Below are 55096 nucleotides of genomic sequence, written 5' to 3' on the forward strand. Positions count from 1 at the left end.
CACCCCCGTACACCGTGCACACTGGACTGGTAAGGAGCACCGGACATGCAGGACATCGCCGAGCAGCTGCACGCCTGGCACGCCGCCGGGCGCTCCTTCGCGGTGGCCACCGTGGTCGGCGTCTCGGGGAGCGCGCCGCGCGACCCGGGTGCGGCGCTGGCCGTGGACGCCGCCGGCGAGGCGATCGGCTCGGTCTCCGGCGGCTGCGTCGAGGGCGCGGTGTACGAGCTGTGCCAGGAGGCCCTGGAGAGCGGCGAGCCGGTGCTGCAGCGGTTCGGCTTCAGTGACGAGGACGCCTTCGCGGTCGGTCTGACCTGCGGCGGGATCCTGGACGTCTTCGTCCAGCCGGTCGTGCCGGGCGCCGATGCCGCGCTGGACGCCGGGATCGCGTACATCGCCTCCGGCACCCCGGTGGCGCTCGCCCGGGTGATCGACGGACCGGCCGGGCTGCTCGGCGCCACCGTCGCCGTCACCGCCGGGACCCACCACGGCTCGCTCTCCCCCGCGCCCTCCACCACGGCCGCCCTGGAGCGGTCCGCGGTCGCCGAGGCCCGGGCGATGCTGGACGCCGGCCGCACCGGCCGCCTCGAGCTGGGTCTGGACGGGCGCCCCTGCGACGAGGGCCGGGGCACCGTCACGCTGTTCGTCGAGTCCTACGTGCCGGCCCCGCGGATGCTGGTCTTCGGTGCCATCGACTTCGCCGCCGCCGTGGTCCGGATCGGCAAGTTCCTCGGCTACCGGGTGACCGTCTGCGACGCCCGCCCGGTCTTCGCCACCGAGCGCCGCTTCCCGGACGCCGACGAGGTGGTGGTCGACTGGCCGCACCGCTACCTGGACTCCCAGCTGGACCGGATCGACGGCCGTACCGTGCTCTGCGTGCTCACCCACGACGCCAAGTTCGACATCCCGCTGCTGGAGCGTGCGCTGCGGCTGCCGGTCGGGTACGTCGGCGCGATGGGGTCGCGCCGCACCCACCGGGACCGCAACGCCCGGCTGCGCGAGGTGGGCCTGACCGACGCCGAGATCGGGCGGCTGCGCTCGCCGATCGGCCTGGACCTCGGGGCCCGCACGCCGGAGGAGACCGCCGTGTCGGTGGCCGCGGAGATCGTCGCGCACCGGCGCGGCGGCAGCTGCCTGCCGCTGTCGGCCGGCCAGGGCCCGATCCACCACGACCTGGCCCGGGCCGAGGCCGAGCAGCCCCGGGCCCGCCGGCGCTCGCACGCGGCCTGACCGACCTGCGCCGCGACCGGCCCGGCGGGACACTGGTGGGCGAGGACCCGTCCGGCCGCCATGGCCGGCCGGTCGCCATCCCCGGCGGTACCGGCCGGGCCCCGCCCGTCGTACCCGCGCGCCCGCCGGCCGCCGCCCGCAGCGGAAGGACGCCCGACGATGCGCACGATGATCCAGGTCGAACTCGACACCGAGGTCTGCAACCGGCTGATCGCGGACGGCGGGATGACCGCCGCGGTGGAGAAGATCCTGAGCACCCTGAAGCCGGAAGCCGCCTACTTCCACCCGTACGCCGGCCGCCGTGCGCTCACGCTGGTGGTCGACCTGGCGGACCCGGCGGCCGTGGTGCCGCTCTGCGAGCCGTTCTGGCTGGAGTTCAACGCCGAGGTCACCGTCTTCCCGTGCATGAACGCCGAGGATCTGGCGACCGGGATCGACCGGCTCGGCACCGGCTGACCCACCCCCCGGCCCCTCCGCCTGACACATCGTCACCAGCCCGACGCGGCAAGCGCGTCGGGCTTTTCCCATGCCCTCCCACCTCCGCCTCTCCCCCTCCCCCCATGATCGGAGATGAAACATGGCGACATCTCCATTCACATCCGTTGACACGCTTGAGCGGCCACCGCCATGCTGAGCCAGCCGAAATGACTGTCCGTCAAACGGACGTTCATTTCAGCCGTCCTTCGTCACTCGTCTCCGCCCGAGGAGGTGAACAGCATGAAGAAGATCGTCATCCGCAAGTCCGGCCCGGTCCGCATGACCAGCGCCGCCAAGGCCCTGTACGCGCCGTGGGACTGCATCGTCGTCGCCGTCTGACCGGCTTCCCGCCGTCACCCGTACCCGAGAAAGGGGTGCTTTCGCATGAAGAAGATCGCCATCCGCAAGTCCGGCCCGGTCCGCATGACCAGCGCCGCCAAGGCGCTCTACGCGCCGTGGTCCTGCATCATCGTCGCCCAGGTCTGACCTCGGCCCCGACCGGGCCGTCCGCCGGATCCGCGGATGGCCCGGCTCGGCCGTCCCCGCGCGCAGGAGGAACCCTTGCCAGCCCGTCCGGACAGCGAAACCGCGCCGAGCCCGCTCGACCGGCCCCAGCCGATGCACCCCCTGGTCTTCCACCCCGAGGGCGAGGACGTGGTCGTCGGCCGCGCCGACACCGACACCTACGTGGTGCTCCCGGTGGACGGCGCCTACCTGGTCCACCTGCTGGCCGAAGGCACACCGCCGAACCGGGCCGCCGCCGCGTACCGCGAACGCTGGGGCGAGGACGTCGACATCCAGGACCTGCTCGACTCCCTGGACGAGCTGGGATTCCTGCTCGCCGACGGCGAGCGCGCCGCCGAGCTGCGCCCGGTCCGCCACCAGCGGCTGGGCAAGGCGCTGTTCGGCCCGGCCGCCTGGGTCTGCTACGCCGCGCTGACCGTCCTGTGGCTGGTCGAGAGCGTCCGCACACCGGACCTGCTCCCCGACTTCCACCACATCTTCTTCACCCCGTACTACAGCGTGATCGCCCTGTTCCTGCTGGCCGGCCAGACCCCGCTGATCGCGCTGCACGAGGCCTTCCACGCGCTGGCCGGACGCCGGATCGGCCTGCACTCGCACTTCCGGCTCGGCCGCCGGCTCTACTACGTGGTCGCCGAGACCTCGATGGACGGGCTGGTCGCCGTCCCCCGCCGGCAGCGGTACCTGCCGATCCTGGCCGGCATGCTGGCGGACGTCCTGGCACTCGCCGCGCTGACCCTGGCCGCCGACCTGCTCCGCCGGCCCGACGGCAGCTTCCCGCTCGCCGCCGGCCTGTGCCTGGCCCTCGCCTACGCCACCGTGCTGCGGCTCGCCTGGCAGCTGCTGTTCTACCTGCGCACCGACCTCTACCTGCTGATGACCACCGTGCTCGGCTGCGTCGACCTGCACACCGCCGCCAAGCACGTGCTGCGCGACCGGATCCGCCGGCTCACCGGCCGCCCCCGCGCCGACGACACCCACCTGCACCCCACCGACCTGCGGGTCGCCCGCTGGTACAGCTGGCTGATGGTGCTCGGCTACACGTTCACCCTGCTGCTCGGCGCCACCGCCGCCGTCCCGATGGCCTACCACGTGGTCGTCGGGGTGCTGGGCCGGTTCACCGGCAGCACCTCCGTCGTCGAACTGGTCGACTCCGTCACCGTGCTGGCCCTCAGCGGCGCCCAGCTGGCCGTCGCCGCCGCCATCGCGGTGCGCGACCGCCGCGCCGCCCGGGCCGCCGCGGCCGGCTGACCGCCGCCCGCCCCCGCAACCACCGTTCCCGTCCGAAAGGCAGCACCGTCATGGCCGAGCACCGGCACCACTGGATCCGGGCCACCCACCGCAGCGCGGCCGACGCCGCCCGCCCCGGCCTGGACCTGCCGCCCGTGCTGGCCACCGTGAGCGCCCACCGACGGCTGCGCGGGCCGTACACCGCCGTCGGCTCCCTGCTGCGGGCGGTGGTCCCCGACGCCCTGGAACGCTGCCCCGACGCGGTCGCCCGCCACGACGTGGAGATCCTCTCCGCCGCACCGGAACTGCGCCGCACCGTGCAGGCCACCCGCGAGACCCTGACCTCGCTGGCCATCCCCAAGGAGCGCACCCGCTTCTACTCCCGGCTGCGCACCCTGCGGCTCAGCCACGGCCTGGTCGAGTTCCTCACCGCGTACGCCCGCAGCCTGGACGACGGCCCGCGCACCCTGGTGGTCGAGGACCTCCAGCACGCCGACCCGACCGACCAGGAGTTCGTCGCGGTCCTGCTGCGCCGCGCCGACCCCGCGCTGATCACGGTGGTCGCGGTCACCGACGCCGCGGGGCCCGCCGCGGTCGACGGGCCCACCGAGGCGCCGCTGCCCGCGGCCCTGGCCGCGCACTGCGCCGTGCTCGACGTGGACGGGCCGCCGCCCGCGCTGCCCGCCGACCCGGCCCGCGCCTGGGTCGACAGCGACGGCACCGCCGACGACCCCCGGCTCGCCGAGGCCTACCGGGCGCTGCCCGCCGAGCGCCGCGCCGCCCTGCACGACCGGCGGCAGCTCGAACTGGCCGCCCTGGACCAGGAGTCGCTCGCACTCGGCGCCCTCACCTGGCACGCCCAGTACGGCAGCGACCGGCCGGCCGCCGTCACCACCCTGCGCCGGGCCCTGGACACCTGCATCGACCTGGGCTTCTACCACGCCACGGTGGAACTCGGGGAGCGCGGGCTGACCCTGGTGCGGCCCGACGAGGACCTGGACGCCTGGTGGGCCTTCACCACCAAGATGACGACCTCCTTCGCCGCCCTCGGCCTGCCCGAGCGCTCGCTGCCGTTCTACACCGAGGCCCGGGCGGTCACCACCCACCCGGTGGTCCACATGCAGGCCGCCTACGCCACCTCGATGCTCTACACCCGACACTTCGACGCCACCCAGCGCGACCACCTGCTCGCCCGCGGCTGGATCAACCAGGCCATCGCGCTCGCCGAACAGATGCCCGACCCCAAGGAGCGGGTCGCCCGCGCCGTCTTCAACCGCAACGGGCTGGCCCTGATCGAGATGCACCAGGGCAACCTGGCCGGCGCCCTCACCCTGCTCGACGAGTGCCTGGCCAAGCTGGACGAGACCCTCGCCCCGGACGAGCACGCCCTGCACCGCTCGGTGCTGCGGCACAACCGCGCCCAGGTGACCGGCCAGCTCGGAATGCACGCCGAGTCGATCGCCGACTTCACCGAGGTGATCACACTCGACCCCAACTACGCGGAGTACCACTTCGACCGGGGGCTGGCGCACCGCAGCCTCGGGCGCCCGGCCGAGGCACTGGCCGACTTCGAGCAGGCCGTCAGGCTCTCCCCGCCGTTCCCCGAGGCGTACTACAACCGCGCCGACGTGCGCTCCGAACTCGGCGACCTGGAAGGCGCGGTGGCCGACTTCGGGTACGTCCTGGAGCTGGACCCGGCGTTCCCCGACGCCCACCTCAACCGGGCCGGACTGCTGCTCGCCCTCGGCGAGGCCGAGGCCGCCTGGCAGGACGTCCGCGACGGCCTGGAACTGACCCCGGACAGCGCCGAACTCCTCTGCCTCAAAGCACAGTTGCACCTCGACGCGGACAACACCGAACAGGCCCTCGAGGCGCTCGGACGCGCCCTGGAGGCCGACCCCGACTACGCCCCCGGCTGGGCGCTGCGCGGGGCGCTCGGCTACGAGCGCGGCGACCTGCCCGCGGCCGTCGCCGACCTGGGCCGCGCCGCCGAACTCTCCCCCGACCCGGAGATCCGCTTCAACCTGGCCGTGGCGCTGCGCGAGTCCGGCCGGAGCGACGCCGCACTCGAGCTGCTGGACGCGCTGCTGGCCGAGGACGACGACCCGGACGTCCGGGCCGAGCGGGAGCTGTGCCTGAACAGCCGGTGACGGTGCGCCGAGCGGCCGGCGACCACCGCGCCACCGCCGCCCGACCGGCACCTGACGGCCCGCCGGCGACCCGGCGGCCACCTGGGACGCGACACTCGAAAGCCGCTTGATCCGCACCAACTCCGCACCTGGCCCGCACCACCCACGGTATCCGCGCCCGGCCGGCGCCAACTACGATGTCCCGGGAACAACCCTGACACCAGCTGTGCTCAACCGGCCGGCGTGGGACCCGTGAGGGAGGCGCTTTGACTGGTCCGGACCTTGACCCGCCCACACTCAGCGACCGGATCGACCGGCTTTTCCAGGTCGTCCGCCGTCCGAGTGGCGAGCCGTACAGCCACGAGGAGGTCGCCAGGGCCTGTCGGGAGGCCAGCGGGGAGACATTTTCGGCCACCTACCTCTGGCAGCTGCGCACCGGCCGGCGGGACAACCCGACCAAGCGTCACCTGGAGTCGCTGGCGCAGTTCTTCCAGGTCCCGCCCTCGTACTTCTTCGACGACGAGCAGAGCGACAAGATCACCGAGGAGCTGGCGCTGCTCGGTGCGATGCGCAACGCCGGCGTCCGGGAGGTCGCGCTGCGCGCCGTCACCCTGTCGCCCGAAGGGCTCGGCACCATCAGCGACATGATCGAGGCGATCGCCCGCAGAGAGGCCAGATCCCAGCGGTCCGAGTGATATCTCCGGTCCGGCGCCCGCGCCTAGGATCATCGGGGGTGGTCGACCGGACGGCAGGGTGGGAGTGGCGCGATGGCATGGGCGGACCGCGACGGCAGAAGGCTCTGGCGCCGGTGTCAGCAGCTGGTCGCCGACGCCCCGCTGCCCGTGCCCTTCGAGATCGCCGGGTTCCTCGGCGCGCTGTCCGAGCAGCTCGGCCGGCCGATCGAGCTGATCCCGCTGCCGGCCGGGGTCCGGGCCCCCTGCGGGGTCCTGGTCAGCACCGACCGGGCCGACTACATCGGCTTCCCCACCGACACCACCCCGCTGCACCAGCAGCACATCGTGCTGCACGAGGTCGGGCACCTGCTGTGCGGCCACCGCGGCGGCCCCGGCGGCCCGGACGGCACCACCGCCGGACCGCTCTTCCCGCACCTGTCCGGTGAGTTGATCCGCCGGGTGCTCGGGCGGACGGTCTACACCGAGGTGCAGGAGCAGGAGGCCGAGCTGTTCGCCTCGCTCGCCCTGCACCGGGCCAGCCGGGCCAGACCGGCCGTGCCGCCGGGACCGCCCGGCGAACAGGGCCCCGCCGGGCGGCTGGGCTCGATCTTCGACCGGCCGGCCCGCTGGGGTTCCTGCCCGTGATCGACCTCGCGGCCGCCGCCGCGTGTGTGATCGCCCTGCTCGGCATCGGCTTCCGGCTCCACCAGGTCCGCGGCACCCGGCCCGCCGCCGGGACGCTGTACCTGGTCGCGTTCGCGCTCTGCATGGCCGTGGCGATGGCGGCGCTCTCCCCCTCGGCCTCGGCCGCCGCCCACGGCCGGCCCCCCTGGGCGCTCGCCCTCGCCCTGATCGGCGGCGAACTCAAGATCGCCGCCCAGGGCTTCCTCGCCCTGCTCGCCCTGTCCGTCGAACCGCCGCGGCGCGGCCGGCGGCTGATGATCCGCCAGGCGATCGGCACGCTGGCGGTGATGGCGGCCGGCGCCGCCGCGTTCCTGCTCGCCCATCCGACGCCCGCGACCGGCGGCCTGTACGTGGACCCGCCCGGGCGGCCCACCCTGACCTGCTACAACGCGCTGTTCACCGCCCACGCCACCTGGTGCCTGGCGGTCTTCCTGCTGCTGATCGGCCGGGCCGCGCGGCAGGTGCGGGACCGGCTGCTGCGGACCGGGCTGCGGCTGGTCCTGGCCGGGGCCGCGGTCGGACTGGTCTGGGCGGTGCTGAGCATCGGCCCGCTGCTGGACGCCCTCACCACCGGCCACCAGCTCACCCGGGAGGACCACGTCTCCGCCACCGCCAGCGTGCTGGCGCTCACCCTGGGCATCGGCGGCGCCACCCTGACCGCCTGGGCCGGGCTGCCGGCCCGGCCGCTGCGCCGGCTGCGGGCCTGGTACCGGTACCGCAGGCTGGCCCCGCTGTGGGCGGCGCTGCGGACCGCCGTCCCGGAGATCGCGTTCGACGCCGCCGGGGCGGCCGGCGGCCACCGGCGGTCCACGGACGCCGAGTTCGCGCTCTACCGGAGGGTGATCGAGATCCGCGACGGCCAGCTCGCCCTGCGCGCCCACCTGCGGCCGGAGGTCGCCGAGCGGGCGGCCGCCGAGGCGACCCGCCACGAACGCGCCGATCCGGGCCGGCTGGCGGCGACGGTGGAGGCCGCGGTGCTCGCCGCCGCGATCGAGGCCGCGGCGGCCGGCCGGCCCGGATCGGCCGCCCCGGGCGGCTACCTCCCGCCCCAGATGCCGGCCGACCCGGACGTCGAGGCCGCCTGGCTCTGCCGGGTCGCCAAGGCGTACGGGTGCTCGGTGACGGTGCGCCGGATGCGCGGCCGGGCCCGGGCCGAGCTCGCCGCCGAGGCCGGGGCGGGCCCCGGCGCCGAGTGAGGTCAGCCCACGTTCAGGCGGGCGGCCAGGCGCAGCAGGCCCGGGGAGAGCCGGCCGAGCAGCCGGGCGGCCTTGGCCTCGACGGTGACCGGGACGACGGCTTTGCCGGTGTCGACGGCGCGGACGATCTCGGCGGCCACCTTCTCGGGCGGGAATCCCCGGCGGGCGTACAGCTTGGCGGCCCGCTGCTGCTTGGCGGCCTGTTCGGCGGCGCCGACGGCGGAGAAGGTGGAGGTGCGGGTGATGTTGGTGTTGACGATGCCCGGGCAGATCGCCGAGACACCGATGCCGTGCGGGGCGAGTTCGGCGCGCAGGCAGTCCGAGAGCATCAGCACGCCGGCCTTGCTGGTGGCGTACGCGGCGAGCACCTTGGAGGGCAGGTAGGCGGCGGCCGAGGCGAGGTTGACGATGTGTCCGCCCTCGCCGCGTTCGACCATCAGCTTGCCGAACGCCCGGCAGCCGTGGATGACCCCCCAGAGGTTGACGTCCAGGACCCGCTGCCACTCCTTCTCGGTGGTCTGCAGGAAGGTGCCGGAGTGGCCGATGCCGGCGTTGTTGACCACCACGTCCGGCACCCCGTGCTCGGCTGCGACCTGCAGCGCGAAGGCGTCCACGGCGGCGCCGTCGCTGACGTCCAGCGGGTAGGCGTGCGAGGGGGCGCCGACCAGGGTGCAGAGTTCGGCGGTGCGGCGGGCGGAGTCCAGGTCGAGGTCGGCGACCACGACCCGGGTGCCGCGCTCGGCGAAGGCGAGTGCGGTGGCCCGGCCGATGCCGCTGCCGCCGCCGGTGACCACGGCCAGCCGGCCGGTGTCCGGCGGGCCCTGGGGGTGGCCCGCGGCGGTGCGGGCGGCGAAGTCGCGGACGAGTGCGGCCACGGCGGGGCCTTTCTCCAGGAGGGCCGACCAGTGGGTCGCGTTCAGGGTCCGCCTGGTCAGCCGGGGCACCCAGCGCTCCAGGCCCTCGGACAGGAAGTCCGAGACGTAGTGGTCGCGTTGCAGGGTGACGAGCTGGACCGGGACCTCGGTGGGACGCTCGCGCGGGTTGCGGACGGCGGGCCGCATGTTGGCCCGGTACAGCTCGAGGCCGCGGACCGCGTCCTGCCGCAGGGTCGCCTGCGGGTGGCCGGGCCGCGGGGTGACGGCCTCCAGGTCGCGCAGGATCCGCGGCCAGGCGCGGGCCAGCCACAGCCGCCAGGTTGCGGGCGCGAGCACCGGCAGGTGGAAGGCGGTGATGTACCAGGAGTGGGCACCCTGGACCAGCAGTTGCCGCAGGTGGCGCGGGGTGGGGCGGCGCAGCCGGTGCCGGATCCAGAAGCCCGTGTGGTCCAGCGAGGGCCCGGACATGGTGGTGTAGGAGGCGATCCGGCTGTCGGCGCCCGGTTCGGTGACGGCCTCCCAGGACTGCACCGAGCCCCAGTCGTGGGCGACCACGTGCACCGGCGCCTGCGGACTGACCGCGTCGGCGACCGCGAACAGGTCGGCCGCGAGCAGTTCCAGCCGGTAGCCGCTGCGGGCGGCCGGGACGCCGGACTGTCCGGCGCCGCGGACGTCGTAGCGCACCACGTGGTGGTCGGCGGCGAGGTCGGCGGCGACGTCGTCCCAGACGGCGTGGGTGTCGGGGTAGCCGTGCACCAGGATGACGGTCGGGTGGGCCGGGTCGCCCTGCTCGAACACGGCGAGCGGCAGGCCACCGGAGTGGACGGTGCGGCGGCGGACGGTCATCGGGCCTCCTGCGGGCGGAACCGGTCGGTGGTGGCGGGCTCGGCGGCGTTCAGGGCCGTCCAGCGCCGTACGTGCGGAAGGTCGTCGTCGAGCCAGTAGGCGTCGTCCTCGGTGACCACCAGCAGCTCCTCGAACTTGATGCCCACCTCGCGGAAGCCGATGTGCGGCTCCACCGCCCACAGTCCGGGGGTGGGCGCGTGCCGGGAGGCCCGGCCGTCGGCCCACAGCGGCGAGCGGCCGTGCAGGCGTTCGCCGATCAGCTCCCGGCCGAGGGTCTGGAGCGTACGCACCCCGAAGCCGAACAGGCTGACCCCGGCCGGTCCGCGCGAGGTGGTCCGGGTGACCTGGTGGCCGATCACCCGGCCGGGGTAGACCCGGTGCCGGTTGTCGTAGCCGTGCGCGGCGATCTGGGCGTCGACGGCGGCGTACACCTGGTCGAGCGGCTTGCGGGCCTTCACCTCGCGCAGGATCAGCTCCCGGTAGACCTGGAGGTCGCGGGCGAGCCGGTCCCAGACCGGGTTGTCGCCGACCTTGCCGCCGTAGCCGATGTCCGCGGTGTAGCCGTCGACCACGGGCGCGCAGTCCAGGACGTACGGCATGCCCTCCTCCAGCCGGCGGCTGCCGGCGAAGAACTGCAGCGGGGTGTGGAAGTGCCGGAACGCGGTGCGGTCGCCGAACCAGGCGAACGGGACGTGGAAGAAGTCCTGCACCCCGGCGCCGACCAGGCGGCGGCGCAGCTCGGCGGTGGCCTGGCGTTCGGTGACGCCGGGTTCGATCCAGGCGGCGACCTGTTCGGCGCAGTGGTAGGCGAGCTGCTGGGTCTCCCGGAAGCGGGCGAGGTCGTGCTCGCGGTACGGGAAGGCGGGCATGGGCATCCGGCTACTCCTTGGCGGCGGGGCTTGGTGGGTGGCGGCTCCGGGCGGGGGCACGCGTCGGGCGCGTCGGGCGCGTCGAGCGCTCAGGGCGGTCGGTGGGCCCGCCCGGCGCGCGGGTCTCACACGTCGAGGACGAGCGTCTCGCCCTCCGCGGCCCGGGAGACGCAGGGCAGCAGTGCTCCGGCGGCCCGGGCCTCGGGGGTGAGGCGGCGGTCGCGGTGCTCGGGTGTCCCGGCGAGCAGGCGGACCTCGCAGGTGCCGCAGAAGCCCTGGTGGCAGGAGTACGGCAGGTCGGGCCGCAGCTCGCGGGCGACGTCGAGGGCGGAGCGGTCGGCCGGGACGGCCACCTCCGGGCCGTCGGCGCCCAGCCGCAGGGTGAAGGGGCGGCCGTCGGCCACGGGTGCGGCGCCGAAGCGTTCGAAGTGCAGCGCGCGGGCGGGTGAGGCGTCCATCGCGTGCTGCACGGCGGCGAGCATCGGGGCGGGCCCGCAGCAGTAGACGGCCGCCCCGCGGGGCGCGCGGGCGAGCAGGCCGGCGGCGTCCGGGAGGCCGTGCCGGTCGTCGGTGCGGATCTCGACCCGGTCCGGGTCGAGGGCGCTCAGCTCGTCCGTGAAGGGCAGGGCGGCGGCGGTGCGGCCGGTGTGCACCAGGTGCCAGTCGAGTCCGCGCCGCTGCGCCTCGCGGACCATCGGCAGCAGCGGGGTGATCCCGATCCCGCCGGCCAGGAACAGCACGGCGTCCTCGCCGCAGAACGCGAATCCGTTGCGGGGCCGGCGGGCCGTCAGCTCGGCTCCGGGGCGCAGCTCGTCGTGGATCTCCACCGAACCACCGCCGCCGTCGGCGATCCGGCGCACGGCGATCCGGTAGGCGGTGCGGTCCGCCGGGTCGCCGCAGAGCGAGTAGTGCCGCTGCCGGCCGGAGGGCAGGGTGAGCAGCAGCCGGGCACCGGGCTGCCAGGGCGGCAGCTGGGCGGGGCCGGCCGCGGGGCCGGTCAGCCGGAGTTCCACCACGTCCTCGGCGACCGGGCGGCGGGCGGCGAGGGTGAGCCGCAGCGGCGGGAGGGTGCGGGCGGGCGGGCGGCGGGGGCCGCGGCGCAGGCCCGGGGAGCCGAGCCTGGGGGTGTACCAGTCGCTGAAGGCGGTCAGCCGCTGGAGGAAGCGGTCCGGGCGGGGGCGCCCGTACAGGTCGGGGGGCGGGGTGGTGGGGTCCATCGGGGCGGCTCCGGACGGGAGTTCGGTTCGGGCGGGCGGTTCGTCGGGCGGGAGCGTCGGCGGGCGGGTTCCTGGGACCGTGGGGCACTTTGGGGTCGACGTCCTGCCGAGGGCCGGGGGCGGAGCGCCGCGGGACGGGAGCTGCGGCACCGTCGCTCCTGCGGGTCACCCCTGGCGCGGGGGCTCCCTGCGCTCCGGTGCGGCCTGGGGCAGCGCGGCGGCGCGGGCGGCCGGGGAGGCGGCGAGGTAGCCGAGGGCCTGGCTGGAGGAGCCCTCCTGGGTGGGGTGGTAACCGGGGCGCAGGTAGCGCAGGGCGGAGCGGACCATCCGGGCGGGCTCGGGGAGCATGCCGCGGCGGGCGATCTGCTGGGCCTGCCGCCAGGTGGGCCGGAGCCGGCCCTCCAGGGTGGGGTCGGCGGCCAGCAGGAAGCGGACCCCGCGCACCCACAGGTGGGTGAGGAGCGGGCCGGACAGCGCCATGCCGCGGATCCGGCGCCAGTAGCCGGGGTCGAGGTGGACCATCAGGTCGTAGGCGACGCTGCGGTGTTCGACCTCCTCGGCGCCGTGCCAGCGCAGCAGGTCGAGCATGGTGGGGTGGGCCTCGGCGCGGTCCAGGCCGGGCGAGTTGAGCGCCCAGTCGCCGAGGAAGGCGGTGAAGTGCTCGATCGCGGCGACGTAGGCGACGCGTTCGGTGATGCTCTCGCGGCGCCGGGCGGCGCTCAGTCCGGGGCGCTCGCCGAGGATCCGGTGGAACAGCCAGCTGACCTGGCGCACGTACGGGCGCGGGTCGAGCCCCTGGCCGAGCAGGTGGTCGAGGACCTCCTGGTGCGCCTCGGCGTGGATGGCCTCCTGGCCGATGAAGCCGAGCACCTCCTCGCGCAGCTGCTCGTCGGTGATGTACGGCAGGGCGTCCTTGAAGACCTGGACGAACCAGCGTTCGCCCTCGGGGAGCAGCAGGTGCAGGACGTTGATGGTGTGGGTGGCCATCGGCTCGTCGGGGATCCAGTGCAGGGGCAGCTCGGACCAGTCGAAATGGACGTCCCGGGGCTCCAGGACCAGGCTGTCGTGCACGGCGGTGGGGCGGGGCATGGGGTGCCTCCTGACCTGCTGGGGAGCGGCGACCAGCAGCAACCTACTCGCGGGTAGGGCGGCGGACAAGGGTTTCTGCGAGTCTTATCGACATTCAGTCTAATAACGTTCCGGCACCCCGGGAAGAGCGTCCGGACCGGCCGATAGGCTGGGATCCGGGACGGACCCCCGACAGCGGGGCACCGAGGCGAAGGAGCGGCGCAGTGGTGGAGCAACCGGAAGGACTCGGCTCGGGCACGGTGGCCGGCCTGCTGCGGGAGCGGCCGCCGATGGACCGCGCCCTGCCCGGCTTCGACCCGGCCCAGGCCCCCGCCACGCCCGGCCCGCTGTTCGTCGAGTGGCTGCTCGGCGCGTTCGCCGCCGACGTACCGGACCCCCAGGTCGCCACCCTGTCGACGGTCGACGCGGAAGGGTGGCCGGACGCCCGGATGCTGGTCCTGCGCGACGTCGACACCGAGGGCGCCGGCTGGCTGTTCGCCGGCGACACCGACAGCCCCAAGGGCCGCCAGCTGACGGCCAACCCGAAGGCCGCGCTCACCTTCTACTGGCCCGCGCTCGGCCGCCAGGTCCGGATCCGCGGCGAGGTCGAGAGCGCCGCCCCCGAGGTGTCCGCCGCCGAGTTCCTGACCCGCTCCCCCGGCGCCCGCGCGGCCGCGTTCAGCGGTCCGCAGAGCGCCCCGATGGCCTCGGCCGCCGAGTACGACGCCGACTTCACCGCCGCCCTCGCCCGGCTGGCCGCCGACCCGGCCCTGGTCGCCCCCGGCCACACCGTCTACACCCTGCGCGCCACCACCGCGGAGTTCTGGCAGGGCGACCGCGGCCGCCGCCACGTACGGCTGTGCTACCGGCGCTCGGCCGACTGGCAGCGCACCCTGCTGCGCCCCTGACCGGACGGACCCGGCGGGCCGCCGGTCAGACCGCCATCGCCAGCATCAGCGGCGCAGCCTGCGCGGCCAGCACCTCGGCGGCGTGCTTGAGCCGGTGGATCCGGGCGACCGGCATCGAGGTGGCCAGGCAGCCGACGGTGGACCCGGCGGTCACCGGGACGGCGGCGCAGACCGTGCCCAGCGCGTACTCCTGGATGTCGAGCACCGGGACGGTGGCCGGCTGGCGCTCCAGGCGGTGCAGCAACTGCTCCTGGTCGGTGATGGTGCGGGCGGTCAGCCGGGCGATCGGGTGCCGGGCCAGGTGGTCGCGGCGGCCGTCGTGGTCGAGCTGGCCGAGCAGGCACTTGCCGATCGCGCTGGCGTGCGCGGTGGCCCGGAAGTCGACCCACTCCTCGACGGCGGGGGCGTGGTCGGCGGTCGCCACCGCCTCCACGCACAACTCGCCGTCCTGGTACCGGCCGAAGTACACCGCCGCGCCCAACTGGTCGCGCAGCTCGCCGAGTTTGAGGTGCAGCTTGGCGTGGATCAGCTGCTCGCGGTTCTGCCGGCCGAGCAGCGCCAGGGTGCCGCCGAGCGTCCAGCAGCCGTCCAGGTGGCGCAGATAGCCCTCGGTCTCCAGCTCCTCGGCCAGCCGCTGGACGGCGGGCGCCGGGAGCGAGAGGTCGCGGGCGAGGTCGGCCAGGGTGGCGCCCTGCGGGTGCCGGTCGACCGCCTCCAGCAGGCGCAGCGCCCTCCGCAGCACCCCGTACGGACCGGGCCCGCCCTGGCCCAGCGTGGCCTGGTGGCCTCGGGTCGGTGCCGACATGGCGTCCCCTCTCCGTCGCGGTGGCGCGCGGACCGGCCGCGGGCCCTCCCAGCGTAACCATCCGAGTCACCGTCAGGGGCGGGCTCTGCGGGATATCCGCGCTGGTGGGCGGGGTTTCTCCGGGGCACGGTCGGCTGGCATATGCCGGAGCGCGGCCACCGGGACCGGTGGGGTGCGCGGGAACGCGCCGGACCCCTCCCCACTGCCCTGGGGGAGGGGTCCGGCGGCCGGCCGGCCGGGCTCGGGGCCCGGGCGGCCGGAGTGAGGGTGGTACCGGGAATCAGGCCTCGTCGCCGGCCCGGAGCCGGGCCACGGCCGCCTCAAGGCGGGCGCCGTACTCCTCGTCGGCCGCGTGGAAGTGGGCCAGGTTCCGCTCGATGATGTCGTCGCGGCTGACCTGGGCCAGGAAGCCCGCGATGTTGTTGACCAGGCGGGTCTTCTCGCCGGCCGACATCAGCCGGTAGAGCTCGCCGGCCTGGAAGAAGTCGTCGTCCTTGGTGTGCGCCGGCGTGGTGTAGGTGCCGGTGTAGCCGTCCAGGCGGACCGGCGCGGCGAGCGCGCTGTCGGTCTGGGCCGGGCCGTCGAAGGAGTTCGGCTCGTAGTTCTTGCCGCGGCCGGACCTGTTGAGCGCCGAGTAGCCGTCCCGGCCGTAGTTGTGGGCCTCGGTCGCCTTCGGGGCGTTGACCGGCAGCAGGGTGTGGTTGACCCCGAGGCGGTAGCGCTGGGCGTCCGCGTAGGCGAACAGCCGGCCCTGCAGCATCTTGTCCGGGGACGGGCCGATGCCGGGCACGAAGTTGTTCGGCGAGAACGCCGACTGCTCGACCTCGGCGAAGACGTTCTCCGGGTTCCGGTTCAGCACCAGGCGGCCGACCTTGACCAGCGGGTAGTCGGCGTGCGGCCACACCTTGGTGAGGTCGAACGGGTTGAAGCGGTAGTCCGCGGCCTCGGCGACCGGCATCAGCTGGACGTACAGCGTCCAGGACGGGAACACGCCCCGCTCGATGGCCTGGTGCAGGTCGCGCTGGTGGCTGTCGGCGTCGGCGCCGAGCAGCTCGGCGGACTGGTCGCCGTCCAGCGAGCGGATGCCCTGGTTGGTCTTGAAGTGGTACTTCACCCAGAACGCCTCGCCCTGGGCGTTGACCCACTGGTAGGTGTGCGAGCCGTAGCCGTTCATGTGGCGGTACGAGGCCGGGATGCCGCGGTCGCCGAACAGCCAGGTGATCTGGTGGGTGGAGGCCGGCGAGTGCGCCCAGAAGTCCCAGACGTTGTCCGCCTCCTGCACGCCGGTGAACGGGTCGCGCTTCTGGGAGTGGATGAAGTCGGGGAACTTGACCGGGTCCTTGATGAAGAACACCGGGGTGTTGTTGCCGACCAGGTCGTAGTTGCCCTCGGCGGTGTAGAACTTCAGCGCGAAGCCGCGCGGGTCGCGCACCGCGTCGCTGGAGCCCAGCGCGCCCGCCACGGTCGAGAACCGCAGGAACACCTCGGTGCGCCGCCCGACCGCGGACAGGAAGTCGGCCCGGGTGTACTGCGAGACCTCGTCGGTCACCTCGAAGTAGCCGTAGGCGCCGGAGCCGCGGGCGTGCACCACGCGCTCCGGGATGCGCTCGCGGTTGAAGCGGGCCAGCTTCTCCAGCAGCTGCTGGTCCTGGATCAGCAGCGGGCCGTACTCGCCGGCCGAGGCGGAGTTCTGGTTGTCGGCGACCGGGGCGCCGGACTCGGTGGTCAGGATCTTCGACATGGGGGTCCTTCAGTTACGGCGGTGCGGGTCGGGAGGGGGACGTCAGACGCCGAGCAGGCGCCAGACGGCCGAGCGGCGGCGCGAGGACTGCTCGCCGTCGGGGCCGTCGGCCGGCTGCAGGGCAGCGACCGCGGCGGTGGTCGCGGCGGCGTCCGCGAGCGGGCGGGAGGCGGTCAGGGCGGCGGCCTCGGCCGCGTCCAGTCCGGCCTCGGTGAGGGCGGCGGCGGCCTCCGCGGCGGGCAGCGCGTCGAACCAGCGCAGCGCCAGCGCGGCGCGGCCGTCCTCGGTGAGCCGGCCGGTGAGCCGCAGGCGGGCCAGGCCGCCGTCCGGGTACACGTTGATCCGTACGTGGGTGACGGGCCGGCCCGGGGTGAGCCGGAAGCGGTGCCGGGTGTCGGGCTGCAGGCGGGTGCGGGGCAGGATCTCGAACCAGCCGTCCGGGTCGGTGGCCGGGTCGCCGCCCCGGGAGGCGTCGTAGCCCACCAGGTCGGCCCAGCCGGGGGCGTTGGCGACGAAGTGGGTGGTGTCCACCTCGGCCGCCAGGGCCTCGCCGCCCCCGGCCAGGGCGATCTGCACCCAGTCGTTGGCCTTGTCGCGCCGACGCCGGGTCTCCCAGCCCTCGCCCATGACGGAGGCGCGGCCGGGAGCGTTCAGGTTGTGCGGGGAGGAGAAGTAGCGGTCCGAGGCGGCCTCGGCCACGCCGCCGAACTCCTGGGCGGCCAGGTCGAAGGTGAGGCCGTCCAGCTCGCGCGGGTCGGGCAGCACCTCGCCGTGCACCCGCAGGCGGGCGACGCCGCCGTCGGGCCAGATGTTCAGCCGCACGTGGGTGTAGCGGGTGCCGTCGTGGACCTCGAACTCGTGGGCGGTGTCACCGCGGAGCGCGGTCCGGGGCACCAGGTCGACCCACTCGGCGGCCTGCACCTCCGCCGGGGAGGGCTGCCCGGGGATCGAGGCGCCCTGCACCGAGCCGCTCTCCGGGTAGTTGCCGGTGAAGTGGGCGGTGTCCACGATCACGCCGCGGATCACGCCCGCCGCGCCGAGCCGCACGATCGCCCAGTCGTGGTCCTCGTCGGTGGGGTGCGGCTGCTCGGCGCTGACACCGCGGCGGCGCTTGGACTCCCAGCCGTCCATGATCTGGCCCTTGTGGCCGAAGGTGTGCGGGCGGAACTCGGCCGCCTTGGCGACCAGCAGGTTCTCCGCGTCCGCGAAGGTGTCCTCGTTGGTGGCCACGACGCCGGCGCCCAGCAGCCTGGACGCCAGGTTGACCAGCTCGGTGAACGGAGCGCCCGGGGTCTGACTGGTGCTCAACGAAACTCTCCTTCTGTCGGCGGGTGATCGGCTGCCGGCGGATGATCCGGCTACCGGCGGGTGATCTGGCGGCCGAACGGCTCGCCGGCGGTGTCCACCACCCGGCCGCGCAGCCAGGTGGTGCGCACCACGCCGGTGAGGGTGCGCCCGGCGTACGGGGTGACGGGGTTCTTGTGGTGCAGGTCCTCGGCGTGCACGGCGAACCCGGCGTCCGGGTCGAAGGCCACCAGGTCGGCGTCGTGGCCGACCGCGATGGCGCCCTTGGTGCCGGTCAGCCCGACCAGTTCGGCCGGCCCGCCCGCCATCCAGCGGACCACGTCGGCGAGGCCGTGGCCGCGGCGGCGGGCCTCGGTCCAGACCGCCGGCAGGCCCAGCTGGAGGGAGGCGATGCCGCCCCAGGCGGCGGCGAAGTCCCCGCTGCCGCCGTACCGCTGCAGCAGCTTGAGGTCCGGGGTGGACGGCGAGTGGTCGGACACCACGGCGATGAACTCGCCGGCCGCCAGCGCCGCCCACAGCCGGTCCCGGTTGGACTCGTCCCGGATCGGCGGGCAGCACTTGAAGGCGGTGTCGCCGTCCGGCACCTGCTCGGCCGCCAGCGTCAGGTAGTGCGGGCAGGTCTCGGCGGTGACCCGGACGCCGTCCGCGCGGGCCTGGGCCAGCAGCGGCAGCACGGCGGCGGAGGAGACGTGCAGGATGTGCACCCGGGCGCCGGTGCGGCGCGCGGTGTCCAGCAGCCGGGCGACCGCGGCGGCCTCGGCGTCGTCCGGGCGGGAGGCCAGGAAGTCGCGGTAGTGCACGCCCGGCTGCTGCGGGGCGGCCTCCAGCACGGCCGGGTCCTCGGCGTGGATGATCGCCAGCGCGCCGATCCTGGCCTGCTCGGCCAGCGCCGTCTCCAGGTCGGCCTGCTCGACGTGCGGGAACTCGTCGACCCCGGAGGGGGCCAGGAAGCTCTTGAAGCCGAACACCCCGGCCTCGTGCAGCGGCGCCAGGTCACCGGCGTTGCCGGGGATCGCGCCGCCCCAGAACCCGAGGTCGACCCAGGCCTGGCCCTCGGCGGTCTTCCGCTTGGCCTCCAGGCCGGCCACCGTGGTGGTGGGCGGGACGGAGTTGAGCGGCATGTCGATGATGGTGGTGACCCCGCCGGCCGCGGCCGCCCGGGTGGCGGTGGCGAAGCCCTCCCACTCGGTCCGGCCGGGCTCGTTGACGTGCACGTGGGTGTCGACCAGGCCCGGCAGCAGCGCGGTGTCGCCGAGGTCGGTCAGGTGCCGGTCCCCGGCGAGCAGGGCGCCGTGCTCGGCGATCTGCTCGATCCGGCCGCCCCGGACCAGGACGTCCGCGGGACGCTCACCGTCCGGCAGGACCACGCGGCGGGAGCGGATCACCGCCGTGCTGGGCGTCTCGCTGAGGGGCATCTGGACCTCCGGGCCGGGTGTGTCTGGTGGAGCCGCTGATGGCGAGCAGGCCGTGCCTCAGGGGAAGTTGAGGTCTGACGATCAGACTTTCACCCCGGGTGCTCGGAGCCTAGGCCCGCCTTCAACAAAACGTCAATGTAGGAAACTACGAGTGTCCGTCCGGGGCCGGCCGACGGTGCGGCAGCCCGGCCGGCGACTCAGCCGGCCAGCAGCTCGGCCGCCAGCCGCTCCCCCGCGACCTCCGCGAGCTCGCCGGCCAGGGTCATGCTGTCGCCGGGCCGCTCGGCCAGATCCGTCAGCGCCACGGCGGCGGCGAAACCGGCCGCCCGCCACTGGTCCTCCGACAGTTCCAGCCGCCCTGCCACGGCAGCCACCCGAACCCCCGCCCGAGTGGCCGCCGCGGCAACGCCGGCGGGAGCCTTGCCGTGGAGCGTCTGCGCGTCCAGGCAGCCCTCGCCGGTCACGACGAGGCGCGCCCCACGCACAGCCTCGTCGAAACCCAGCAGCTCGAGCAGCAACTCGATGCCGGGTCGCATGGTGGCGCCGAGCAGGGCCAGGGCGGCGAAGCCGACCCCGCCCGCGGCTCCGGCGCCGGGAGCGTCCCGCAGGTCCCGGCCGGTCACCGTACGGACCTGGTCCGCCCAGCGGGTCAGGCCCTCCTCCAGGACGACCAGGTCGTCGCCGTCGGCCCCCTTCTGCGGGCCGTACACGGCGGTCGCGCCGCGCGCCCCCAGCAGCGGGTTGTCGACGTCGCAGGCGACCACGATCTCCACCCCGGTCAGGCCGTCGGCCAGCGATCCGAGGTCGATCCGCTCCAGCCTGCGCAGCGCGGCCCCGCCGGGCGGCAGCTCGGCACCGTCCGCGTCCAGCAGGCCGACGCCGAGCGCCTGGACCATGCCGGCGCCGCCGTCGGTGCAGGCGCTGCCGCCGAGGCCGAGCACCACCCGCTTGACGCCCAGGCCCACGGCCCGGCCGATCAGCTGGCCGACCCCGTACGAGCCGGCCGCCAGCGGGGCGGTGCGGCCGCCGGGCAGCCGGGCCAGGCCCGAGGCCTGGGCCAGCTCGACCACGGCGGTGTCGCCCCGGACCGCGATGGCGGCGTCCACCGGCAGGCCGGTCGGACCGGCCACCTTGACCGGCACCCGGGTGAAGCCGGCCGCCAGCGCGGCGGCCAGGGTGCCCTCGCCGCCGTCGGCGACCGGGAGCTCCCGGACCTCGGCGCCGGGCGCGGCCCGGCGGATGCCGGCGGCGATCCGGGCCGCGACCTCGGCGCCCTCCAGGGTGCCCTTGAACTTGTCGGGGGCGACGACGACATGGCCCTGGGTGGGGGTGGCGGGCATGGCGTGGGCCTCATTTCCGGGTCGGGCTGATGCGTGGGGAGCGAGTGGGTGTTCCTGTGGAGCTCTACCCGTTCGGGGAGCCCGGTGTGCCGTACGAAGGGGTGCGACCCCCTCCCCGCCGTTCCCCGCTCGTCCCGCTTCCGACGTACGAGTGAGGCTCCCCTCGGCGAAGGAGGGGGCCGGGCGGCGACGCGCTGGCACGACCGATGTGCCCCCGGGAGGGAGTGCGCGCGCCGCCGGCTTGGCCTCCTGGTGGCGCGGGCACGACCGGACAGGTACACGCCACCAGGAGGAGCTCGGGGTCCCGCCGGGGGACGGTTCAGGGCACGTCCCCCGGCGAGAGGTAGTTACGCGGCCGGGCGGCCGGAGAGCCGCTCGACGCCGCGCAGCAGGGCGGAGTGGTCGAGCGAGCCGTCGCCGTTGGCCCGGGCCGAGGCGACCAGCTGGGCCACCACGGCGCCGACCGGCAGGGCCGCACCGACGGCGCGGGCGGCGTCGGTGACGATGCCCATGTCCTTGTGGTGCAGGTCGATCCGGAAGCCCGGGGCGAACTGGCGGTCGATCATGTTGGCCTTCTTGCGGTTCAGCACGGTGGAGCCGGCCAGGCCGCCGCCGAGCACGTCGAGCGCGGCGGGCAGGTCCACGCCGGCGTTCTCCAGGAAGACCACGGCCTCGGCCAGCACCTGGATGTTGACGGCCACGATCAGCTGGTTGGCGGCCTTCACGGTCTGGCCGGCGCCGGCCGGGCCGACGTGGATGACGGTGGTGCCGAGCGCGTCGAACAGCGGCTTCGCCTCGGCGAAGTCGGCCGCGTCACCGCCGACCATGATCGACAGGACGGCCTCGATCGCCCCGGCCTCGCCGCCGGAGACCGGGGCGTCCAGGGTGCGGACGCCCTTCTCCTTGGCCGCCGCCTCGACCTTGATCGAGGTCTGCGGGGTGATCGAGGACATGTCGATCACCAGGGTGCCGGCCTTGACGTTCTCCAGCACGCCGCCCTCGCCCAGGATGACCTGCTCGACCTGCGGGTCGGCGGGCACCATGGTGATGACGACCTCGGCCTCGGCCACCGCCTGCGCGATGCTGGTCCCCGCGTGGCCGCCGGCCGCCACCAGGGCGTCGATCGGGGGCTGGGTGAGGTTGAAGCCGGTGACGTGGTGGCCGGCCTTGACCAGGTTGGCGGCCATCGGGCTGCCCATGATGCCGAGGCCGATGAAGGCGATCTTGCGGCTCATCGCGTCGTTCCTTTTGTCCGTGGTGGGGTGGGAGAGGGCTCAGTTGGCGGCGCGCAGCGCGCGCGGGAGCCACTCGAAGCTGTCGGCGCTGACGCCGTTCGCGGGGCGGTACTCCAGGCCGATCCGGCCGGTGTAGCCGGCGGCGGTGAGGCGGGCGAAGAGGTCCTCGAAGTCCAGCTCGCCGGTGCCGGGCTCGTTGCGGCCCGGGGTGTCGGCGATCTGCACGTGGCCGAAGCGGTCGGCGTAGGTGTCGATGACGGCGGCCAGGTCCTCGCCGTTCTTCGCCAGGTGGTAGAGGTCGCAGAGGAACTTGGCGTTGCCGAGGCCGGTGGCCGCGTTCACCTTGTCCACCACCTCGACGGCGGCGGCGGCCGAGACCAGCGGGTAGTCCGGGGACTCCGGCCGGTTGAGCGCCTCGACCAGCAGGATCGCGCCGATCGAGTGGGCGGCCCGGGCGGCCAGGACGAGGTTCTCCAGCGCCAGCTCGTCCTGCTCGGCGGCGGTGGCGCCCTCGACCCGGTTGCCGTAGAGCGCGTTGAGCGCCTTGGTGCCGAGCGAGTCGGCGAGCGCGACGGTGACCGGGATGTTCTCCCGGAAGCGGTCCTTCTCGGCGGGGACCGAGACGGTGCCGCGGGCGCCCTTGGTGAGGTCGTCGAGGAAGTTGAGGCCGGTGAGCCGGACGCCGGCGTCGCCGAAGGCCTTGCGGAGCGCGTCCAGCTCGGCCTGCGACGGGGTGTGCTCCTCGCCGAAGGGCCACCACAGCTCGGCGGCGGTGAAGCCGGCGGCGGCCGCGGCGGCCGGGCGCTCCAGGAGCGGCAGCTCGTTGAACAGGATCGACAGGTTGACCGTGTAGCTGTGCTGGGCGGCGGCAGTCACGTCGTTCACCTCTCACTCTCTTCCGTCTTCCGCAACTTCCACGATCCGGAAGAGCGATTCTGCTTGGTGGAAGCTTGTCCCGGGGATCGAAGGGTGTCAAGGCCGCCGCAACAATTTGTTGAAGCAGCCGGGCGGCCCCGGCCGTCCGGGCCCCGCACTGTCCGATCCACCAGCCCCTTCCCCGTACGCCCCCGGTCGCTACAGTGAGCGGGTGCGATTGATGGTGGAGTTCACGACAGAACCGTTCGAGCTGGACAGCTTCCCGGACCACGCCAAGGCTGCCCGCCGGGTCGTGGACGAAGCCGGCCTCGCCGTCTCGGTCGGCCCCTTCGGCACCAGCGCCGAGGGCGACGCCGAGCAGACCCTGGCGGCCGTGACCCGGCTGCTGCGCGAGACCCTGGACGCCGGGGCGACCCGGATCTCGGTCCAGCTCAGCGTGGTCGACGACAACCAGACCCCGGAAGGAGTGGGTACGCAGTGAGCAACGCCCTGGAACACCCGCTCACGGCGGCGATAAAGCCGCTGCTGGACGCGGTCGGCGCGACCGCGGTCGAGGTCCGCGAGGCCCGGCCCGACGACGTCCTGCTGGAGTGGGACGGCGCGCCGGCGGTGGCCGTACGGCTGCCGCACCTGAGCAGCGCCCTGGACCGGCTGCTCGCCGAGATGGTCCGGCAGTTCGACGGACGCCCGCTCGCCGAGCTGGACCGGGCCGAGAAGCAGCGCGTGGTCGCCCTCCTGGAGGAGCGCGGCGCCTTCACCGTCCGACACGGGGTCGAGACGGTGGCCTCGGCGCTGGGCGTCAGCCGGTTCACGGTGTACAACTACCTGAACCGGCAGGACGGCAGGCAGTAGGCCGACCGGGCCGCTTTCGCCCCAGTCTGTCCGACCCCCGGGCCGGGCACACTTGGCGAATCGCACACGACATCCGTCGGTAACGGGCCCCGGCTCAAAACGTAACCACCAACCGTTCAACAAAGTGTTGACGGCCCGGGGTGGCGGATCTAGCTTTTGCGGGTGGCACCACTCTTCAGGAGGTCCACCCGTGACCAACCATCCCCACCCGTCCCCCGCGGCGCTCGAGGAGCTGTCGGCGGCCCCGGCCGCCGAGCTGCGGGAGACACTGCTGGAGATCTGCTCCAGCCCCCGCTGGGCCGCCTCCGTGGCGGCCTCGCGGCCCTGGTCCGACCGGGACGCCCTGCTCGCCGCCAACGCGGCGGCGATGGCGGCGCTCACGGCCGACGACCTGGCCGACGCGATGGCCGGCCACGCCCGGATCGGCAGCCCCAAGGCGGGCGACGCCACCTCCGAGCGCGAGCAGGCCGGCATCAAGGGAGTGGACACCGCTCTCCTCGATGAACTGCACGGGGCCAACGCCGCCTACGAGGCGAAGTTCGGCCACGTGTTCCTGATCTGCGCGACCGGCCGCACCGCGGCCACCATGCTCGCCGCGCTGCGCGAGCGCTTCCCGAACGACGCGGCCACCGAGGCCCGGATCGTCCGCGGCGAGCTCCGCAAGATCAACGACATTCGCATCAACCGCCTGCTCGACGAGGGCTGAACCCGTCGACGGCGAGTCAACCCCTGCCATCAGTAAGGTCATTCAACCCATGACTGGCATCTCCACGCATGTGCTCGACACCAGTCTCGGCCGCCCGGCCGAGGGTGTCCCGGTCGAGCTCGCACTGCACACCGAGGGTGGCTGGAAGGTGCTCGGCGCCTCCGCCACGGACTCCGACGGCCGGGCCAAGGACCTGCCGGCCGTGGAGGCGGGCTCGGTCGTCCGGCTCCTGTTCGACACCGCCGCGTACTACGCGGCCACCGCCGACCAGGCGCCGTTCTTCCCCGAGGTCTCGATCGTCTTCACGGTCGCACCCGCGCAGCACCACTACCACGTGCCGCTGCTGCTCAACCCGTTCGGATACTCGGTCTACCGCGGAAGCTAGACCGCTTCAGAGCTTAGGAGCCAGCCATGGCCCACGTACTCGGACAGAACCAGTACGGCAAGGCGGAGAACCGCATCGTCCGGATCTACCGTGACTCCACCCGTCACGAGATCAAGGACCTGAACGTCTCGGTGTCCCTCCAGGGTGAGTTCGAGGACGTCCACCTCACCGGCTCGAACGCCAACTGCCTGCCCACCGACACCACCAAGAACACCGTGTACGCCTTCGCCAAGGAGCACGGGATCGAGTCGGCCGAGGCCTTCGGCATCATCCTGGCCCGGCACTTCGTCGACGACACGGAGCGGGGCGTGGTCCACAGCGCCCGGATCCGGATCGAGGAGTACGTCTGGGACCGGATCAGGACCCCGGACAGCTCGGCCCGCTTCATCGGCTCCGAGGAGGTGGGCCACTCCTTCGTCCGCAACGGCGGCGAGGTCCGCACCTGCGAGGTCGTCTACGACGGCGAGCGCGTCCAGGTGATCTCCGGCCTCAAGGACCTGACCGTCATGAACTCCACCAACTCGGAGTTCTGGGGCTACATCAAGGACAAGTACACCACCCTCCAGGAGGCGTACGACCGCATCCTGGCCACCCAGGTCACCGCCCGCTGGAAGTACGCCTACAGCGGCCGCGACGGCGAGGCCCAGCCGAACTGGAACCGCTCGTACACCCACGTGCGGCGGCACCTGCTGGAGGCGTTCGCCGAGACCTACTCCTACTCGCTGCAGCAGACCCTGCACGCGATGGGCACCCGGGTCCTGAACAACCGCGCCGAGGTGGACGAGGTCCGCCTCGAGCTGCCCAACAAGCACCACTTCCTGGTCGACCTGTCGCCCTTCGGTCTCAAGAACGAGAACGAGGTCTACTACGCCGCCGACCGGATGTACGGCCTGATCGAGGGCACCGTCCACCGCGAGGGCGTCGTCCCCGTGATCCCGGTGGCCTGAGGCCGCGACCCCATGACCGCCGTCCGTCGCCGCACCCTCCGACCCCCGCGACCCGCGCGGGCCGGCCGGTCGTGGACGGCCAGCACCACCCGTACCACCCGCACCACCCGCAGATCCGCTTTCTCCACCCCCACCATCCGGAGACCGTGCCCGCCTCACGGCGGCCGCCCCGGGGAGTTGGAGGAGCCGGCCGGGGGACCCTTGCACCGCCGTCCCGCCCCCGGCCAAGGCGAAGTCGGCCGATCTTCTCCAGCGCCACGGGCGCGCCAGGAGCCACGGGCACAAGAGGGGCTCGACATGGCACTGCGCAACACCCCCACCGCTGACGGCGGTTCCACCTCCGACAGACCTTCGGGGCCGGACGGGACGACCGGCCTCCCGGACGACCCGTCCGCCCCGAGGACCGTCCACCCCGTGGACGAGCTGCTGCCCCCGGTGAAGCTCCTGAGCACCGGACTGCAGCATGTCGCCGCGATGTACGCGGGCGTCGTGGCGCCCCCGCTCATCGTCGGCGCCGGCGTGGGCCTGTCCCCCGCCGAGCTCGCCCTGCTGATCTCGGCCAGCCTGTTCACCGCGGGCCTGGCCACCCTGCTCCAGACGCTGGGCATCTGGCGGATCGGCGCCCGGCTGCCGTTCGTCAACGGCGTCTCGTTCGCCGGCGTCGCCCCGATGCTCGCCGTCGCCAAGGAGCACGGCCCGAAGGACGCCCTCCCGGTGATCTTCGGCGCCGTGATCGTCGCGGGGCTCCTGTGCTTCCTCGCGGCACCGTACTTCTGCAAGCTGATCAGGTTCTTCCCACCGGTCGTCCAGGGCACCGTGATCACCCTCATCGGTGTCTCGCTCCTTCCGGTGGCGGTCAACTGGGCCCGCGGCGGCGCACCCGGCGCACCCGGGTTCGGATCGATGCGGGCGATCGGCCTCGCCGCCCTCACCCTGGCGGCGGTGGTGCTCTGCCACAAACTGCTGCGCGGCTTCTGGCAGCAGCTCTCGCTGCTGGTCGGGCTGGCGTTCGGGACGGCGCTGGCCTTCCCGCTGGGCCTGGCCGACTTCGGGCCGGTCGGGGACGCGAAGGTGTTCGCGCTCCCGTCCCCGTTCCACTTCGGGGCACCGCAGTTCGACGCCGCGGCGATCGTCTCGCTCTGCATCGTCATGGTGGTCTCGATGACCGAGTCCACCGCCGACATGCTGGCGCTCGGCCGGATCGTCGACCGGCCGGCCGACGAGAAGACCCTCGCCGCCGGCCTGCGGGCGGACGGACTGGCCACCGCGGTCAGCCCCGTCCTCAACGGCTTCGCGGCCAGCGCCTTCGCCCAGAACATCGGGCTGGTGGCGCTGACCAACATCCGCAGCCGCTTCGTGGTCGCGGCCGGCGGCGGGATCCTGATCCTGCTGGGCCTGTTCCCGGTCCTCGGGTCGCTGGTCTCGCTGGTGCCGCAGCCCGTGCTCGGCGGCGCCGGGATCGTGCTCTTCGGCACCGTCGCCGCCAGCGGCATCCGCACCCTCGCCGAGGCCGGGATGGAGTCCGGCGCCAACACCATCCTGGTCTCGGTCTCGCTCGGGGTCGGCATCGTCCCGATCGCCGCCCCCACCTTCTACGACGCCTTCCCGGAGGCCGTCCGCACCCTGATGCACTCCGGCATATCGGCCGGCTGCGTGATGGCCGTCCTGCTCAACCTGCTCTTCCACCACGTCGGTTCCGCCCGACGCTCCCCGACCACCGAGCCGCCCGGCGCGGCGGTGTCACCGGCGACACCGTCCTGACCGGTGGGGGGCGTGCACCGCTCACCCGCACGCCCCCCTTCCCTCGCCCCCATAGGAGTCACACCATGGCAGTCCAGCCGCCGCCCGCCGACCAGCGGATCGTGATCGAGAACGTCGCCATCGCCACCGTCGACGCCAACGACACCGAGTACGCCCGCGGACACGTCGTCATCCTCGGCAACCGGATCGAGTCGGTCGGCGACGGCCCCGCCCCGCAGTGGCTGGACAACGTGGTGCGCCGGATCAACGGCGAGGGCCACCTGGTCACCCCCGGCCTGGTCAACACCCACCACCACTTCTACCAGTGGATCACCCGCGGCCTGGCCCAGGACAACATCCTCTTCGACTGGCTGGTCGCGCTCTACCCGACCTGGGCCCGGATCGACGACAAGCTGGTGCACGCCGCCACCCAGGGCTCGGCCGCCGCACTGCTCAAGTCCGGCTGCACCACCGCCTCCGACCACCACTACGTGTTCCCGCAGGGCGGCGGCGACATCCTCGGCGCCTCCATCGAGGCCGTCCAGGAGCTCGGCCTGCGCTTCACCGCGCTGCGCGGCTCGATGGACCGCAGCAAGAAGGACGGCGGCCTGCCGCCGGACCACGCGGTCGAGCGGACCGAGGACATCCTGATCGCCTCCGAGGCCGCCGTCGACACCTGGCACGACCCGTCCTTCGGCTCGATGCTGCACGTCGCCATCGCGCCCTGCTCGCCGTTCTCGGTCTCCACCGAACTGCTCAAGCAGAGCGCCGAACTGGCCCGCCGCAAGGGCGTCCGGCTGCACACCCACGGCTCCGAGACCGCCGAGGAGGAGGAGTTCTGCAAGCAGCTCTTCGGCATGGGCCCGACCGACTACTTCGAGTCGACCGGCTGGCTCGGCGAGGACGTCTGGATGGCCCACTGCGTCCACATGAACGACTCCGACATCGCCAAGTTCGCCGAGACCGGCACCGGCGTCGCGCACTGCCCCTCCTCCAACGCCCGCCTGGCGGCCGGGATCGCCCGCGTCCCGGACATGCTGAAGGCCGGCGTCCCGGTCGGCCTCGGCGTCGACGGCACCGCCTCCAACGAGTCCGGTGAGCTCGGCACCGAGCTGCGCAACGCGCTGCTGATCAACCGGCTGCACGGCTCCCCGACCGCGCTGACCGGACGTCAGGCCCTGCGCCTGGGCACCATGGGCGGCGCCCGGGTGCTCGGCCGGCAGAACGAGATCGGCTCCATCGAGGCCGGCAAGCTGGCCGACCTCGCACTCTGGAAGGTCGACGGGATCATGCACTCCTCGATCGCCGACCCGGTCGCCGCCCTCACCTTCGGCGCCCTGCCGCCGCTGTCCGTGCTGTTCGTCAACGGCAACGCCGTGGTCGAGAAGGGCAACCTGACCACCGTCAACGAGGACCGGATCGCGCTGGCCTGCGCCAACGCGGCCAAGGAGCTCGCCTCCCGCGAGGTCTGATCCCCCACCGGCTCCGGTGGACCCGCCCGGGACGGCGGGACCACCGGGCCCGCCCCCGGGCGGGACGCGGGCCCGGACCCCCGGCGAGGGTCCTGGGCCGCGACGTGCCCGCGGCCGCCCCGGACGCCCGGGCGGCGGTCCGGGGCCGCCCGCCGGAACCACCCCGTGATCCGCTAACGTCCTCCCCGTGTCACAGCGGGGACCCGGGACGAACCGGGCAGGAACGGGGTAACGGCATGCACGACATCCACGTACGGCCCGAGGGGCTGCACACCGCCTCCGAGGCGATCAGGACCAGCTCGGGCCAGTTGGGCGGACGCAGCGGCCACTGGCTGGACGCCAGCCTGACGGCCGCCGCCGCCCACCCCGACTGGTGGTCCGGCCCGGCGCTGCGCGAGTGCGCGGACGCCTGGCAGACCCACATGACCTCGGTGGTCCAGCAGTTGCACACCTACGCCGACCAGCTGCGGGAGTCCGCGCACTCGTACCAGAGCGCCGAGCAGGAGGCCGTACGGCGGCTGGACCAGGCCTCGCGCGACCTGAACGCGGGGGTCTGAGCATGGTCGAGTTCGCCGCACTGCGGAAGGCCGACCCCGGGCAGCTGCGCGCCGCCGCGGACGGCTGGGTCGAGCTGTCCAAGGAGGCCTGGCAGGCCGTCAACGACATCCACGCCAACGGCATCGGCCCGCTCAAGGAGGACTGGCAGGACCGGGTCGGCCAGGCCGCCGGCAAGAAGCTGGACGAGCAGGCCAGGATCCTGGAGTCCGGCGCCGACATCATGCGCGGCGTCGCCATGGTGGTGGACGGCTGGGCCTCCTCCACCGAGTACGCGCAGCGGGCGCTGGCCCACGCGGTCGAACTGGCCGCGGCGTACCAGCTGGAGGTGGACGACAACGGCGGGGTCTCCACCACCGGCGAGGTGACCGGCGACAAGCTGACCCACCTGAACGAGGTCGCCGGGCTGATCACCGAGGCGCTCCGGGAGGCCACCCAGGCCGACGCGCTCGCCTCCGCGGAGCTGCGCAAGCTGGCCGGCGCCACCTGCGAGACGGACCCGGAGAAGGCGCTCGACGTGCTCCAGGGCGAGGCCTCCGACACCCAGCTGAACATGCTGGCCGGTGACATCCCCGACGGCCGGGACCCGAAGCTGGTCGCCCGCTGGTGGGACTCGCTCACCCCCGAGGAGCGCAAGCAGCTGGAGCTCGCCGAGCCGGTGAAGCTGGCCGGCCTGAACGGCCTGCCGGAGAGCGTCAAGGAGGACCTGCGGGGCGGCCCGGACCGCAAGTGGGACCGGGTCAAGATGGTCGAGTGGGTGCTGGCGCACTGGGACGACAAGTCCGGCGACTTCGACGACGAGAACAACTGCACCAACTTCGCCTCCGAGGCGCTGTTCCGGTCCGGTGTCCGCATGAAGGGCGACTGGACCGTGGAGGGCGACGCCTGGAACCGCGGCGAGGACCCGGGCTGGCTCGGGCTCGGCATCGTCGGGCAGCAGCACAGCCACGCCTGGGGCGGCGCGCAGAACCTGCACGACTTCATGGTCTCCAACGGCGGCAAGGAGGTGCCGCCGTCCGAGGTGAAGCCGGGCGACCTGGTCTTCCTGGAGGACGACAACGACCTCAACCCGGACCTGAAGCCGGGCAACATCCACCACACCGCGATCGTCACCGCCGTCACCCCGGACGGCGACATCCGGTACAGCCAGCACAACGACTCGCGCAAGAACGTGAGCATGGACGGCCGTTCCGACCACGAGGCCGCCTCCGAGGGCCGGCAGAAGATCAAGTACGTCCGCGTCGAACCGAACTGGTACTGAGATGGCCCATCCGACCACCCTCCCCGCGACCGGCCGGCGGACCGCCCCGCTCCCCTGGCTCGGCGCGGCCGTGGCCCTCGCGGTCCTCGGCTGGCTGTCCGCCCGCTACGGCCACACCGCCTACCTGGACGCCGTCCCGCGCCGGCTGAACCACTGCCTGAAGGCCGGGGCCGTCCCGGCCGCGGCGTGGGCCGGGGTCGTCGCCGGACCGGTGCTCGGCCTGGCCGGCCTGGTGCTGTCCGCCCGGCAGCTGCGGGCGGGCGGCGGCTGGACGGCGGCGGCGGGCCTGCTGGCGGTGCTGGCCGCGCTGGTGCTGCTGGTCGACCTGTGGGCGCTGGTGGACGTGGTCCGCGGCCTCGACCACCCGGCCCGCACCTGCAGCGGCTGACCGGCATGGCGGCCGACCGGCGGACGTACCGGATCTCCGACGGACAGCGGATCCCGGGCACCTGGCGGCCGGTGTTCGTCCACGTCGCGGGCGTCCACCACCTCACCGAGCTGACCGTCTACGCGGACGGCCTGGTGGACTGCCACGGCCTGCTCACCGTGGACGAGCTGGCCGAACGCCTCGGCTACGGCTGGATCGGCGCCGGCCTGGCGGACGGCGCCCGGGCCGTCGCGCCGGACCTGGCGTCCTGGCGGTTCACCGCCGCGCACACCTCGCTGACCGCCGCCGGACTGCTGGCGGAGGTCCGCGCGGAGATCGAGCGGCTGAACTCCGGAGCGCCGGATCAGCAGGCGGAGCCGTTCGACCGCGCGGTGGTGGTCGACCGGTTCTCGCTGCCGGAGCTGCACAACGAGCACCCGGCGCCGGTCACCCTGGACGGGGTCCGGTACCCGTCGGCCGCCGGGGCCTTCCGGGCGCTGGAGGGGGCCGCCACCGCCCGGCCCGCGGTGATGGCCCGGGTGCTGCGGGCCAAGTTCGCCCAGCACCCGGAGGCGGCCGCGACCCTGCTGGCGACCGGGGACGCGGTGATCCGGTACGCGGACGAAGACTCCCCGTACTGGGGCGGCGAGGGCCCCGCGGCCCGGAACTGGGCGGGCCGGCTGCTGGAGCTGGTCCGCGCGGAACTGGCCGGCGGCGCCTGACGGCCGGTGAGCGCCGGCCGTCAGGCCGTGCGGCCGAGGGTGGCGAGGTAGGCGCGCCAGCCGCCGTACCCGGTGATCTCCTGGTGCACGCCGCGCTCGAGTTCGCCGCGGGCCAGCACCATGGACAGGCAGGCGGAGCCGTCGGCGAGTTCGATCACGCCGAGTTCGAGGGTGCGGGGCTCGCCGGGAAGGATCACGTCGCGCAGGTGTTCCAGCGGGACCTCGTACAGCTCGCCCTCGATCGCGGTGTCGACGGCCGGGTCGGCCAGCAGCCCGGGGCAGACGTCGTCGAGGGAGAAGAACCGGTAGCCGGGCGCGGTGCGGACCGGGCCGATCAGCATCTCGGCGACCGAGGGGTGGAACGGACCGCCGACCATGGCCTGGCCGTTGAAGAAGACGCGGGGCATCGGGGTGGGACCTCCGGGGTGCGGACGGCGCGGCCCGGTCGGGGGCGGGTGGTGCGAGGTGCCCCCGGCCGGGCCGCGTCACGGCGCTGTACACAGCGGCGCAGACGGTGCGGACAGTGCTACAGCCTGGCAGGCGGCGGCCGGCCCGCGGATGGATAGATTGGGCTCGTTCAGTCGAGCAGGGGCAGCGCGGGCAGGGTGAGGAAGTCGACGAACTCCTCGGCCAGCGAGACCTGTTCGAAGAGCCTGGCGGCCTCGTTCCAGCGCCCACCGGCGTAGACCTGGTCACCGAGCTCGGTGCGCAGCGCGGTCAGCTCCTCGGCCACCAGCCGGCGGACCAGGTCGGCGGTGGCCTTCTCGCCGGTGTCGGCGAGGATGACGCCGTTGTTGATCCACTGCCAGATCTGCGAGCGTGAGATCTCGGCGGTGGCGGCGTCCTCCATCATGTTGAAGATGCCGACGGCGCCCAGGCCCCGCAGCCAGGCCTCGATGTAGCGCAGCCCGACCTGGACGGCGTTGTGCAGTCCGGCCTCGGTGCACCGTCCGCCGGCGCCGGCGATGTCGAGCAGCTGGGCGGCGGTGACGGGCTCGGACGGGCCCGGGTTGTCCTTCTGGTCGGGGCGCTCGCCGAGGACGGCGTCGAAGGAGGCGCGGGCGACCGGGACGAGGTCCGGGTGGGCGACCCAGGAGCCGTCGAAACCGTTGCCGGCCTCGCGGTCCTTGTCGGCCTTGACCTTCTCCAGGGCGGCCGCGTTGACCTCGGGGTCCTTGCGGGAGGGGATGAAGGCGGCCATGCCGCCGATCGCGTGCGCGCCGCGCCGGTGGCAGGTCTGCACCAGCAGGCGGGTGTAGGCGGCCATGAACGGGGAGGCCATGGTGACGCTGTTGCGGTCGGGCAGGATGTAGTGCTCGCCGGCGTCGCGGAAGTTCTTGACGATGGAGAACAGGTAGTCCCAGCGGCCGGCGTTCAGCCCGGCGGCGTGCTCGCGCAGCTCGTAGAGGATCTCCTCCATCTCGAACGCGGCGGTGATGGTCTCGATCAGCACGGTGGCGCGGACGGTGCCGTGCGGGATGCCGAGGGCGGCCTGCGCGTGGGTGAAGACGTCGTTCCAGAGCCGGGCCTCGAGGTGGCTCTCGGTCTTCGGCAGGTAGAAGTACGGGCCGGAGTTCGGGTCCTGCTCGCCCTTGGCGAGCAGCCGGGCGGCGTTGTGGAAGAAGTACAGGCCGAAGTCGAGGAAGGCGCCGGCCACCGGGGTGCCGTCGACCAGCAGGTGGTTCTCGTCGAGGTGCCAGCCGCGGGGGCGGACCACGACGGTGGCGAGTTCGGCGGCGGGCTTGAGGGTGTAGGCCTTGCCGGCCTCGGAGGTGAAGTCGATCCGGCCCTCGAAGGCGTCGATCAGGTTGATCTGGCCGGAGACCACGTTCTCCCAGGTGGGGGCGGTGGCGTCCTCGAAGTCGGCGAGCCAGACCTTGGCGCCGGAGTTGAGGGCGTTGATCACCATCTTGCGGTCGGTCGGCCCGGTGATCTCCACCCGGCGGTCCTGGAGCGCGCGGGGGGCGGGAGCAACCTGCCAGTCCCCGGCCCGGACCGCTGCGGTCCCGGGCAGGAAATCCAGCGTCCCGGCCTCGGCGATCTCGGCACGGCGGGTCTTTCGTCGGGTCAGGAGCTCCTGCCGGCGACCTTCGAAGGCACGGTGGAGGCCGACGACGAAGGCGACCGCCTCCGGGGTGAGCACCTCCTCGGCGCGGGGAACGCGCGGACCGGCGACAGTGACGACCGGGGCGGCGGGGGAAACGCCGTCAGGTCCCTGATCTGCACCCATGGGCAGGACACTCCTTGGACGGTTGTGAAAGCTTGGGGAGCTCCGGTGGGAACTTCCCAGATCCGAACCCACCTACCGGCGGGTTTCGTTCTGTAGGGTGGAGACTAGTTTCCGCGATACAGAATTTCAACGGTTTGTTGAGCTAGATCGCTGGGACTCTACTCCTCCCGCGACAGTGAAGGGAACGCCGGTGGCCAGCACCCCCGCCGAAGCACCGACAGGCACCGAGCGAGCCGCCGGTGGCGTGCAGTCCGTCGAGCGCGCCTTCCAGCTGCTGGAAGCGCTCGCCGATTCGGGCGGCATCGCCACCCTGAGCGAACTGTCCACCACCTCCGGCCTGCCGATGCCCACCATCCACCGGTTGATCCGTACCCTCGTCCAGCAGGGGTATGTCCGCCAGGACACCGCCCGCCGCTACACCCTCGGCCCCCGGCTGATCCGGCTCGGCGAGACCTCCGGCCGGCTGCTCGGCAGCTGGGCCCGCCCGTACCTGGCCGAGCTGATGGAGGCCACCGGCGAGACCGCGAACCTGGCGGTGCTGGAGGGCGGCGAGGTGGTCTACGTCGGCCAGGTGCAGTCCCGCCGCTCGATGCGGATGTTCACCGAGGTCGGCCGCCGGGTGCAGCCGCACTGCACCGGCGTCGGCAAGGCGCTGCTCGCCCAGCTGCCCGAGGAGGAGACCCGCGCCCTGCTCGGCCCGCAGCCGCTGCAGTCGCACACCCCGTACACCGTCACCGACCCCCAGGAGCTGATCGCCCAGCTCGCGCACGCCCGCGAGGCCGGCTACGTGGTCGACGACCAGGAGCAGGAGATCGGCGTGCGCTGCATCGCCGTCGCGGTACCCGGCGCGCCGACCCCGACCGCCCTGTCGGTGTCCGGGCCGGAGGCGCGGATCAGGGCGCTGGAGGCGGCGGCCGGCAGTGCCGCCCTGGTACCGGTGATGCGTCAGATCGCCCTGCGGCTCGGGCAGGTACTCGCCCCCTGACGGCCCGTCCGAGGGCCGCCCGGGGCCGGCCGGGCCGGGCTCAGCCGGGCCGGACCGCGGTGGCCGTGAGCACGTAGACCGCCAGGTCGGGCTCGGTACCGGCCTCACGGAACAGCCGGGGCGCGGCGGCCATCCTGGGGTCCGCCCGTACCGCCTCCAGCGCGGCCAGGTCCCGCCACAGGCTCTGCACCCGCCAGTGCCGGTCCGGCCCGCGCAGCAGTTCCGTCCGCAGCAGCCCGTCGGGCAGCTCGGCGGTGACCAGGGTCCGGTACGACGCCACGAACCCGGCCTCCCGGTCCTCGGCGATCCGGCCGCTCACCTCGCTCAGCACCTGCTCGGACACCCGTGCCTCCTCCGCTCTCGTTCCGCCATCGGTCGCTACTGTGAGTATCGGCCAGAGGACGGACGGCGGAGGGGTACGACATGTCCGAGAGCGCGGGCCGGCGGGCGGCGGGCAGGTCGGCCGCGGTGCTGCTGGCCCTGTCCGGGGCCCTGGGGGCCTTGGGGGCCTTGGGGGCCGTCCCGGCCGTCCCGGTGGCGGACGGCGCGGACCTGCGGGTGGTCCGGCTCGACCCGGACCCGGCGCCGCCCGGCGGCAGCACCGCCCTGCACGGCTTCGTCGCCAACGGCGGTCCGGACCGCACCGCCTCGGCGTTCACCGTCCTGGCCGAGCTGCCGCCCGGTTTCGCCTTCGAGGGCCCGTACTTCCCGGAGTCCTGCACCACCGGGCCCGGCGTGCGCCTGCTGCGCTGCACCTTCCCGGCGGGGCTGCCCGCCGGGCGCAGCGCGACCGTGCTGGCACCGGTCCGGGTGGCACGCGAGGTGCCCCCCGGCACACGGGCCGAGGGGCACCTGCTGGTGACCGGTGCCGACGACCGCGACGCTGCGGACGACGGCACCCCGTTCACGCTGAGCGTGTCACCGTGACGGTCAGCGGTAGACCCGCACGTAGTCCGCGGCGAACGTGATCGGCGCGGTGCCGGTGGGCGCCGGGTGGTACTGGCCGGCGCTCAGCGACAGGTTGAGGATCAGGTACGCGGACCAGTTGGCGCCGACGCCGGTGTTGTCGGAGAACACCTTCACGCCGTTGACGTACCAGTCGACCGAGTTGGCGCCGTAGTAGGTGCCGATGGTGACCCACTTGTCCTTGGCCACGGCGTTGGCGTCGGTGTAGTACTTCGAGCCGGACTTGACGTGGTTGGTCAGCTCCAGCAGGTTCGGGTTGTCGGGGTGGTACTCGAAGGAGTCGATCTCCCCGTTGCCGTTCTTCCAGGTCCACAGGGCCGGCCAGGCGCCGCCGCCGGAGGGCAGCTTGACCCGGGTCTCGGCGTAGTCGCCGGTCTTCACCTGGAAGCCCTCGCCGGAGTACTCGGTGGTGAGCAGCCCGGTGTCCCAGGACTGCTTGCCGTTCTCCAGCTTGTTGGCGCCCGGCTTGGCGGTGAAGGTGGCGACGCCGCCGGAGACGCTGACCCCGTTCTTGCTCAGCCAGTCGAGCTTGTTGTCGTCCGGGTTGTGGTTGCCGTACTTGTACGAGCTGCTCTTGTCGGTGGTCCAGCGGGTGGTGTTGAGGCTGTCGAACTCGTCGGACCAGGTCAGCGCCTTGCCGGGGACCGGTGATCCGGTGCCGGGCGCCGGGGTGGGGGCCGGCGTCGGCGTCGGGGTCGGCGTCGGGGTGGGGGTGGGCGTCGGGGTGGGCGTCGGGGCCGGCGCGGGGGTGGCCGAGCCGCCGACGGTCAGCGTCTGCGAGGGCAGGTTGTGCCAGGCGTTGGCGGAGTCCTGCCAGAACCCGAACTGGGTGTAGGTGCCGGCCGGCAGGGTGCGGGCGGCGCTGGTGAAGGTGACACCGGCCGGGCAGATCTGCACGTTGCTCGCGTTGCCGGGGAAGTCCAGGTTGTGGCCGGCCGCGTCACGGACGCCGACACCGAGCGTCTTGGCGGTGAAGCACGCGGAGGAGTGCACCGTGAGCGTCGCCTTGGCGGCGGTGTCGGCCGCCATGGCGGTCGGGGAGAGCCTGTCCTGGGTCACCGTGGGGGTGGCGGCCGAGGCCTGGCCGACCAGCGGGACGCCGGCGAGGACGGTCGCGCCGGCGAGCAGGCCGAGGCGGGCCGGGGTGGGCGAAAGTCGCATGGGGGATCCTCTGCGACGCCTGCGAGGTTAGCTGTCGGGTTCGGGCACGAGGCTGCCCGGCCGCCGGTGGGGAGCGGCTTCACCCCTGGGCGCGTCTGCAGAGTCCCGCCGGGTCCGCGACGCCGGGCTCAGCCGACGCGACTCTGCACATGCGCCCCAGCCGTGCGCCCGGCTCCGGTGGGAGCGGGGGCGCGACGGCAACAAACCTGGTTCCCCCGCTCCTGTCCAGGAGGTGATCGGGTGACCGCCGTCGGGTGGACAGGACTCGGCGTCCCGACCGCGGGTCTGCCCAGCCGGGCATCCCGTGCAGGCTAGGCAGATGGGTCGTGCACCGACAACGAGACGTCCCTCACAGGCCCGCCCGGCCACCGCACCGGCCGCCGTCCCGGTCACTGCGGCAGCCACTGCGGCCGCGGCCCCGGCCGTGCGGTCACCAGAACCGGGGCTGCCCGGGGATGCTCTCCAGGTCCGCCAGCACCAGCTCGCGGTCCTCCGGCCCGGCGATCTCCTCGGCGGCGGCCAGCGCCTGCTCGGTCCAGGCGCGGGCCTGCTCCGGCTCGCCCGCCACCGCCGCCGCGCGGGCCAGCGCCTCGTACGCGAAGGCCAGGTCCCAGTCGCCGATCCCGTGCTCCCGGCAGAGCTCCAGTGCGCGCCGGGCGTGGTGCAGGGCGGGTTCCGCCCGGCCCAGCACGGCGTACACCCGGGAGCACTGCCACTCCCCGCGGCCGAGGTTGACCGGCGCGCCGACCTGCCCCCAGTGGTACCGCGAGGCGTGCGCCATGTGCACCATCCGGTCGTCGTCGGCCGCGGAGCGGTCCTCCTGCTCCAGCAGCCGCCAGACGCCGTTGAACAGGTCCACCGCGAGCTGCCGCTCGTCGCCCGCGTCGACCGCCCGTACTGATTCGCCCATGACCGTGCCGATCCCTTCCTCGATCAGATGATCCGTCCGGTGGACGGCCCCGCGCAGCCGGTCGAGCCGCGCCTGCAGCCGCCGCCGGTGCCCGGCCAGCACCCGCTGCACCAGCTCGGCCTCGCCGCCCGCGGCCAGGCACTCGCCGACCTGCTCCAGCGGCAGGTCGACCGCGCGCAGCGCCCGTACCAGGCGCGCCGCCGGCACCTGCCCGGCCCGGTAGTACCGGTAGCCGGTGTCCGGGTCCACCTCGGCGGGGCGCAGCAGGCCGACCCGGTCGTAGTGGCGCAGCGCCTTGGCGGTCAGGCCGGTGCGGCGCGCCATCGCGCCGATGGTGAGCAGGTGCTCGCTCTGGTCCGTCACGCCGACGAATCTAGGACCTTCCCCCGCGGGAACCTCAAGCCGCCGGCCGCCGGCGGTCCGCTAGGTTGGGGGGTGCGGCCGGAGCACCGGCCGCGGCCGCCGCGACCGTTCCCAGGAGCACCCGAGATGACCGCGCCACTGCCTGGCTTCGCCGGACGCACCTACCTGTTCGACGTCGACAACGGTGCCGCCTTCCGCAACTCCTACTCCGCCGACGGGACCAGGCTGCGCTGGGAGGGCCTCGGCGAGTCGGCCGGCCAGTGGGAGGACGTCCGGCTGCACGTCGCCGAGGTCGGCCCGCAGGTGTACTTCGTCAGCTGGACCGAGCAGAGCGGCATCACGGTCAGCCATGTGATGGACCTCACCACGCTCACCGTCCGGGTCTTCTGGACGTACGAGGGCGAGGGCGGCCGCGTCGGCGAGCTGCACACCGGGAAGCTGCAGCCGGTCGGCTGAGCCTCAGCCGGCCCGCAGGCGCCCCGAGAGCCACTCCAGCGCGGGCGGCAGCAGCGTGCTCCAGGTCCGGAAGTTGTGCCCGCCCTCGGGCACCGTCGCGGTCGCCAGGGAGAGCGGCGCGCGGGCCGCGGCGGCGAACGCCCGGGTGTCCGCGGCGTAGTCCCCGTCCCCCCGCTCGGCCCCGGCCAGCAGCACCGCCACCCCGGGCGGCGGCAGGTTGCGCAGCCGCCACAGCAGGTCGGCCTCGTCGCGGCGGCGGGCGCTCCCGCGGAACAGGTCCCCGGTGGACGGGTCCTCGGCCGCCCGGTAGTAGCCGGACATCGAGACCGCGCTGGGGAAGACCTCCGGGTGGCGCATCGCCAGCTTGAGCGCGCAGTACCCGCCGGTGGAGTTGCCCATCACGGCCCAGGCCTGCGGCAGCGCCGAGACCCGGTACCCGGCCGTGATCGCCCGGGGGACGTCCCGGGTGAAGTAGGTCTCCGCCTGCGCGCCGCCGGGGACGTCCTCGCACTCGGTGTCGGCGGGCATCGCCGGGGACGGCCGCAGCAGGACCAGGACGGCCGGCTGCATCCGGCCGTCCTGGGTGAGGCGCAGCGCCGTGCCCGGGTAGTTGAGCCGGGTGATCAGGTTCCGGGCGTCGCCGGGGAAGCCCGTGAGCACCACCACCGCGGGGAAGCGGCGGTCCGCGTAGCCGGGCCGGAAGTACTGCGGCGGCAGGTAGACGTAGCCTTCGGTGCTCAGCCCGGACAGCGGGCCGGCGATCCGCACGCGCTGGATCTCGCCCGCCGCGGCCGGCTGCCGCGCCACCGGGCCGCCGCCGCGCACCGGCTCGCGGCCGAGCAGCCGGACCCCGCCGTCCCCGGCCGCGGGGACCACGGTGACCGGGCCCGGGCCGCCCGTGCCGAGCAGGTCGTCCCAGCTGCCGTAGAAGGAGAAGTAGTCGTTGGCGGCGAGGGCGAGCGCGCCGAGCAGGGCCAGCTGGGCGGCCAGCAGCACGCCGATCCGGCCGAGCACGGCGGGCGCGCCCGGGCGGGCCAGCCGGGGCCAGCACGCCACCGTCGCGGCGAGCACCAGCACCGCGAGGACGGCGGCGGCCGCCAGTACCTTGTGACTCGTCAGGCCCATCGCTGCACGCTGCTCCCTCGGTCCGGTGCACGGTGGCGGTCGGCGTCCCGGCGGTCGGGCGCGGGCGTCAGGTCGGGTCGGTGGCGCGCCCGGGTGCTGTTCTGGCGTGCCGGGGCGGCGGCCGGTCCCGGCGGCGGCTGCCGAGCCGGTTGCCGATCCACGCCAGCGCGGCGGCCACCAGGACGAACAGACCGAGCATCAGGGTGCAGGCGCCGGCCACCCGTCCGTACCCGCCGGGCAGGTGCGGGTCGAGGAACGGGTACGGGTACCAGTGCACCAGCGGCCCCCGGGCCAGCGTGTACGCCAGGTACACCAGCGGGAAGACCAGCCACTTCAGGACGGTCGTGCGGTCGATCCGCCGGGCCGGCGGCATCAGCAGCCAGTCGGCGAGGTACACCACGGGCATCACCCGGTGGACGATGTCGTCGACCCAGGGCAGCAGCAGCCCGAGGCTGTAGCCGGACAGCAGGAGGGCGTACACCAGGCCGGTGATCGTCATGTAGAGCACGACCGCGCCGCGGACCGCGTCCGGGATCCCCGGGCGGCCGCGCAGCGCGAGCACCCCGCCGGCCACCAGCACCAGCAGACCGGCGATGTTGCTCAGGATGGTGAAGTAGCTGAAGAAGTCGGTGAGCGGGGAACCCTGGCTCACCGCGTGCTGGCCCTGGATGCACAGCGCCACCGCGGCCAGCACGCCGAAGGCGATCCGCCCGAGCTGAACCGCTCGTTCCCGCATGGGCCCGCCCTCCCGCACCACTGAATGATCATCAGTCGGGAACATCATCGGCCCGGTCCGCCGGGGCCCACGGGAGGCGGACCGGCGGACCGGGCGCCTTCACCCGATCGGCCCGCCCGGCGCGGGAGCGTCAGGCCCGGGGGCGGGAGCGTCAGGGGCGGGGCGCGGGAGCGTCAGGCGTGGGTGCCGCCGTCGATCCGCAGCTCGGTGCCGGTGATGAAGGCGCCGTCGTCCGAGGCCAGCATGGCGATCACGCCGGCGACCGTCTCGGGCCCGGCGAAGCCCTGGCCGAGCGCCGGGGACAACTTCGCGAGCAGCGACAGGTCGGCGTCCTCGGGCAGGCCCGGGTTGCTGGTCATACCGCTGGCGATCGAGCCCGGCGCGACGCAGACCGCGCGCAGCCCCTGCTTCGCGTACTCGATCGCTATCGCGTGGGTGAAGGACTGGATGCCGCCCTTGGTCGCCGCGTAGGCCGCCATGTACGGGTGCGCGAAGGTCGCGGAGGTGGAGCTGAAGTTGACCACCACGCCCCGGCCGGTGGCCAGCAGCGCGGGCAGGGCCTCCCTGGTCACCAGGAAGGTGCCGGTGAGGTTCACCGCGATCAGGCGGTTCCAGAACTCCAGGGTGGTCCGGTCGGTGTGCGAGGACCGCAGGATGCCGGCCGCGTTGACCAGCGCGTCCAGGCCGCCGAGCTGCGAGATCGCACCGCCGACGCTCTCGCGCACCGAGCTCTCGTCGGCGATGTCGACGACGGCGGTGGTCAGGCGCCCGTCCGTGCCGTCGGCCTGCGCCAGCGTCCGGGTGGCCTCGAGGGCCTCCGCCGCGACGTCGGCGGCGACGACGGTGCCGCCCTCGGCGAGGAGCCGGAGCACGGTGGCCCGGCCGATGCCGGAGCCTGCGCCGGTGACCAGGGTGCGGCGGCCTTCGAAGCGGTTCATGGGTGTTCTCCCTGCGGGTGGTACGGCTGGTTCTCCTGCACGGTACGCCTTGATGGCACGTTGTGCCACATCTGCACGACAGGCCAGACTGCTGGCGCTTGCCGTAGGCTGGCGCTGTCCGAAGTTCCGCGTCACCGGTGTCCCAGGGGGCCCTTCCCGTGTCCGGCAGCGATCCGCGCCCGTCCCTGACCGAGCGCCGCAAGGCGGCCACCCAGCAGGAGATCGCGTTCACCGCGGCCCGGCTGTTCGCCGAACGCGGCGCGGAGGCCACCACCGCGGAGGACATCGCGCGGGCCGCCGGGGTCTCGCTGCGCACCTTCTACCGGTACTTCCGCACCAAGGAGGACGCCGTCGCGCCGCTGCTCGCCGACGGCGTCCGCGACTGGATCGCCCGGCTGTCCGCCGAACCGGCGCCGCTCACCTCACCGCAGGCGCTCGAACACTCCGCCCGGGCCGCCTTCCGGCCCACCCCCGACCGGCCCGCCGAAGCCCTCGAGTGGACCCGCGGCCTGCTGCGCGTGATGGCCGCCGACCCCGGCCTGCTGGCCGTCTGGCACCGGGTGCACCACGAATCCGAACTCGCCCTGGTCCCCGTGCTGGCCGAGCTCACCGGGCCGGACGCCGACCCGCTGGAGGTGCGGCTCGCGGCGGCGGCCGCCAACACCGCGATGCGGGTGGCCGTGGAGAGCTGGGCCGCCACCGACGCGCCCGCCGCCGACGTCGCCGAACTGGCCGCCCGCTGCCTGCGCGAACTCACCCAGGGCCTGCGCCTGTGGGCCCCGGACACCCGGGCCGGCGCCGGGATGTGACGCTCCACCGGGCCGCACCCCCGACCACCCGACCACCCGAGCCCCCGACCGCCCGCGTCCCCGACCTCCTGGGTGCGGACGCCGGGTCGGCCGGCCGGACTGCGGATCAGCCGACCGGGCGCCCGCCCAGCCGTTCGCCGCAGGACAGGTTCCAGCGGCCGCCGCCGCCCGTGAGGCGGGTGAGGGTGAGCGGTTCGACGTCCAGCCGCCAGAAGGCCTGGGGTGGCAACGCGAGGGCGTGGACCACGGCGGCCCGGACCACGGCGGGTTCCACCACGGCCAGCACCCGGCCGCTGCGGGCCTCCAGCCAGGCCCCGACCCGGCCGATCAGGCCGAGGACGCTCTCGCCGCCGTGCGGGGCGGCCGCCGGGTCGGCCAGCCAGCCGGCCAGCGCGGCGGGGTCGGCGGCGGCCAGTTCGTCGAGGGTCCGGCCGCGCCAGCCGCCGGTGTCCAGGTCCGCCGGGCCGGGCCCGGCCGCCGCGGCCAGTCCGAAGGCGGCGACCGTCTGCGCGCAGCGCCGGGACGGGCCGGCGAACACCTCATCGGCGCCGGGCAGCAGCCCGGCGGCGCCTTCGGCGGCCCGGCGGCCGGTGTCCGTCAGACCGGTGTCCGCACCGAACCTGGCCTCGCGCAGTCCGGCCGAGGCGGCCGGTGAGATCAGCGTCACCCGTACCGTCATCCCGTAGTCCTCCCCGCCCGGCGGCAAGCCTGGCACGTACACGCACCGTTCGACGGGCGCCCCGCACGCCGTCCGGTGCACCGCGTGCCCCTGCCGCAGCCCTTGGCCGGGCCGCCGCCCCACGGTACCGTCACCTCGACAATTGACGACGGTGTGACGGAAGCCGGTGGGAACCCGGCACGGTCGCGCCACTGTGTACCCGGTACCCGACCTCCCGTCAGGTGCCGGAAAGTCAGACCCGACTCCGTCGTCCACTGCTCCAACGAACGGGACGCGAGTTCCCCCAGGAGGTCCGGTCATGGCTCACCCCATCGCCCCCGCCGCCGCTCCGGCGATTGCCCCCATCTCGCTGAAGGCCATCGCCCCCTGGGCGGCGTTCTTCGGCATCCTCATGCTGATCGTCATCTACTTCGTCGGCGCCGAGCAGGGCGCCACCGCGCTCATCTCCGGTGAGAACGTGCACGAGTGGGTCCACGACGGCCGTCACCTGCTCGGCTTCCCCTGCCACTGATCCCAAGGGGAACCGACGCTCATGAACTCCGTATCCGTCAGATCCCTGCTCGTCCGGGGCATGCTCGCGGGCCTCGCGGCCGGGGTGCTCGCCCTGGTCGTGGCCTACCTGCTCGGTGAGCCGCACGTCGACGCCGCGATCGGCTTCGAGGAGGCGCACGCCCACTCGCACGACGCCGGCGAGGTCGAACTGGTCAGCCGCAGCATGCAGTCCACGCTCGGCCTGGCCACCGGCATCCTGCTGTACGGGCTCGCCTTCGGCGGCATCGCCGGCCTCGCGTTCTGCTTCGCGCTCGGCCGGATCGGCCGCTTCGGCCCGCGGGCCACGGCGGCCCTGCTGTCGGCGGCCGGCCTGGCCGTGGTCTACCTGGTGCCGTTCCTCAAGTACCCGGCCAACCCGCCGTCGGTGGGCGAACCGGACACCATCGGCAAGCGCACCACGCTGTACTTCCTGATGATCGCGCTCTCCGTGCTGCTCGCGATCGGCGCGACCATGCTCGGCCGGCGGCTGGCACCGGCCCTCGGCAACTGGAACGCCACGGCGGTCGCCGTCGTCGCGTTCGTGGCGGCGGTCGGCATCGCGTACGCGGTGCTGCCGACCGTGGACGAGGTGCCGGAGGACTTCCCGGCCTCGCTGCTGTGGCAGTTCCGGCTGTCCGCGCTGGCGATCCAGGTGACGCTGTGGAGCGGCTTCGGCATGCTCTTCGGGCACCTGGCCGAGCGGCTGCTGGTCCCGGCCCCGGCCGCCCGGCCGACCGCCGAGGCGGCCACGGTCTGACCGGGCGCCCGTAGACAGCGGGTCACCACGACGGGCCCGGCGGGGGAGGTCTCCCCGCCGGGCCCGTCGGCGTCCTCACACCGGCACCACGGCGACCGGGCAGTGCGCGTGGTGCAGCACGGCGTGCACCGAGGTCCCGAGGCGCAGGCCGAAGCGCGGCGCGGGCTCGTGCCGGGAGACCACCAGCAGGGCTGCCTGCCGGGAGGCCTCGACCAGGGTCTCGACGGTCGCGCCGGTCAGCTGGCGGGCGTCCACCCGCACCTCGGGGAAGTCCTCGAGGACGGGTTCGATGGTGTGCTGCAGCAGCTGGGCGTGCAGCCGCTCCTCCTCCCCCGCCTCGTCGGCCATCGCCACCTGCCCGGCCTCCGCGACCACCGGCGACCAGGTGTGCAGGGCCTCGACCGGCAGCCGCCGCGCGGCGGCGGCCCGCAGTGCGAACCGCAGGGTGGCGGCGTCCCGCTCGTCGCGGACGGCGACCAGCACGTGGCTGCCCGCGTCCGGAGCGCCGCGCACCACCACCACCGGGCAGCGGGAGTGCGCGGTCACCCGCAGGCTGACCGAGCCGAGCAGCAGCGCGGCGAAGCCGCCGTGGCCCCGGGTGCCGACCACCGCGAGCTCCGCGTGCTCGGCGGCGGTCAGCAGGGCCTCGGCGGCCTCCCTGGGCACCACGTCGCCGGTGAGCCGCAGCTCCGGGTGAGCGGCCTTGAGCTTGCCGAGCGAGTCGTCCAGCAGCTCCTGGGCGTCGCGCAGGATCAGATCGGTCACGGCGGCCCCGGTCCGCGGCGAGAGGGTGACGGTGCCGGTGTTGACCGCGTGCACCAGGTGCAGTGCGCAACCCCGGCGATCGGCCTCCTGGGCGGCCCATTCGGCGGCCGCGGCGGCGGAGGCCGAACCGTCCACACCGGCGACCACGCCTGCGGGGGCTCTGTTGTTCATGATCGTCTCCCGGAAACGCTCCACGCCCTCCGCCCGGCCCGGGACCGGGCCACCGCGCAGGGCCCTGGTACCAGGATGCGCCTGTCGGCCGTGGCGCGCCGGGCCCCTGTGGGCATGCCCAGGTCACGCCGGGCGGGTTCACCAGGCGAAGGCCCGGGCCGGGTTGGCCCGCAGGATGCCGTCGGCGGCCCGCTCGCCGAGCTCCCGGACCAGCCGGGGACGCAGGCCGCTCAGCAGGTACGCCGGGCCGGGGTTGCCGCGCGCGGCCGCGGTGGTGGTGTCGCCGCCGAGCAGCAGCCGACCGCCGTGACCGGCCTCGGTGAGCGCCACCAGGGTGTCCAGCAGGTGGTGGTCGGTGGCGTGGTGGGCCCGGGACGGGCCGTCCAGCACCAGGTACGCACCCGAGGCGGCGGCCTCGCGCTGCATCCGCAGGTCGGGGAACCGGTTGAGGTGGCCCAGCAGCACCCGCCGCGGCGGGACGCCGAGCCGGTCGCAGAGCAGGTCGAGGACCTCGCCGGCGGCCGTGCCGAGTTCGTGGTGGACGGCGATCGGCGCCCCGGTCGCGTGGTGCGCCTCGGCGGCGGCGGTCAGCGTCCGGCGGGCGTGCGGGTCCAGGCCGTGGTAGCCGCCGGCCACCTTGATCAGCCCCGCCCGGCCCGTCCCGGCGGGGCCGGCCGTGCCGTCATCGCCGGTCGGGCCGGCCGGGCCGGTGAGCTCGGCGGTGAACAGCGCGGCCAGGTCGAGTCCGCGCAGCCGCCCGGGCGGGTAGTGGGCCGCCTGGTGCAGTCCGGTGGCGGCGACCAGGTGGACACCGGTGGCGCGGGAGAGCGCGATCAGGTCCGGGATCCGCCGGCCCATCCCGTACGGCGTCCACTGGACCAGGGCACCGCCGCCGGCGGCGGCGAAGGCCCGCAGCTCGGCCTCGGCGGCGGCCGGGTCGTCGAGTTCCTGGCCCGGGAGCTGCTCGCTGCGCAGGAACAGGTGGTCGTGGGCGTCGCAGAGGCCGAGCCCGGCCGGGTCGAGCGGGCCGAGGACGGTGTGCACCACCTCGGCGGGCCCGGCAGCACCGGAAGCGACGGCGGCCGCGGCGGCCCCGGCGGGGGTCATGCCGCGTCCAGCACGGACGCGGTGGCGCGCAGCGCGGCCAGTGTCTTCGGGACCCCGATGTACGGCGCGAGGTGGACGAAGGACTCGGTGATCTGCTGCGGTGTCAGGCCGATCCGCAGGCTGCTGCGGATGTGGCCGGCCAGCTGCGGTTCGACGCCGCCGAGGGCCGCGAGGGCGGCCAGGGTGAGCAGCTGACGGTCCCTCGGCTCCAGGCCTTCACGCTGGTAGGTGCCGCCGAACAGGCTGGTGACGATCCAGTCGGGGAAGCCCGGCGCGAGCCCGTCCAGGGCGGGCAGGGTGGCCAGTTGGGTGGCCTCGTCCATCAGGGCGTCGAGCACCCGGTGGCCGGCGGCGCGGTCGAGGACGGCCGGGGTGAGGTCGGCGGGCTGCACGGTTCTCCTTCAGCGGGTGCGGAGTTCGGGGGTGCGGAGTTCGGGGGTGCGGAGGTCGGGGGTGCGGAGGTCGGGGGTGCGGAGGTCGGGCGCGGGGCGGTCGGGGGCGGGGAACCCGGGGGCCGACAGGTGGAGCACCCGGTAGCGGGTGACCGTCGCCGCGGGGGCGTCGGGCGCACCGCCGTACCGGCCGTCGCACCAGAGGCTGAACTGCAGCAGCTGCCAGCGGTACGGATCGAGGGCGAGGGCCGTCGAGTGCAGGGCGCTCTCGTCACCGTCGGCCGCGGCCGGGCGGGCGACGGCCTCGGCGAGCGCCCCGGCGGGGTCGGTGTCCTCGGGCAGCGGGGTGAGGACCCGGGTGGCGGTCCGCGGCCGGAGGGCCGCCGCCGGGCCGGGCCGCAGCGCGTGCCCCAGCCAGTGGCGGACCGGCGGGCGCCCGAAGTCCCCGCTCAGGGTGCGGAATCCGGGGCCGCGCAGGAAGGCGTCCATGGCGTCGGCGCGGTGCCAGAGGTAGAGCGGTGCGTACTCGTCGGCCGGGGATCCGTCGGTGCCGCGTTCGCGGACCAGGTACGCCTTGAGGGCGAGGCCGGGCAGCCGGTCGGTCAGGTGGCCCTTGTCGGCGACCCGGCGGTGGATCGTCCGCATGTCGTGGCCGGCGGGGAAGGTGATCTCGTACTGCATGGCCTGCACGGACGGCCTCCGGTGGCTGGCGGGGGTCAGGGGGTGCGGAGCAGGGCGAGGGCGCCGCGGACGGCCCGGTGAAAGGGCTCGGGCGAACCGGCGGCGCGGGCCAGCACGTAGCCGCCCTGGACGACGGCGACCAGGGCGGCCGCGGTGTCGGCCGGGTCCGGCCCGGCGGGCAGTTCGCCGGCCGCCTGGCCCTCGGCGACCACCTCGGCGATCCGGCCGCGCAGCCAGGCCAGGGTCTCCTCGACCGGGGCGCGCAGCCGGGGGTCGGCGATCACCTCGGGGTCCTGGGCCATCCGGCCGATCCGGCAGCCGCGCAGCACCTCGCGCTCGCGGCCGAGGTAGGCGGCGATCCGCTGGAGCGGGGTGCCGGGGCCGCCGAGCTGCTGCTCCGCGAGGGTGCGCAGCTGTTCGGCGCTGCGGCGCAGGGCGGCGGCGGCGAGGTCGGGCTTGCCGTCGAAGTGGTGGTACATGCTGCCCTGGCCGACGCCGGCCTGCTGCTGGATGGCCTTGGGGCTGGTGCCGACGTAGCCGCGCTCCCAGAGGAGTTCCTGGGTGCTCTCGATCAGGCGGTCCTGGGTGGTCATGGGATCACTGTACATACCAGTAGGTACAGAGGGCCAGAGGTCACCCGGTCCGGACGCGGCCGGCAGTCGGCGACCCCTGGCAGGCTTCCGCCGCGCGCAGTTCCCCACGCCCCTCGGGGCCGCCGCTCGGGGCCGCCCGGCGGGGAGGAACGGGCGGGAACGGCGAGGCCCCGCCCGCGGGAGCGGACGGGGCCGGGAGGGCCGGGAGAGCCGGGGGCGGGGTCAGGCCGGGACGCGCTCCGGTTCGGCCGCGGCGCCCGGGCCGGGGGCCACCACCGGGTCGCCGCCGTGCTCGATCCGCAGCTCGGGCAGCAGCCGGTCGAGCCAGCCCGGGATCCACCAGTTGAGGCGGCCGAGCAGGGTCATGGTGGCCGGGACCAGCACCAGCCGGACCACGGTGGCGTCGATCAGGACCGCCACGGCCATCCCGACGCCCATCATCTTGACGGTGATGTCGGGGTCGATCGCGAAGCCGGTGAAGACCGCGACCATGATGGCGGCCGCGCTGCTGATCACCCGTCCGGTGGCCGCCAGGCCGCGCAGCACGCTGCCGCGCGCGTCCCCGGTGGCCAGCCACTCCTCGCGGACCCGGGCCAGCAGGAAGACCTCGTAGTCCATCGACAGGCCGAACAGCACCGTGAACATCAGGATCGGCACCCAGCTGGACACCGGCACCGAGTGCGGCAGCCCGAGCGCCTTCGCGCCTGCGTCGGACTGGAAGACCGCCGTCATCACGCCGTACGCGGCGGCCACCGACAGCAGGTTCATCGCCGCCGCCTTCACCGCGATCACCGGCGCCCGGAACAGCACGGTCAGCAGGATCAGCGACAGCGCCACCACGAACGGCACCACCACCCAGAGCCGGTCCGAGAGCCGCTTCGAGATGTCCGAGAAGGACGCGACCACCCCGGTCACCTCGGCGCCGGAGGCCGGCAGCAGGTCGGCGCGCATCCGGGACAGCAGCTGCGCGGTGCGCTCGTCCTGCGGGCCGGTCCTCGGCTGGACCGAGACCACGGCCGCGTCCTGGGCCCGGTTCACCAGCGGCGGCGCGACCGCGGCCACGCCCGGGTCGGCGGCCAGCCGGGCGGTCAGCGCGGGGAGTTCGGTGGCGGGCACCCGCTGGAGGTCGACCGCGACCAGCAGCGGACCGTTGGCGCCCGGGCCGTACGCCTCGGCCACCAGGTCGTACGCCTTGCGGGTGGTGTTGCCGGCCGCCTGGCTGCCGGCGTCCTGCGGCCAGGTCCGCATCCCGAGCATCGGCGCGGCCAGTGCCAGCAGGACCACCAGCGAGGCCAGCGCCGCGGCGACCGGGCGGCGGCCGATCAGGGCGGCCCACCGCTCGGTACGGGTCGGGCCCTTGGGCTTCACCGGACCGTCGGTACGGCGCTCGGAGCGGCGCAGCAGCCGCGGACCGGCCAGCGAGCACAGCGCGGGCACCAGCGTCAGCGAGGCCAGCATCACGGCCCCGACCACCAGGAAGGTGGCGTAGCCGAAGGAGGAGTAGGTGGGCAGCCCGGCCAGCTTGAGGCCGAACAGCGAGACCAGCACGGTGGAGCCGGCCACCACCACGGAGGAGCCGGCCGTCGCGGTGGCCTCGGCCGCCGCCTGCCGCCGGTCCAGGCCCTTGCGCAGCCCCTCGACGTGCCGGCTGACCAGCAGCAGCGCGTAGTCGATGCCGACGCCCAGGCCGACCATGCTGGCCACGGTCGGCGCGGTCGGGCTGATGTCGGTGACCGCGGCGAGCAGGGTGGTCAGCGCGGTGCCGGCGCCCAGCCCGGCCAGCGCGACCACCAGGGGCAGGCCCGCCGAGACCACGGTGCCGAGCGAGAGCACCAGGACGACCAGCGCGGCCACGATGCCGATGGTCTCCGCGGTGCCGTCCGGCGCGGTGAAGTTCTCCGGCAGCTGGCCGCCGAACTCGACCTGCAGGCCCGCGTCCTGGGTCGGACGGGCGGCGGCGCGCAGGTCGTCCAGGCCCTCGGAGCCCTTGAACGAGGTCACCGGTATCAGGTAGTTGACGGCGAGCAGGGCGGTGGAGCCGTCGGCCGAGAAGACCGGCTCGGCGACCGGACCCGCGCCGCGGACCGTACCGATCCGGGTGCGCAGCTCCGCCAGCGCCTGGTCGGGGACCCGGTGCCCGGCCCGGTCGTGGACGACGACCCGGGCGCTGGCGCCGGACATCTCGGGGAACCGCTCGTGCAGCAGGTCGAGGCCGGCGGTGGACCGGGTACCGGGCACCCGGTAGTCGTCGCGCGGGGTGCCGCCGAAGCCGGCGGCCAGCCCGAGGAGCGCGGCCAGCAGCAGCGCCCAGCCGAGCACGGTGTACCAGGGTCTGGCGGCCGCGGCGCCGCCGAGGCGGCCGAGGAGGGAGGACATGAACAGGCCTTTCGGCTGGTCCGGTGCAGAAGTCCCGCCCAGCCTGACCGCCCGCGCTTGGAGACGACTTGGGACGGCACTTGGAGGCGCCCGGTGCGCCGCCCGGGCTGCGGGCCGGGGCCGGGTTGCGGGCCGGACCGGGTACGGGCGGGGAGACGCACCGGCCCGCGGCAGAGACTAGGGCCCCGGCGGGAGTTGCGCCAGAGCCCGGAGCGCATCGGCCTCCCAGTGCGCGGACTCCCAGCGGCGGGCGACCTCGGCGGCGTGCCGGAAGTGCTCGGCGGCCTCGGCGTACCGACCCAGGTGGCGGGCGAGCTCGCCGCGGGTGTGGGCGACCGGCCAGAGCGCCACCGAGGTGCTCGCGGCGCCGGCCACCAGGCGGTCCACCTCGCCCAGCTCGACCAGCAGCTCGGCCGCCTCGGCCCGCTCGTCCAGCGCGATCACCGCCATGGCGCGCAGGACCAGGAAGAACGACCGGTAGTAGTCCGGCGCGATCGGCCGCCCCGGGCTGCGGGCCGCCCTGGCCTCCTCGATCCGGCCGTCCTGGGCCAGCGCCAGCGCCAGCACGTCGTCCACCAGCGGCCCGTACAGTGCGGCGGCCGACCGGACCAGCGGCAGTTCCTCGCGCAGCCGCCCGCCGCCGATCGCCAGGGTCAGGCGGTGGACCGCGTCGACGCCGTCGGCGTGCAGCGAGCCGCGCGCCCGCAGGCCGTCCACGGCGCGGCGGTAGAGCGCGCGGGCCTCGTCGGGCCGGTCCGCGGCCAGCGCCAGCATCGCCTGCTGGCAGAGCCCGACGTCGATCAGCTCGGGCAGGCCGTACGCCTCCGCGATCCGCAGCCCGGTGTCGATGTGCGCGCGCAGGGCCGGCAGGTCGCCCCGGACGGCGGCCGCGGTGGCGTGCAGGTGCTCGGCGTGCCAGCGGTACGCGGGAAGGTCGAACTCCTGCGCCAGCGAGGCGAGTTCGGTGGCGATCTCGGAGCGCAGCAGCAGGTCGTGCTCGTAGTCGTGCACCCGGGCCTGGGCAGCCAGCGCGCGGGCCAGCAGCCGCGGGTCGCCCACCGCGCGGGCCAGCGCGACCGCCTCGGCGCCGGCCGCCCGGCCCTCGCTCGTGCCGGTGCAGTCGAGTTCGTAGCTGAGCGCATCCAGCAGGCGGCACCGGGTGACCGGGGGCAGGTCGGTGCGGCGCAGCAGGGCGGTCAGCGCGTCGACCGCCGCGTGGTCCACCGAACCGTACGGGTGCGCGACCCACGGCGTCGGCTCGGTCCAGGCGGTCCACGCCTCGATCACCAGGTCCTCGCGGCCGCTCTCCCGGGCCAGCCCGACCGCCGCGGCCCGGGTCGCCAGTGCGGCGGCGATCTCCCCGGCCCGCACCTGGGCCCGCAGCAGCGCACCGAGCAGGGCGATCCGCCGGGCCGCCCGGTCGTCGCCGCACTCGGGCGCCAGCGCGAGGGCGTCCAGGGCCTGCTGGAGCAGCGCCGCGCAGCTCTCGTGCGCGTAGCGGCGCTCGGCGGCCTCGGCGGCCCGCACGCAGTGGTCGACGGCGAGCTCGGCGGTGGCCGCGGACGCCGCCCGCGCGTAGTGGTGGGCCAGCGCGGCCAGCCGGTCCGGGTGCAGGGCGCGCAGCGCCTCGGCGACCCGGCCGTGCAGCCGGGTCCGGCGCAGCGAGCTGAGGTCGGCGTACAGGGTGTCGCGGACCAGCGCGTGGGTGAACCGGACCGCGCCCGGGCGGGGTTCGGTGAGCAGGCCGCCGACCAGGGCGGCCTCCAAGGCGTCCAGCAGCCGTTCCTCGCCGTGTCCGGAGGCGGCCAGCAGCAGGTCCACCTCGGCCTCCCGGCCGACCACCGCGGCCAGCCGCAGCACCTCCACGGTGGTCCCGGGCAGCCGGGAGAACCGCCGCCGCAGCACGTCCCTGACCCCCTGCGGGACCTCCTGGACGGCTACCAACGCACCCTCCCCGGCCAGCAGTTGGGCGCTCTCGAGGAGATAGAACGGGTTGCCCCCGGTGCGCTCGGCGAGTGCCCGTACGGTGTGCGGGTCGACCTCCGCCTCGCAGACCGACCCGATCAGCCGGCCCGCCTCCTCCTCGGCCAGCCCGCCCAGCGGCAGCCGGTACGGCGAGCGGCGGGCCAGCGCGGCGAGCGTGTCGGTCAGCTCCCCCTCGCCGGGGCGGTGCGCCACCACCAGCAGCAGGCCGGGCAGTTGCGCGCCGGCCAGCGCGGTCAGCAGGGCCCGGGTCTCCCGGTCGGCCGCGTGCAGGTCGTCCAGCACCAGGGCGACCGGCCGGGCCGCGGCGGCCTGCCGCAGCCACTCCTCGACGGCCCGGTGCAGCCGGAACCGGCCGACCAGCGCATCGGCCTGCGGCCCGGCGCCGTGCTGCCCGGCGCCGTGGGACGGGGTGCGGTGGGGCTCGCTGCCGTGGGGCTCGCTGCCGTGGAGCTTTGCGTCCTGGGGCTCGGCGGCCTGGGGCAGGGCGCCCTGGTGTGGGGCGCCCTGGTGTGGGGCGCGTTGGTGCGGGGCGTTCCGTGCCGGGGCGGACGCAGGGTCGGCGGGCGTCCCCGTCGGCTCACCGTCCAGCAGCGGGGCCAGCTGCCGGGCGTGGACCGGCGACAGCGGACTCTGTTCGGCCAGTCCGCGCAGCGCCTCCGTCCAGGCCCAGGCCGGCGGGGCACCCCCGGACTCCGGGCAGCGCCCGGCGGCCACCAGCATCCCGGAGCTCGTGAGTTCGGCGTGCAGCCGCCCGAGCAGGGTCGACTTGCCCGCGCCCGCCTCACCGCTGACCACCACCACCGGATGCCCGCCCGCCTCGGCCTCCCGGGCGGCCTGCCGCAGCGTCCGCAGCTCGTCCTCCCGGCCGACGAACAGCCGCCCGGGAGGCGGCGCGGGCACCCCGTCGGGCGCGGCAGCGGCCGCGGGGCCGGGCCGAACGGGCGGCGCCGCCGCCACGGCCCCGGCAGCGGACCCTGCAGCGCGCCCGGCAGCGGACCCGGCCGGGGCCGGGAGCAGCTGGGCGGTGCGCTGGTTGAGGATCGCGGACTCCAGCTCGGTCAGGGCCGGGTGCGGGTCGAGACCGAGTTCACCGGTCAGCAGGGCGCGGGCCGCGCGCAGCGCGTCCAGCGCCTCGGCCTGCCGGCCGGCGCCCCAGAGCGCGAGCGCCAGCAGGCGCCAGCCCTGCTCGCGCAGCGGATGCCCCTCGGCCAGCTCCCTGGCCTCGGGCACGGCGTCCGCCGGGCGGCCCTCGGCGAGTGCCGCCTCCACCGCCAACTCACGTGCGGAGAGCCGGAGTTCGTCCAACCTGCCGATCTCCGCCAGCGCCCACGGCTGGTCGGCGAACTCGGCCAGCACCGGGCCCCGCCAGAGCGCCAGCGCGTCCTGAACCGACCGGGAGAGCAGCCCGTCCGGCCGACCGGCCCCGGCCGCGCCGGCGGCGGGCGACAGCAGTTCCCGTGCGCGCCGCAGCCGGGATTCGAAGTCCCAGGCGTCCACGGCGCTCGCGGCGGACGGCTCCAGGGCGTACCCGGGCGCCCGGCTCAGCAGCAGCCGCGCCGGCTCACGCGGGCCGCGCTCGGGCTCCAGCAGCCGTCGCAGGTTCGACACGTAGGCCTGCAGCGAGGCCGCGGCCTTGGCCGGCGGCCGTCCGCTCCACAGGTCGTCGATCAGCCGCTCGACCGGCACCACCCGCCCCCGGGCCACCAGCAGCCGGGCGAGCACACCGCGCTGCCGGGGTCCGCCGAGCGCGACCTGTCGGCCGCCGACGACCGCCGTCAGCGGGCCGAGCATGGTGAAGCCGACCGGCACCCGGGCCGGGCCCGGGGCGTCCGCCCGGGCGTCCGCGGAGGTGTCCGCGGGGGTGTCCGCGGGGGTGCCCGCCGGGCCGGGCAAGGCTGCTCCGCGCACGTACACCGGGGCGCCGCCGCCGTACCGCACCTGCCCTCCTCGCGCCGCAGTTCCGGGGTCCTCCCGAGCCTATGCGACGGCGCGGGGCCCGGGCGCCGGGGCCGCCGCCGGCCGCACCCCGGGCCCCTCGGCCCGCCCCCTCGGCAGCGGGCCTCAACCCCGGGGCTCAGCTCCGCAGCAGCACCGCCGACAGCGGCACGAACCCACCCGCGCCGCCGTCGGTGGCGCCGCCCGAGGTGCGCCGCAGCATGCCGAGCGCGATCCGCTCGCCCTGTTCCTTGGCGCGCTCCGCCACCGGCCCCCGGTACAGGCCGTCCACGCTCGCCCGCCACAGCTGGACCCAGCGGCCGAAGTGCTCGGCGGTCAGCGGACGCCGCCGGTGCAGGGCGGCGTGCGGGGCGAAGGCGTTGCGCCGGTACTCCCCGGTGCGCAGCAGCGCGCTCTCCCAGAAGTCGGTGATGTGCGGGAGGTGCGCCTCCAGGTCGAGCCCGGCCACCTCGGTGAAGAACGGGCCGATCACCGGGTCGGCGAAGGCGGCCGGGTAGAAGCGCCGCAGCAGCCGGTCCAGGTCCGCCCGGTCGGCGAGGTCGGCAGTGGCGGGGCGTCGGCGCATCGGTCTCTCCTGTCCGGACAGCGGCCGGGTGGTCGGGCGGCCGGATGGTCGGGCGGCCGGTCCGGCCAGGGTACGCCGGGCGGTCCGCGAGTCCCGGCGGTCCGGCGGTCCGGCGGTCCGGTCCGGCGCCGGCCGCCTGGCAGGATGATCGGTATGAGCTATCGCGCCGCCGACGACCGCTACCGGTCGATGACCTACCGCCGTGCCGG

54 protein-coding genes and 1 riboswitch (1 of these 55 cut by a window edge) are annotated in these 55096 nt (G+C 74.7%); of the genes, 26 read left to right on the top strand and 28 right to left on the bottom strand.

Annotated elements, in window-relative coordinates; translation table 11 throughout:
* Positions 1 to 45 precede the first annotated feature (45 nt).
* The 7 genes from AC2TEW_RS06720 to AC2TEW_RS06750 all read left to right on the top strand — a co-directional run bounded on the left by AC2TEW_RS06720 (position 46) and on the right by AC2TEW_RS06750 (position 8142).
* Positions 46 to 1230 (top strand): XdhC family protein, encoded by a 1185-nt coding sequence (locus tag AC2TEW_RS06720; protein ID WP_484622405.1) that lies wholly within the window; start codon positions 46 to 48, stop codon positions 1228 to 1230.
* 159 nt (positions 1231 to 1389) lie between these two features.
* The gene (locus tag AC2TEW_RS06725; RefSeq protein WP_484622406.1) at positions 1390 to 1686 is read left to right on the top strand and encodes a hypothetical protein; all 297 of its coding nucleotides are present in this window, start codon (positions 1390 to 1392) and stop codon (positions 1684 to 1686) included.
* A 582-nt stretch (positions 1687 to 2268) separates the two neighbouring features.
* Positions 2269 to 3480: a hypothetical protein gene (locus AC2TEW_RS06730; protein WP_484622407.1), complete on the top strand. Its 1212-nt coding sequence runs from the start codon at positions 2269 to 2271 to the stop codon at positions 3478 to 3480.
* Between the two features lie 50 nt (positions 3481 to 3530).
* On the top strand, positions 3531 to 5609 hold the full coding sequence (locus AC2TEW_RS06735) for a tetratricopeptide repeat protein (RefSeq protein ID WP_484622408.1): 2079 nt from the start codon (positions 3531 to 3533) through the stop codon (positions 5607 to 5609).
* Positions 5610 to 5854: 245 nt separating this feature from the next.
* A complete protein-coding gene (locus AC2TEW_RS06740; protein ID WP_033822159.1) occupies positions 5855 to 6283 on the top strand; it encodes a helix-turn-helix domain-containing protein in 429 nt (142 codons plus the stop codon).
* 72 nt (positions 6284 to 6355) lie between these two features.
* Positions 6356 to 6907 carry a ParH-like protein gene (locus tag AC2TEW_RS06745; protein WP_484622409.1) on the top strand — a complete coding sequence of 184 codons (552 nt, stop codon included), beginning with the start codon at positions 6356 to 6358 and terminating at the stop codon, positions 6905 to 6907.
* Complete coding sequence (locus tag AC2TEW_RS06750; protein WP_484622410.1) at positions 6904 to 8142, top strand: MAB_1171c family putative transporter; 1239 nt, start codon at positions 6904 to 6906, stop codon at positions 8140 to 8142. Before AC2TEW_RS06745 ends, AC2TEW_RS06750 begins: the two co-directional genes overlap by 4 nt.
* 2 nt (positions 8143 to 8144) lie before the next feature.
* On the opposite strand, the gene AC2TEW_RS06755 is transcribed toward AC2TEW_RS06750, so the two are convergent.
* The 4 genes from AC2TEW_RS06755 to AC2TEW_RS06770 form a co-directional block, all read right to left on the bottom strand.
* On the bottom strand, positions 8145 to 9863 hold the full coding sequence (locus AC2TEW_RS06755) for an SDR family oxidoreductase (RefSeq protein WP_484622411.1): 1719 nt from the start codon (positions 9861 to 9863) through the stop codon (positions 8145 to 8147).
* The gene (locus tag AC2TEW_RS06760; protein WP_484622412.1) at positions 9860 to 10738 is read right to left on the bottom strand and encodes a M24 family metallopeptidase; all 879 of its coding nucleotides are present in this window, start codon (positions 10736 to 10738) and stop codon (positions 9860 to 9862) included. The genes AC2TEW_RS06755 and AC2TEW_RS06760 overlap by 4 nt, the downstream gene beginning before the upstream one ends.
* A 119-nt stretch (positions 10739 to 10857) precedes the next feature.
* Complete coding sequence (locus tag AC2TEW_RS06765) at positions 10858 to 11949, bottom strand: PDR/VanB family oxidoreductase (RefSeq protein ID WP_484622413.1); 1092 nt, start codon at positions 11947 to 11949, stop codon at positions 10858 to 10860.
* 165 nt (positions 11950 to 12114) lie between these two features.
* A complete protein-coding gene (locus AC2TEW_RS06770; protein ID WP_484622414.1) occupies positions 12115 to 13038 on the bottom strand; it encodes a metal-dependent hydrolase in 924 nt (307 codons plus the stop codon).
* 203 nt (positions 13039 to 13241) lie between these two features.
* Here AC2TEW_RS06770 and AC2TEW_RS06775 point away from each other — a divergent pair, with 203 nt between their 5' ends.
* Entirely contained in the window at positions 13242 to 13925 is a 684-nt protein-coding gene (locus tag AC2TEW_RS06775; RefSeq protein WP_484622415.1) for a pyridoxine/pyridoxamine 5'-phosphate oxidase, read from the top strand.
* Positions 13926 to 13950: 25 nt separating this feature from the next.
* Here the strand turns inward: AC2TEW_RS06775 and AC2TEW_RS06780 are convergent, their stop codons facing one another.
* The 7 genes from AC2TEW_RS06780 to AC2TEW_RS06810 all read right to left on the bottom strand — a co-directional run bounded on the left by AC2TEW_RS06780 (position 13951) and on the right by AC2TEW_RS06810 (position 22651).
* The gene (locus AC2TEW_RS06780; protein WP_484622416.1) at positions 13951 to 14730 is read right to left on the bottom strand and encodes an IclR family transcriptional regulator; all 780 of its coding nucleotides are present in this window, start codon (positions 14728 to 14730) and stop codon (positions 13951 to 13953) included.
* A 280-nt stretch (positions 14731 to 15010) separates the two neighbouring features.
* Positions 15011 to 16471: a catalase gene (locus AC2TEW_RS06785; RefSeq protein WP_484622417.1), complete on the bottom strand. Its 1461-nt coding sequence runs from the start codon at positions 16469 to 16471 to the stop codon at positions 15011 to 15013.
* 42 nt (positions 16472 to 16513) lie between these two features.
* A complete protein-coding gene (gene alc, locus AC2TEW_RS06790; RefSeq protein WP_484622418.1) occupies positions 16514 to 17779 on the bottom strand; it encodes an allantoicase in 1266 nt (421 codons plus the stop codon).
* A 50-nt stretch (positions 17780 to 17829) separates the two neighbouring features.
* On the bottom strand, positions 17830 to 19191 hold the full coding sequence (gene allB / locus AC2TEW_RS06795) for an allantoinase AllB (protein ID WP_484622419.1): 1362 nt from the start codon (positions 19189 to 19191) through the stop codon (positions 17830 to 17832).
* A 197-nt stretch (positions 19192 to 19388) separates the two neighbouring features.
* Positions 19389 to 20531: a glycerate kinase gene (locus tag AC2TEW_RS06800; RefSeq protein WP_484622420.1), complete on the bottom strand. Its 1143-nt coding sequence runs from the start codon at positions 20529 to 20531 to the stop codon at positions 19389 to 19391.
* 347 nt (positions 20532 to 20878) lie between these two features.
* Positions 20879 to 21766: a 2-hydroxy-3-oxopropionate reductase gene (locus tag AC2TEW_RS06805; RefSeq protein ID WP_484622421.1), complete on the bottom strand. Its 888-nt coding sequence runs from the start codon at positions 21764 to 21766 to the stop codon at positions 20879 to 20881.
* A 39-nt stretch (positions 21767 to 21805) separates the two neighbouring features.
* Positions 21806 to 22651: a TIM barrel protein gene (locus AC2TEW_RS06810; protein WP_484622422.1), complete on the bottom strand. Its 846-nt coding sequence runs from the start codon at positions 22649 to 22651 to the stop codon at positions 21806 to 21808.
* A gap of 202 nt (positions 22652 to 22853) precedes the next feature.
* Here AC2TEW_RS06810 and AC2TEW_RS06815 point away from each other — a divergent pair, with 202 nt between their 5' ends.
* From AC2TEW_RS06815 to AC2TEW_RS06865, 11 genes are all read left to right on the top strand, one after another.
* Positions 22854 to 23123, top strand: a complete 270-nt coding sequence (locus AC2TEW_RS06815) for a thiamine-binding protein (RefSeq protein ID WP_484622423.1) — start codon at positions 22854 to 22856, stop codon at positions 23121 to 23123.
* Positions 23120 to 23494 (top strand): helix-turn-helix domain-containing protein, encoded by a 375-nt coding sequence (locus tag AC2TEW_RS06820; RefSeq protein ID WP_033823310.1) that lies wholly within the window; start codon positions 23120 to 23122, stop codon positions 23492 to 23494. The genes AC2TEW_RS06815 and AC2TEW_RS06820 overlap by 4 nt, the downstream gene beginning before the upstream one ends.
* 190 nt (positions 23495 to 23684) lie before the next feature.
* Positions 23685 to 24200 carry a 2-oxo-4-hydroxy-4-carboxy-5-ureidoimidazoline decarboxylase gene (gene uraD, locus AC2TEW_RS06825; protein ID WP_484622424.1) on the top strand — a complete coding sequence of 172 codons (516 nt, stop codon included), beginning with the start codon at positions 23685 to 23687 and terminating at the stop codon, positions 24198 to 24200.
* A gap of 49 nt (positions 24201 to 24249) precedes the next feature.
* Positions 24250 to 24585: a hydroxyisourate hydrolase gene (uraH, locus tag AC2TEW_RS06830; RefSeq protein WP_484622425.1), complete on the top strand. Its 336-nt coding sequence runs from the start codon at positions 24250 to 24252 to the stop codon at positions 24583 to 24585.
* A gap of 26 nt (positions 24586 to 24611) precedes the next feature.
* On the top strand, positions 24612 to 25532 hold the full coding sequence (pucL, locus tag AC2TEW_RS06835) for a factor-independent urate hydroxylase (protein WP_484622426.1): 921 nt from the start codon (positions 24612 to 24614) through the stop codon (positions 25530 to 25532).
* A 297-nt stretch (positions 25533 to 25829) separates the two neighbouring features.
* Positions 25830 to 27293, top strand: coding sequence for a nucleobase:cation symporter-2 family protein (locus AC2TEW_RS06840; protein WP_484622427.1), 1464 nt, complete (start codon positions 25830 to 25832; stop codon positions 27291 to 27293).
* A gap of 65 nt (positions 27294 to 27358) precedes the next feature.
* A complete protein-coding gene (locus AC2TEW_RS06845) occupies positions 27359 to 28744 on the top strand; it encodes an 8-oxoguanine deaminase (protein WP_484622428.1) in 1386 nt (461 codons plus the stop codon).
* Positions 28745 to 28980: 236 nt separating this feature from the next.
* Positions 28981 to 29301 carry a WXG100 family type VII secretion target gene (locus AC2TEW_RS06850; RefSeq protein ID WP_484622429.1) on the top strand — a complete coding sequence of 107 codons (321 nt, stop codon included), beginning with the start codon at positions 28981 to 28983 and terminating at the stop codon, positions 29299 to 29301.
* A 2-nt stretch (positions 29302 to 29303) separates the two neighbouring features.
* Positions 29304 to 30560: an amidase domain-containing protein gene (locus tag AC2TEW_RS06855; RefSeq protein ID WP_484622430.1), complete on the top strand. Its 1257-nt coding sequence runs from the start codon at positions 29304 to 29306 to the stop codon at positions 30558 to 30560.
* A 1-nt stretch (position 30561) separates the two neighbouring features.
* Positions 30562 to 30948, top strand: a complete 387-nt coding sequence (locus AC2TEW_RS06860; protein ID WP_484622431.1) for an LPXTG cell wall anchor domain-containing protein — start codon at positions 30562 to 30564, stop codon at positions 30946 to 30948.
* A gap of 5 nt (positions 30949 to 30953) precedes the next feature.
* Positions 30954 to 31649: a DUF7638 domain-containing protein gene (locus AC2TEW_RS06865; protein WP_484622432.1), complete on the top strand. Its 696-nt coding sequence runs from the start codon at positions 30954 to 30956 to the stop codon at positions 31647 to 31649.
* 20 nt (positions 31650 to 31669) lie between these two features.
* Here the strand turns inward: AC2TEW_RS06865 and AC2TEW_RS06870 are convergent, their stop codons facing one another.
* A complete protein-coding gene (locus AC2TEW_RS06870; RefSeq protein ID WP_484622433.1) occupies positions 31670 to 32056 on the bottom strand; it encodes an allophanate hydrolase-related protein in 387 nt (128 codons plus the stop codon).
* A gap of 170 nt (positions 32057 to 32226) precedes the next feature.
* Positions 32227 to 33879 carry a malate synthase A gene (gene aceB, locus AC2TEW_RS06875; protein ID WP_484622434.1) on the bottom strand — a complete coding sequence of 551 codons (1653 nt, stop codon included), beginning with the start codon at positions 33877 to 33879 and terminating at the stop codon, positions 32227 to 32229.
* Between the two features lie 190 nt (positions 33880 to 34069).
* On the opposite strand from aceB, the gene AC2TEW_RS06880 reads away from it, so the two are divergent.
* The gene (locus tag AC2TEW_RS06880) at positions 34070 to 34864 is read left to right on the top strand and encodes an IclR family transcriptional regulator (protein ID WP_484622435.1); all 795 of its coding nucleotides are present in this window, start codon (positions 34070 to 34072) and stop codon (positions 34862 to 34864) included.
* Positions 34865 to 34904: 40 nt separating this feature from the next.
* Here the strand turns inward: AC2TEW_RS06880 and AC2TEW_RS06885 are convergent, their stop codons facing one another.
* Positions 34905 to 35207, bottom strand: a complete 303-nt coding sequence (locus AC2TEW_RS06885) for an antibiotic biosynthesis monooxygenase (protein ID WP_484622436.1) — start codon at positions 35205 to 35207, stop codon at positions 34905 to 34907.
* A gap of 80 nt (positions 35208 to 35287) precedes the next feature.
* On the opposite strand from AC2TEW_RS06885, the gene AC2TEW_RS06890 reads away from it, so the two are divergent.
* The gene (locus tag AC2TEW_RS06890) at positions 35288 to 35791 is read left to right on the top strand and encodes a hypothetical protein (protein ID WP_484622437.1); all 504 of its coding nucleotides are present in this window, start codon (positions 35288 to 35290) and stop codon (positions 35789 to 35791) included.
* A 3-nt stretch (positions 35792 to 35794) separates the two neighbouring features.
* Here AC2TEW_RS06890 and AC2TEW_RS06895 read toward each other — a convergent pair whose 3' ends face one another.
* Entirely contained in the window at positions 35795 to 36991 is a 1197-nt protein-coding gene (locus tag AC2TEW_RS06895) for a glycoside hydrolase family 16 protein (RefSeq protein ID WP_484622438.1), read from the bottom strand.
* Between the two features lie 25 nt (positions 36992 to 37016).
* Positions 37017 to 37098, bottom strand: a riboswitch (cyclic di-AMP (ydaO/yuaA leader).
* Positions 37099 to 37421: 323 nt separating this feature from the next.
* Positions 37422 to 38264 (bottom strand): MerR family transcriptional regulator, encoded by an 843-nt coding sequence (locus tag AC2TEW_RS06900; RefSeq protein WP_484622439.1) that lies wholly within the window; start codon positions 38262 to 38264, stop codon positions 37422 to 37424.
* Between the two features lie 126 nt (positions 38265 to 38390).
* On the opposite strand from AC2TEW_RS06900, the gene AC2TEW_RS06905 reads away from it, so the two are divergent.
* Positions 38391 to 38720, top strand: coding sequence for a phenolic acid decarboxylase (locus tag AC2TEW_RS06905; RefSeq protein WP_033823296.1), 330 nt, complete (start codon positions 38391 to 38393; stop codon positions 38718 to 38720).
* 3 nt (positions 38721 to 38723) lie between these two features.
* Here the strand turns inward: AC2TEW_RS06905 and AC2TEW_RS06910 are convergent, their stop codons facing one another.
* From AC2TEW_RS06910 to AC2TEW_RS06920, 3 genes are all read right to left on the bottom strand, one after another.
* Positions 38724 to 39845 carry an alpha/beta hydrolase gene (locus AC2TEW_RS06910; protein WP_484622440.1) on the bottom strand — a complete coding sequence of 374 codons (1122 nt, stop codon included), beginning with the start codon at positions 39843 to 39845 and terminating at the stop codon, positions 38724 to 38726.
* A 67-nt stretch (positions 39846 to 39912) separates the two neighbouring features.
* A complete protein-coding gene (locus AC2TEW_RS06915) occupies positions 39913 to 40581 on the bottom strand; it encodes a Pr6Pr family membrane protein (protein WP_484622441.1) in 669 nt (222 codons plus the stop codon).
* Positions 40582 to 40754: 173 nt separating this feature from the next.
* Positions 40755 to 41519 (bottom strand): SDR family NAD(P)-dependent oxidoreductase, encoded by a 765-nt coding sequence (locus AC2TEW_RS06920; protein WP_484622442.1) that lies wholly within the window; start codon positions 41517 to 41519, stop codon positions 40755 to 40757.
* Positions 41520 to 41677: 158 nt separating this feature from the next.
* Here AC2TEW_RS06920 and AC2TEW_RS06925 point away from each other — a divergent pair, with 158 nt between their 5' ends.
* Entirely contained in the window at positions 41678 to 42328 is a 651-nt protein-coding gene (locus tag AC2TEW_RS06925) for a TetR/AcrR family transcriptional regulator (protein WP_484622443.1), read from the top strand.
* A gap of 106 nt (positions 42329 to 42434) precedes the next feature.
* Here the strand turns inward: AC2TEW_RS06925 and AC2TEW_RS06930 are convergent, their stop codons facing one another.
* Entirely contained in the window at positions 42435 to 43007 is a 573-nt protein-coding gene (locus tag AC2TEW_RS06930) for a histidine phosphatase family protein (RefSeq protein ID WP_484622444.1), read from the bottom strand.
* 298 nt (positions 43008 to 43305) lie between these two features.
* Here AC2TEW_RS06930 and AC2TEW_RS06935 point away from each other — a divergent pair, with 298 nt between their 5' ends.
* Positions 43306 to 43518, top strand: coding sequence for a CbtB domain-containing protein (locus AC2TEW_RS06935; protein ID WP_033823294.1), 213 nt, complete (start codon positions 43306 to 43308; stop codon positions 43516 to 43518).
* 21 nt (positions 43519 to 43539) lie between these two features.
* The gene (locus tag AC2TEW_RS06940) at positions 43540 to 44295 is read left to right on the top strand and encodes a CbtA family protein (protein ID WP_484622445.1); all 756 of its coding nucleotides are present in this window, start codon (positions 43540 to 43542) and stop codon (positions 44293 to 44295) included.
* Positions 44296 to 44370: 75 nt separating this feature from the next.
* Here AC2TEW_RS06940 and AC2TEW_RS06945 read toward each other — a convergent pair whose 3' ends face one another.
* The 8 genes from AC2TEW_RS06945 to AC2TEW_RS06980 form a co-directional block, all read right to left on the bottom strand.
* Complete coding sequence (locus tag AC2TEW_RS06945; protein ID WP_484622446.1) at positions 44371 to 45231, bottom strand: universal stress protein; 861 nt, start codon at positions 45229 to 45231, stop codon at positions 44371 to 44373.
* 138 nt (positions 45232 to 45369) lie between these two features.
* On the bottom strand, positions 45370 to 46338 hold the full coding sequence (locus AC2TEW_RS06950; protein WP_484622447.1) for a phosphotriesterase family protein: 969 nt from the start codon (positions 46336 to 46338) through the stop codon (positions 45370 to 45372).
* Positions 46335 to 46730 carry a carboxymuconolactone decarboxylase family protein gene (locus tag AC2TEW_RS06955; RefSeq protein ID WP_484622448.1) on the bottom strand — a complete coding sequence of 132 codons (396 nt, stop codon included), beginning with the start codon at positions 46728 to 46730 and terminating at the stop codon, positions 46335 to 46337. The genes AC2TEW_RS06950 and AC2TEW_RS06955 overlap by 4 nt, the downstream gene beginning before the upstream one ends.
* A gap of 9 nt (positions 46731 to 46739) precedes the next feature.
* Positions 46740 to 47411 (bottom strand): DUF4865 family protein, encoded by a 672-nt coding sequence (locus AC2TEW_RS06960; RefSeq protein WP_484622707.1) that lies wholly within the window; start codon positions 47409 to 47411, stop codon positions 46740 to 46742.
* Positions 47412 to 47446: 35 nt separating this feature from the next.
* Positions 47447 to 48019, bottom strand: a complete 573-nt coding sequence (locus AC2TEW_RS06965; RefSeq protein ID WP_484622449.1) for a TetR/AcrR family transcriptional regulator — start codon at positions 48017 to 48019, stop codon at positions 47447 to 47449.
* Between the two features lie 207 nt (positions 48020 to 48226).
* Entirely contained in the window at positions 48227 to 50380 is a 2154-nt protein-coding gene (locus AC2TEW_RS06970; RefSeq protein ID WP_484622450.1) for an MMPL family transporter, read from the bottom strand.
* A 177-nt stretch (positions 50381 to 50557) separates the two neighbouring features.
* Positions 50558 to 54304, bottom strand: coding sequence for an ATP-binding protein (locus AC2TEW_RS06975; protein ID WP_484622451.1), 3747 nt, complete (start codon positions 54302 to 54304; stop codon positions 50558 to 50560).
* A gap of 136 nt (positions 54305 to 54440) precedes the next feature.
* Complete coding sequence (locus tag AC2TEW_RS06980; RefSeq protein WP_484622452.1) at positions 54441 to 54887, bottom strand: group III truncated hemoglobin; 447 nt, start codon at positions 54885 to 54887, stop codon at positions 54441 to 54443.
* A 153-nt stretch (positions 54888 to 55040) separates the two neighbouring features.
* Here AC2TEW_RS06980 and AC2TEW_RS06985 point away from each other — a divergent pair, with 153 nt between their 5' ends.
* Positions 55041 to 55096, top strand: partial view of an aldo/keto reductase gene (locus AC2TEW_RS06985; RefSeq protein ID WP_484622453.1) — the beginning only. Its footprint extends 937 nt past the window's final position; 56 of the gene's 993 nt are visible here — the first part of the coding sequence; the start codon lies at positions 55041 to 55043; the stop codon falls past the right edge of the window.

The sequence above is a fragment of the Kitasatospora sp. NEAU-CNBT7 genome, assembly GCF_057220535.1.

What these genes read in the sequence shown, in the direction of transcription:
- AC2TEW_RS06720 (WP_484622405.1), top strand. Translation starts at nt 46, where the DNA reads ATGCAGGACATCGCCGAGCAGCTGCACGCCTGGCACGCCGCCGGGCGC.
- AC2TEW_RS06725 (WP_484622406.1), top strand. Translation starts at nt 1,390, where the DNA reads ATGCGCACGATGATCCAGGTCGAACTCGACACCGAGGTCTGCAACCGG.
- AC2TEW_RS06735 (WP_484622408.1), top strand. Translation starts at nt 3,531, where the DNA reads ATGGCCGAGCACCGGCACCACTGGATCCGGGCCACCCACCGCAGCGCG.
- AC2TEW_RS06745 (WP_484622409.1), top strand. Translation starts at nt 6,356, where the DNA reads ATGGCATGGGCGGACCGCGACGGCAGAAGGCTCTGGCGCCGGTGTCAG.
- AC2TEW_RS06755 (WP_484622411.1), bottom strand. Translation starts at nt 9,863, where the DNA reads ATGACCGTCCGCCGCCGCACCGTCCACTCCGGTGGCCTGCCGCTCGCC.
- AC2TEW_RS06760 (WP_484622412.1), bottom strand. Translation starts at nt 10,738, where the DNA reads ATGCCCATGCCCGCCTTCCCGTACCGCGAGCACGACCTCGCCCGCTTC.
- AC2TEW_RS06765 (WP_484622413.1), bottom strand. Translation starts at nt 11,949, where the DNA reads ATGGACCCCACCACCCCGCCCCCCGACCTGTACGGGCGCCCCCGCCCG.
- AC2TEW_RS06770 (WP_484622414.1), bottom strand. Translation starts at nt 13,038, where the DNA reads ATGCCCCGCCCCACCGCCGTGCACGACAGCCTGGTCCTGGAGCCCCGG.
- AC2TEW_RS06780 (WP_484622416.1), bottom strand. Translation starts at nt 14,730, where the DNA reads ATGTCGGCACCGACCCGAGGCCACCAGGCCACGCTGGGCCAGGGCGGG.
- AC2TEW_RS06785 (WP_484622417.1), bottom strand. Translation starts at nt 16,471, where the DNA reads ATGTCGAAGATCCTGACCACCGAGTCCGGCGCCCCGGTCGCCGACAAC.
- allB (WP_484622419.1), bottom strand. Translation starts at nt 19,191, where the DNA reads ATGCCCCTCAGCGAGACGCCCAGCACGGCGGTGATCCGCTCCCGCCGC.
- AC2TEW_RS06800 (WP_484622420.1), bottom strand. Translation starts at nt 20,531, where the DNA reads ATGCCCGCCACCCCCACCCAGGGCCATGTCGTCGTCGCCCCCGACAAG.
- AC2TEW_RS06805 (WP_484622421.1), bottom strand. Translation starts at nt 21,766, where the DNA reads ATGAGCCGCAAGATCGCCTTCATCGGCCTCGGCATCATGGGCAGCCCG.
- uraH (WP_484622425.1), top strand. Translation starts at nt 24,250, where the DNA reads ATGACTGGCATCTCCACGCATGTGCTCGACACCAGTCTCGGCCGCCCG.
- pucL (WP_484622426.1), top strand. Translation starts at nt 24,612, where the DNA reads ATGGCCCACGTACTCGGACAGAACCAGTACGGCAAGGCGGAGAACCGC.
- AC2TEW_RS06840 (WP_484622427.1), top strand. Translation starts at nt 25,830, where the DNA reads ATGGCACTGCGCAACACCCCCACCGCTGACGGCGGTTCCACCTCCGAC.
- AC2TEW_RS06845 (WP_484622428.1), top strand. Translation starts at nt 27,359, where the DNA reads ATGGCAGTCCAGCCGCCGCCCGCCGACCAGCGGATCGTGATCGAGAAC.
- AC2TEW_RS06850 (WP_484622429.1), top strand. Translation starts at nt 28,981, where the DNA reads ATGCACGACATCCACGTACGGCCCGAGGGGCTGCACACCGCCTCCGAG.
- AC2TEW_RS06855 (WP_484622430.1), top strand. Translation starts at nt 29,304, where the DNA reads ATGGTCGAGTTCGCCGCACTGCGGAAGGCCGACCCCGGGCAGCTGCGC.
- AC2TEW_RS06860 (WP_484622431.1), top strand. Translation starts at nt 30,562, where the DNA reads ATGGCCCATCCGACCACCCTCCCCGCGACCGGCCGGCGGACCGCCCCG.
- AC2TEW_RS06865 (WP_484622432.1), top strand. Translation starts at nt 30,954, where the DNA reads ATGGCGGCCGACCGGCGGACGTACCGGATCTCCGACGGACAGCGGATC.
- AC2TEW_RS06870 (WP_484622433.1), bottom strand. Translation starts at nt 32,056, where the DNA reads ATGCCCCGCGTCTTCTTCAACGGCCAGGCCATGGTCGGCGGTCCGTTC.
- aceB (WP_484622434.1), bottom strand. Translation starts at nt 33,879, where the DNA reads ATGGGTGCAGATCAGGGACCTGACGGCGTTTCCCCCGCCGCCCCGGTC.
- AC2TEW_RS06890 (WP_484622437.1), top strand. Translation starts at nt 35,288, where the DNA reads ATGTCCGAGAGCGCGGGCCGGCGGGCGGCGGGCAGGTCGGCCGCGGTG.
- AC2TEW_RS06895 (WP_484622438.1), bottom strand. Translation starts at nt 36,991, where the DNA reads ATGCGACTTTCGCCCACCCCGGCCCGCCTCGGCCTGCTCGCCGGCGCG.
- AC2TEW_RS06905 (WP_033823296.1), top strand. Translation starts at nt 38,391, where the DNA reads ATGACCGCGCCACTGCCTGGCTTCGCCGGACGCACCTACCTGTTCGAC.
- AC2TEW_RS06910 (WP_484622440.1), bottom strand. Translation starts at nt 39,845, where the DNA reads ATGGGCCTGACGAGTCACAAGGTACTGGCGGCCGCCGCCGTCCTCGCG.
- AC2TEW_RS06915 (WP_484622441.1), bottom strand. Translation starts at nt 40,581, where the DNA reads ATGCGGGAACGAGCGGTTCAGCTCGGGCGGATCGCCTTCGGCGTGCTG.
- AC2TEW_RS06920 (WP_484622442.1), bottom strand. Translation starts at nt 41,519, where the DNA reads ATGAACCGCTTCGAAGGCCGCCGCACCCTGGTCACCGGCGCAGGCTCC.
- AC2TEW_RS06930 (WP_484622444.1), bottom strand. Translation starts at nt 43,007, where the DNA reads ATGACGGTACGGGTGACGCTGATCTCACCGGCCGCCTCGGCCGGACTG.
- AC2TEW_RS06935 (WP_033823294.1), top strand. Translation starts at nt 43,306, where the DNA reads ATGGCTCACCCCATCGCCCCCGCCGCCGCTCCGGCGATTGCCCCCATC.
- AC2TEW_RS06940 (WP_484622445.1), top strand. Translation starts at nt 43,540, where the DNA reads ATGAACTCCGTATCCGTCAGATCCCTGCTCGTCCGGGGCATGCTCGCG.
- AC2TEW_RS06945 (WP_484622446.1), bottom strand. Translation starts at nt 45,231, where the DNA reads ATGAACAACAGAGCCCCCGCAGGCGTGGTCGCCGGTGTGGACGGTTCG.
- AC2TEW_RS06950 (WP_484622447.1), bottom strand. Translation starts at nt 46,338, where the DNA reads ATGACCCCCGCCGGGGCCGCCGCGGCCGCCGTCGCTTCCGGTGCTGCC.
- AC2TEW_RS06960 (WP_484622707.1), bottom strand. Translation starts at nt 47,411, where the DNA reads ATGCAGTACGAGATCACCTTCCCCGCCGGCCACGACATGCGGACGATC.
- AC2TEW_RS06965 (WP_484622449.1), bottom strand. Translation starts at nt 48,019, where the DNA reads ATGTACAGTGATCCCATGACCACCCAGGACCGCCTGATCGAGAGCACC.
- AC2TEW_RS06970 (WP_484622450.1), bottom strand. Translation starts at nt 50,380, where the DNA reads ATGTCCTCCCTCCTCGGCCGCCTCGGCGGCGCCGCGGCCGCCAGACCC.
- AC2TEW_RS06980 (WP_484622452.1), bottom strand. Translation starts at nt 54,887, where the DNA reads ATGCGCCGACGCCCCGCCACTGCCGACCTCGCCGACCGGGCGGACCTG.